Origin of the sequence: Bellilinea caldifistulae (assembly GCF_001306055.1) — a bacterium.
In the GTDB taxonomy this organism is placed as follows: Bacteria; Chloroflexota; Anaerolineae; order Anaerolineales; family Anaerolineaceae; genus Bellilinea; species Bellilinea caldifistulae.
The window spans coordinates 57672-115342 of the sequence record NZ_LGHJ01000020.1; the positions used below are offsets into that span (position 1 = coordinate 57672).

52 protein-coding genes and 2 tRNA genes (2 of these 54 cut by a window edge) are annotated in these 57671 nt (G+C 51.4%); 27 read left to right on the forward strand and 27 right to left on the reverse strand.

Annotated elements, in window-relative coordinates:
- The 6 genes from AC812_RS14800 to AC812_RS14825 all read left to right on the forward strand — a co-directional run.
- Positions 1-298, forward strand: partial view of a sugar phosphate isomerase/epimerase family protein gene (locus AC812_RS14800; protein ID WP_061915094.1) — the final stretch only. It extends 617 nt beyond the left edge of the window; the window shows 298 of its 915 coding nt (coding positions 618-915); its start codon lies off the left edge, out of view; its stop codon occupies positions 296-298.
- Positions 299-368: 70 nt separating this feature from the next.
- Positions 369-1337 (forward strand): ROK family protein, encoded by a 969-nt coding sequence (locus AC812_RS14805; RefSeq protein WP_061915097.1) that lies wholly within the window; start codon positions 369-371, stop codon positions 1335-1337.
- Between the two features lie 86 nt (positions 1338-1423).
- Positions 1424-1495 (forward strand) — tRNA-Ile (locus tag AC812_RS14810).
- A gap of 231 nt (positions 1496-1726) precedes the next feature.
- The gene (locus AC812_RS14815) at positions 1727-2260 is read left to right on the forward strand and encodes a hypothetical protein (RefSeq protein WP_145962535.1); all 534 of its coding nucleotides are present in this window, start codon (positions 1727-1729) and stop codon (positions 2258-2260) included.
- 12 nt (positions 2261-2272) lie between these two features.
- The gene (locus AC812_RS17885) at positions 2273-2557 is read left to right on the forward strand and encodes a DUF8156 family protein (protein ID WP_061915103.1); all 285 of its coding nucleotides are present in this window, start codon (positions 2273-2275) and stop codon (positions 2555-2557) included.
- Positions 2544-4667: a DNA polymerase domain-containing protein gene (locus AC812_RS14825; RefSeq protein ID WP_061915105.1), complete on the forward strand. Its 2124-nt coding sequence runs from the start codon at positions 2544-2546 to the stop codon at positions 4665-4667. Before AC812_RS17885 ends, AC812_RS14825 begins: the two co-directional genes overlap by 14 nt.
- 17 nt (positions 4668-4684) lie before the next feature.
- On the opposite strand, the gene AC812_RS14830 is transcribed toward AC812_RS14825, so the two are convergent.
- The 3 genes from AC812_RS14830 to AC812_RS14840 all read right to left on the reverse strand — a co-directional run bounded on the left by AC812_RS14830 (position 4685) and on the right by AC812_RS14840 (position 7409).
- Positions 4685-6778 carry an acetate--CoA ligase family protein gene (locus AC812_RS14830; protein WP_061915108.1) on the reverse strand — a complete coding sequence of 698 codons (2094 nt, stop codon included), beginning with the start codon at positions 6776-6778 and terminating at the stop codon, positions 4685-4687.
- A gap of 130 nt (positions 6779-6908) precedes the next feature.
- The gene (locus tag AC812_RS14835; protein ID WP_272897779.1) at positions 6909-7190 is read right to left on the reverse strand and encodes an OsmC family protein; all 282 of its coding nucleotides are present in this window, start codon (positions 7188-7190) and stop codon (positions 6909-6911) included.
- Between the two features lie 12 nt (positions 7191-7202).
- On the reverse strand, positions 7203-7409 hold the full coding sequence (locus tag AC812_RS14840; RefSeq protein ID WP_061915114.1) for a hypothetical protein: 207 nt from the start codon (positions 7407-7409) through the stop codon (positions 7203-7205).
- 177 nt (positions 7410-7586) lie between these two features.
- Here AC812_RS14840 and AC812_RS14845 point away from each other — a divergent pair, with 177 nt between their 5' ends.
- Positions 7587-9938, forward strand: a complete 2352-nt coding sequence (locus AC812_RS14845; RefSeq protein ID WP_061915117.1) for a methyl-accepting chemotaxis protein — start codon at positions 7587-7589, stop codon at positions 9936-9938.
- 79 nt (positions 9939-10017) lie between these two features.
- Here AC812_RS14845 and AC812_RS14850 read toward each other — a convergent pair whose 3' ends face one another.
- From AC812_RS14850 to AC812_RS14880, 7 genes are all read right to left on the reverse strand, one after another.
- A complete protein-coding gene (locus AC812_RS14850) occupies positions 10018-11223 on the reverse strand; it encodes an amidohydrolase family protein (protein ID WP_061915120.1) in 1206 nt (401 codons plus the stop codon).
- A gap of 67 nt (positions 11224-11290) precedes the next feature.
- Entirely contained in the window at positions 11291-11779 is a 489-nt protein-coding gene (locus tag AC812_RS14855) for a (2Fe-2S)-binding protein (RefSeq protein WP_082149014.1), read from the reverse strand.
- 1 nt (position 11780) lies between these two features.
- Positions 11781-14114, reverse strand: coding sequence for a xanthine dehydrogenase family protein molybdopterin-binding subunit (locus AC812_RS14860; RefSeq protein ID WP_061915123.1), 2334 nt, complete (start codon positions 14112-14114; stop codon positions 11781-11783).
- 30 nt (positions 14115-14144) lie between these two features.
- Positions 14145-15065 (reverse strand): ABC transporter permease, encoded by a 921-nt coding sequence (locus AC812_RS14865; RefSeq protein WP_061915125.1) that lies wholly within the window; start codon positions 15063-15065, stop codon positions 14145-14147.
- Entirely contained in the window at positions 15065-16135 is a 1071-nt protein-coding gene (locus tag AC812_RS14870; protein ID WP_061915129.1) for an ABC transporter permease, read from the reverse strand. The genes AC812_RS14865 and AC812_RS14870 overlap by 1 nt, the downstream gene beginning before the upstream one ends.
- Before the next feature lie 4 nt (positions 16136-16139).
- The gene (locus AC812_RS14875; protein ID WP_061915132.1) at positions 16140-17642 is read right to left on the reverse strand and encodes an ABC transporter ATP-binding protein; all 1503 of its coding nucleotides are present in this window, start codon (positions 17640-17642) and stop codon (positions 16140-16142) included.
- Between the two features lie 173 nt (positions 17643-17815).
- The gene (locus AC812_RS14880; RefSeq protein WP_061915135.1) at positions 17816-18835 is read right to left on the reverse strand and encodes a BMP family protein; all 1020 of its coding nucleotides are present in this window, start codon (positions 18833-18835) and stop codon (positions 17816-17818) included.
- 371 nt (positions 18836-19206) lie between these two features.
- Here AC812_RS14880 and AC812_RS14885 point away from each other — a divergent pair, with 371 nt between their 5' ends.
- Positions 19207-20517, forward strand: a complete 1311-nt coding sequence (locus AC812_RS14885) for a helix-turn-helix domain-containing protein (protein ID WP_061915137.1) — start codon at positions 19207-19209, stop codon at positions 20515-20517.
- 35 nt (positions 20518-20552) lie between these two features.
- Here the strand turns inward: AC812_RS14885 and AC812_RS14890 are convergent.
- Together AC812_RS14890 and AC812_RS14895 are read right to left on the reverse strand one after the other, a co-directional pair.
- Positions 20553-20624, reverse strand: a tRNA-Gly gene (locus AC812_RS14890).
- Between the two features lie 131 nt (positions 20625-20755).
- Positions 20756-21751, reverse strand: coding sequence for a hypothetical protein (locus AC812_RS14895; RefSeq protein WP_061915139.1), 996 nt, complete (start codon positions 21749-21751; stop codon positions 20756-20758).
- A gap of 109 nt (positions 21752-21860) precedes the next feature.
- On the opposite strand from AC812_RS14895, the gene AC812_RS14900 reads away from it, so the two are divergent.
- Positions 21861-23372 (forward strand): carboxypeptidase M32, encoded by a 1512-nt coding sequence (locus AC812_RS14900; RefSeq protein ID WP_061915143.1) that lies wholly within the window; start codon positions 21861-21863, stop codon positions 23370-23372.
- A gap of 16 nt (positions 23373-23388) precedes the next feature.
- Here AC812_RS14900 and AC812_RS14905 read toward each other — a convergent pair whose 3' ends face one another.
- Together AC812_RS14905 and AC812_RS14910 are read right to left on the reverse strand one after the other, a co-directional pair.
- The gene (locus tag AC812_RS14905) at positions 23389-23982 is read right to left on the reverse strand and encodes a lytic transglycosylase domain-containing protein (protein ID WP_061915146.1); all 594 of its coding nucleotides are present in this window, start codon (positions 23980-23982) and stop codon (positions 23389-23391) included.
- A 132-nt stretch (positions 23983-24114) separates the two neighbouring features.
- Positions 24115-25275, reverse strand: a complete 1161-nt coding sequence (locus AC812_RS14910; RefSeq protein WP_061915149.1) for a hypothetical protein — start codon at positions 25273-25275, stop codon at positions 24115-24117.
- 93 nt (positions 25276-25368) lie between these two features.
- Here AC812_RS14910 and treS point away from each other — a divergent pair, with 93 nt between their 5' ends.
- Positions 25369-26991, forward strand: a complete 1623-nt coding sequence (gene treS / locus AC812_RS14915) for a maltose alpha-D-glucosyltransferase (protein WP_061915249.1) — start codon at positions 25369-25371, stop codon at positions 26989-26991.
- Positions 26992-27004: 13 nt separating this feature from the next.
- On the opposite strand, the gene AC812_RS14920 is transcribed toward treS, so the two are convergent.
- The 4 genes from AC812_RS14920 to nagA form a co-directional block, all read right to left on the reverse strand.
- Positions 27005-27511, reverse strand: a complete 507-nt coding sequence (locus AC812_RS14920; RefSeq protein WP_061915152.1) for an arsenate reductase/protein-tyrosine-phosphatase family protein — start codon at positions 27509-27511, stop codon at positions 27005-27007.
- Positions 27512-28582, reverse strand: a complete 1071-nt coding sequence (gene gmd, locus AC812_RS14925) for a GDP-mannose 4,6-dehydratase (RefSeq protein WP_061915155.1) — start codon at positions 28580-28582, stop codon at positions 27512-27514. It lies immediately after the preceding gene.
- Between the two features lie 154 nt (positions 28583-28736).
- Positions 28737-31193, reverse strand: coding sequence for an ATP-dependent Clp protease ATP-binding subunit (locus AC812_RS14930; protein WP_061915252.1), 2457 nt, complete (start codon positions 31191-31193; stop codon positions 28737-28739).
- Between the two features lie 136 nt (positions 31194-31329).
- Positions 31330-32496 carry an N-acetylglucosamine-6-phosphate deacetylase gene (nagA, locus tag AC812_RS14935; protein ID WP_061915158.1) on the reverse strand — a complete coding sequence of 389 codons (1167 nt, stop codon included), beginning with the start codon at positions 32494-32496 and terminating at the stop codon, positions 31330-31332.
- 141 nt (positions 32497-32637) lie between these two features.
- Here nagA and AC812_RS14940 point away from each other — a divergent pair, with 141 nt between their 5' ends.
- Both AC812_RS14940 and AC812_RS14945 read left to right on the forward strand, forming a co-directional pair.
- Positions 32638-33600, forward strand: a complete 963-nt coding sequence (locus AC812_RS14940) for a GNAT family N-acetyltransferase (RefSeq protein WP_061915160.1) — start codon at positions 32638-32640, stop codon at positions 33598-33600.
- A 19-nt stretch (positions 33601-33619) separates the two neighbouring features.
- Positions 33620-34000 (forward strand): phage holin family protein, encoded by a 381-nt coding sequence (locus AC812_RS14945; RefSeq protein WP_061915163.1) that lies wholly within the window; start codon positions 33620-33622, stop codon positions 33998-34000.
- A 58-nt stretch (positions 34001-34058) separates the two neighbouring features.
- Here AC812_RS14945 and AC812_RS14950 read toward each other — a convergent pair whose 3' ends face one another.
- Positions 34059-37517, reverse strand: coding sequence for a glycosyltransferase family 39 protein (locus tag AC812_RS14950; RefSeq protein WP_061915166.1), 3459 nt, complete (start codon positions 37515-37517; stop codon positions 34059-34061).
- A gap of 163 nt (positions 37518-37680) precedes the next feature.
- Between AC812_RS14950 and AC812_RS14955 the strand changes: the two genes are divergently transcribed.
- From AC812_RS14955 to AC812_RS14965, 3 genes are read left to right on the forward strand one after another with little or no spacing between them, the layout of a single operon-like run.
- Positions 37681-38871: an MFS transporter gene (locus tag AC812_RS14955; protein WP_061915169.1), complete on the forward strand. Its 1191-nt coding sequence runs from the start codon at positions 37681-37683 to the stop codon at positions 38869-38871.
- Between the two features lie 13 nt (positions 38872-38884).
- Positions 38885-39427: a protein-tyrosine phosphatase family protein gene (locus AC812_RS14960; protein WP_061915170.1), complete on the forward strand. Its 543-nt coding sequence runs from the start codon at positions 38885-38887 to the stop codon at positions 39425-39427.
- Between the two features lie 17 nt (positions 39428-39444).
- On the forward strand, positions 39445-39882 hold the full coding sequence (locus tag AC812_RS14965; protein WP_061915173.1) for a GNAT family N-acetyltransferase: 438 nt from the start codon (positions 39445-39447) through the stop codon (positions 39880-39882).
- On the opposite strand, the gene AC812_RS14970 is transcribed toward AC812_RS14965, so the two are convergent.
- Complete coding sequence (locus AC812_RS14970) at positions 39872-40261, reverse strand: TFIIB-type zinc ribbon-containing protein (protein ID WP_061915176.1); 390 nt, start codon at positions 40259-40261, stop codon at positions 39872-39874. The two genes, AC812_RS14965 and AC812_RS14970, sit on opposite strands and share 11 nt — an antisense overlap.
- A gap of 109 nt (positions 40262-40370) precedes the next feature.
- Here AC812_RS14970 and AC812_RS14975 point away from each other — a divergent pair, with 109 nt between their 5' ends.
- A complete protein-coding gene (locus tag AC812_RS14975) occupies positions 40371-41096 on the forward strand; it encodes an SGNH/GDSL hydrolase family protein (RefSeq protein ID WP_211261493.1) in 726 nt (241 codons plus the stop codon).
- Between the two features lie 79 nt (positions 41097-41175).
- On the forward strand, positions 41176-42636 hold the full coding sequence (gene ppcA / locus AC812_RS14980; protein WP_082149011.1) for a phosphoenolpyruvate carboxylase: 1461 nt from the start codon (positions 41176-41178) through the stop codon (positions 42634-42636).
- A 73-nt stretch (positions 42637-42709) separates the two neighbouring features.
- Here ppcA and AC812_RS14985 read toward each other — a convergent pair whose 3' ends face one another.
- From AC812_RS14985 to AC812_RS15005, 5 genes are read right to left on the reverse strand one after another with little or no spacing between them, the layout of a single operon-like run.
- Positions 42710-43207, reverse strand: a complete 498-nt coding sequence (locus tag AC812_RS14985; RefSeq protein ID WP_061915180.1) for a DsrE/DsrF/DrsH-like family protein — start codon at positions 43205-43207, stop codon at positions 42710-42712.
- 43 nt (positions 43208-43250) lie between these two features.
- Complete coding sequence (locus tag AC812_RS14990; RefSeq protein ID WP_061915183.1) at positions 43251-43568, reverse strand: TusE/DsrC/DsvC family sulfur relay protein; 318 nt, start codon at positions 43566-43568, stop codon at positions 43251-43253.
- Between the two features lie 58 nt (positions 43569-43626).
- Complete coding sequence (locus AC812_RS14995; protein WP_061915186.1) at positions 43627-44331, reverse strand: helical membrane plugin domain-containing protein; 705 nt, start codon at positions 44329-44331, stop codon at positions 43627-43629.
- Positions 44332-44339: 8 nt separating this feature from the next.
- Positions 44340-45572 carry a type III sulfide quinone reductase, selenoprotein subtype gene (sqr, locus tag AC812_RS15000; protein ID WP_061915189.1) on the reverse strand — a complete coding sequence of 411 codons (1233 nt, stop codon included), beginning with the start codon at positions 45570-45572 and terminating at the stop codon, positions 44340-44342.
- An 18-nt stretch (positions 45573-45590) separates the two neighbouring features.
- Positions 45591-46337, reverse strand: coding sequence for a PocR ligand-binding domain-containing protein (locus AC812_RS15005; RefSeq protein ID WP_061915192.1), 747 nt, complete (start codon positions 46335-46337; stop codon positions 45591-45593).
- A 315-nt stretch (positions 46338-46652) separates the two neighbouring features.
- On the opposite strand from AC812_RS15005, the gene AC812_RS15010 reads away from it, so the two are divergent.
- Positions 46653-47066: a PPOX class F420-dependent oxidoreductase gene (locus AC812_RS15010; protein ID WP_061915195.1), complete on the forward strand. Its 414-nt coding sequence runs from the start codon at positions 46653-46655 to the stop codon at positions 47064-47066.
- A gap of 3 nt (positions 47067-47069) precedes the next feature.
- Here AC812_RS15010 and AC812_RS15015 read toward each other — a convergent pair whose 3' ends face one another.
- The gene (locus tag AC812_RS15015; RefSeq protein WP_061915200.1) at positions 47070-47444 is read right to left on the reverse strand and encodes a lipopolysaccharide assembly protein LapA domain-containing protein; all 375 of its coding nucleotides are present in this window, start codon (positions 47442-47444) and stop codon (positions 47070-47072) included.
- Between the two features lie 26 nt (positions 47445-47470).
- Complete coding sequence (locus AC812_RS15020; RefSeq protein ID WP_061915204.1) at positions 47471-48328, reverse strand: DegV family protein; 858 nt, start codon at positions 48326-48328, stop codon at positions 47471-47473.
- Between the two features lie 407 nt (positions 48329-48735).
- On the opposite strand from AC812_RS15020, the gene AC812_RS15025 reads away from it, so the two are divergent.
- The 9 genes from AC812_RS15025 to rpsG all read left to right on the forward strand — a co-directional run.
- Complete coding sequence (locus AC812_RS15025) at positions 48736-49317, forward strand: hypothetical protein (RefSeq protein ID WP_061915207.1); 582 nt, start codon at positions 48736-48738, stop codon at positions 49315-49317.
- A 19-nt stretch (positions 49318-49336) separates the two neighbouring features.
- Positions 49337-49921 carry a GNAT family N-acetyltransferase gene (locus AC812_RS15030; protein ID WP_061915211.1) on the forward strand — a complete coding sequence of 195 codons (585 nt, stop codon included), beginning with the start codon at positions 49337-49339 and terminating at the stop codon, positions 49919-49921.
- On the forward strand, positions 49918-50484 hold the full coding sequence (locus AC812_RS15035; protein ID WP_061915214.1) for a GNAT family N-acetyltransferase: 567 nt from the start codon (positions 49918-49920) through the stop codon (positions 50482-50484). Before AC812_RS15030 ends, AC812_RS15035 begins: the two co-directional genes overlap by 4 nt.
- A gap of 3 nt (positions 50485-50487) precedes the next feature.
- The gene (locus tag AC812_RS15040; RefSeq protein WP_061915218.1) at positions 50488-51492 is read left to right on the forward strand and encodes a GNAT family N-acetyltransferase; all 1005 of its coding nucleotides are present in this window, start codon (positions 50488-50490) and stop codon (positions 51490-51492) included.
- Between the two features lie 89 nt (positions 51493-51581).
- Positions 51582-52217: an HAD family hydrolase gene (locus AC812_RS15045; protein ID WP_061915220.1), complete on the forward strand. Its 636-nt coding sequence runs from the start codon at positions 51582-51584 to the stop codon at positions 52215-52217.
- On the forward strand, positions 52217-52831 hold the full coding sequence (locus AC812_RS15050; RefSeq protein WP_061915223.1) for a metallophosphoesterase family protein: 615 nt from the start codon (positions 52217-52219) through the stop codon (positions 52829-52831). Before AC812_RS15045 ends, AC812_RS15050 begins: the two co-directional genes overlap by 1 nt.
- 154 nt (positions 52832-52985) lie before the next feature.
- Positions 52986-56906, forward strand: coding sequence for a DNA-directed RNA polymerase subunit beta (gene rpoB, locus AC812_RS15055; RefSeq protein ID WP_061915225.1), 3921 nt, complete (start codon positions 52986-52988; stop codon positions 56904-56906).
- A 192-nt stretch (positions 56907-57098) separates the two neighbouring features.
- Positions 57099-57518 (forward strand): 30S ribosomal protein S12, encoded by a 420-nt coding sequence (gene rpsL, locus AC812_RS15060; protein WP_061915228.1) that lies wholly within the window; start codon positions 57099-57101, stop codon positions 57516-57518.
- A gap of 27 nt (positions 57519-57545) precedes the next feature.
- On the forward strand, positions 57546-57671 hold the 5' end (the start) of the coding sequence (rpsG, locus tag AC812_RS15065; protein ID WP_061915231.1) for a 30S ribosomal protein S7. The gene runs 342 nt beyond the window's last position; only the first 126 of its 468 coding nucleotides appear in the window; the start codon lies at positions 57546-57548; its stop codon lies beyond the right edge, outside the window.

A 57671-nucleotide genomic window follows, 5' to 3' on the forward strand; every position in this document is an offset into this window, starting at 1 on the left:
ACGTGTTGTGCGGGAATTTGCCAGTAAAATCTTCCATGTCCATGCCAAAGACCTGCATATTGACCGCGAGGGGCTTTACAATCACGGTGTTCTGTCGCAAGGCATGGGCTGGCAAGTGCCGCGCTTGCCCGGCCTGGGTGATATGGACTGGGGCAAGTTCTTTGCAGCGCTGACGGCCGCCCGCTACGACTATGTGGTCAGTATTGAACATGAGGACCGGGCGTTTGAAGGATCGGAAGAACTGGTCAAGCGCGGTTTTTACCTTGCGCGGGATGTGTTGAAACCCTATATCCATTAGCCAGACCCGGAAACAGTCCTGTGCCTGGTGTTTTTACCGGGCACGGGACTGTTATGGATTATTATGACCTATGAAACGATATATCGGCTGTGATTTAGGCGGCACCAATCTGCGTGCTGCACTGGTAGATATTGAAACCGGCACGGTTCTCTTTCAGCAAAGTGTGCCAACATTGGCGCGCGAAGGCCACGATGCGGTCATGCAGCGCATGGCGGATTTGTTTCTCACCATGATTAAGGCTGCCGGTCTACAAACAGAGGATGTTGGTGGGATCGGAATCGGCGTGCCGGGTGTGCTTGACCTCGAAAAAGGGGAAACCCTGTTTTTGCCCAACCTGCCGGGAACCTGGCCGCATGTGCCGTTGCGGGATGTACTGTACCAGGCGACAGGATTGCCGGTTGCGCTGTTGAATGATGTCCGTTCGATCACTTTTGGGGAATGGCGTTTTGGGGCAGGGCAGGGAGTGGATACTGTAGCCGTTCTGGCAATCGGTACGGGGATTGGCGGCGGACTGGTGATCAATGGGCAGTTACATCTGGGAATCGGGGGTACCGCAGGCGAATTGGGTCACATGGTGATTGATTTCAACGGGCCGCGCTGCGGCTGCGGCAATTACGGTTGTCTGGAAGCGTTTGCCTCTGGACCGGCGATTGCAGCTATGGGCATGAAAGCCGTGGCACAGGGTTTGACGACCAAAATTGGTGAGTTGTGCGGTTATGATTTGAACGCCATCACACCGGCGTTGATTGCGGAAGCTGCTCTCCAAGGGGATGAAATCGCTCGCGAAATTTACCAGCAGGTCGGTTTTTATCTGGGAGTTGCGGCTTCCAGTTTGTGCGCATCGGTCAGTCCACGGCGGATCATTGTCACCGGCGGCGTTGCCAACGCTGGCCGGCTGCTGCTTGATCCAATGGAAAAGACGATGCGTGAGCGGGTGCATATCATGCCGGTGGAACAGGTGGAAATTGTACCCGGACAGTTAGGAGATCATGCCGGGGTGGTTGGGGCAGCCTGTTGGGCGGCTAACCGGCTTGGGTAGTCGGCGAGGTCTTTACCCTTTCTGATTTATGTGCGGCTTATTTTCATTGTGATATAATTTGGCTGCAAGGCAGTCAAGTGCCGCCGGGGCCCGTAGCTCAGCGGCAGAGCGCGCGGCTCATAACCGCTTGGTCGAAGGTTCGAATCCTTCCGGGCCCACAGAAATCGTGTTGTTCGCCAGCCCCATTGAGGGGTGGTATTCGCACCCCGCATTTTTTTGTCGGGGGATATTCCCCTTTCTGGTGATAAACAACCACGACCTCACTGAGTTTTTTTGATGGATAAGTCTCTGGATCTGATAAAAATTACTCCCCCGACTTAACCCCAAAATCACCGTTTTTCTCCCCTGCGGGGGGATGGAATCGGCACGCGTTCTGGCGTAACATCAGCATGATGATACTTTCAACGAGTGTTTCTGCCGGAATGTGTGTGCTGGTGTGCAGCCGCGAGAGAGTGGGGGATGCAGCCACTCATCTGCTGGTTGAACTGGCGCTGCGCGGTGAGGCGCTGGCAATAGACGGCGGTAACCGCTTGCAAGCTTACCCGCTGGCGCGCGCCTTGCGTGAACGCACTAACCGTTTCGACTTTTTCTGCCAGCGGGTACTGATCCGGCGGGCGTTTACTGCCTATCAGTTGCTAGCGCTGCTGGAAAGCCTCCCTCTCCTTACCTCCCCGCTGGTCATTCTGGATCCGTTAGCTTCTTTTTATGATGAAACGCTGCCGGTCGGGCAGGCGCGCTGGCTGGTGCAGCGCTGTCTCCAGGAGATCGAGCGGTTGAAAAGAGCGGCACCGGTTTTTCTTTTGCTGAGAACCTGTCCCTTGCCGCAGCGCCGTTTTTTGCAGGACATGGTCTGCCGGCAGGCGGATACGCTTTTCTACGAGCAGGAGGAAATAACCTCCTTTGTTCAACCCGCGTTGTTTTGAGAGGTCAAGCCAATGGGGCGTACGGTTCCAACCATCACCCGTCAACTGAATGAAACCGAAGCCATGCTGCAAACCTTTCGGCGGACGTTGCGGCGCGGTGATCAGGCTTTGCTGGATGGTCTGCTGGCATCTGCGCATCGTCATCTGGCTGCTATTTCGGCAAGCGGTGCGTTGCTGCCTTTTGAAGCCGCCTTACTGGCCATGCTGCTCGAACAAGCCCGCCGGATTGCGGCGCTGGAGGAGGAAATCCGCATCTTTCAGGAGGAAGTGGTGCGGCTGCGCGATGGCAAGGGTTGAAAAGACCGGCTGGCTGATGGATGTGTACACCCGTCCGAGCGGTGAACTGGTCTGCTGGTTGTTGAGCGAGGACGGGCAGCGCTGGCTGCTGCCGATGGATTTTCCGGTTACTTTTTACGCGGCAGGCAGCTTGGCGGTGCTGCGGCAGGCCTGGCGCTTTTTGCGGGGGCGCGGAGTACAACTTTCCCGGCAGGTGCGCCGTGATCTGTTTCACGGAGAGCGGGTTGTGTTGTCCGCAACCTTGGATTTGCCCGGACGTCTGCCTGAGACCTACCGCCGCCTGGCGCAGGCTTTTCCGGTATTGGATTACTACGATGCTGACCTGCCGCTCTCTGTGCGTTTTGTGGCTGGTACGCAAGTGCCGCTGCTGGGACGCTGCCGCTTTGAAACCGACGGCCAGCGTTTGTTGGGATTGCAGCCGCTTGAGTCGGCTTGGGAGATGCAGCCCTCGCTGCCGCCCCTGCGGGTGATGGAAATCGAGTGTGACGCCGAGCCGGCGTTGCATCCCCCGCAGGAGATCGTCATTCGCTGCGACAGACGCTGCTATCGTTTTCCCTTGCAGCCCTTGCGTGCCTTTGTGGTCAACCTGCAGGCACTGCTGGGGACTTACGATCCGGACGTAATTCTGACCCGTTATGGCGATACCTGGCTGTTCCCGTTCTTAAGCGAACATGCTCCGTCTTTCAACCCCAACCGCGACGAGCAGATGAAGGTTGAGTTTCGCCGCGAGCGCAGTTTGTTTGCTTATGGGCAGGTGCTTTACCGCGGGGCGCAAGCCCTGCTGTTTGGGCGCTGGCACATTGACCGTTGTAATGCCGCTTTGTTTGCCGAAATCGGGCTGACCGGTGCCCTGGAGATGGCACGGGTTACCGGTTTGGGGGTGCAGGAGGCGGTGCGCAAGTCACCGGGTGCAGGCATTACCGCCATGCAAATGCAGACTGCCCTGAGGGATGGAGTGCTGATCCCGGCGGTCAAACAGCAAGCGGAAGCTACCCGCACACTGGTTAGTCTGATTCGCTATGATCGGGGGGGGATGGTCTACCAGCCGCTGGTTGGTGTGCATCGTCATGTTGCCGAACTGGATTTTGCTTCAATGTACCCGGCGATCATGGTGCGTTATAACATCTCGCCGGAAACACTCTACCAGAGGGATGCGCCGGCCGGCTTAATTCCGCGCACGCTGCAACCCCTGCTGGTCAAGCGTCTGGCGCTCAAACATTGCCTGCATACCCTCGACCGGCGCGACAGCCGTGTAAGCGATTTGAAAGCCCGTCAGACGGCGCTCAAGTGGCTACTGGTGGTGTGTTTTGGATATCTGGGGTACAAAAATGCCCGGTTTGGGCGAGTGGAATCACACGAGGCGGTTACCGCCATCAGCCGCGAGTTGCTGCTGCAGGCCAAGGAAAATGCTGAGGATATGGGATTCACCATCCTGCACATGTATGTGGACAGTTTGTTTGTAAAACGAGAGGATACCCGGACTGAAGCGGATTTTCTGCCACTGGCAGAGAAAATTCAGGCAGAGACGGGTATTGGGGTGACCCTTGAAGGCGTATATCGCTGGCTGGTGTTTTTGCCGGCCTGCCGTGATCAACGCATTCCGGTGGCAAACCGTTATTTTGGGGTGTTTGAGGATGGTACGTTGAAGTATCGTGGCATTGCCCTGCGCCGTCATGATACCTGTCCGTATGTTGCCCAAACGCAGCTGGATATATTGAGTTGTCTGGCGCAGGCAGATGATCCGCGAGAGCAATGGAAAGAGGCATGGGGTCTGGTAAACCAGCGGGTGAGGTCATTGCAGCGCCGGCAAGCAGCCATCGAGGGGCTGCAAATGGCGGTCAAACTCAGCCGTGACCCGCAGGCTTTTCGGCGCCCTTCGGCGGCGGCACAGGCTGCCCGTCAGTTGCAGGCTGAGGGGGTGGCGGTGCGCGCCGGCATGCGGCTCTTCTTCTGGTTTACGCAACAGGGGGTGAGCGTTGCTCCACCCGCAGCCGAGGAGGTGGACTGGGATCACTATGCACGGTTGGTCTTGCGAGCAGCTGGCGAGATTCTGGATGTTCTCCAACCCGTAGAAAAGAAACAACAGTATTACCTGCCGCTCTTGAAATAGGTCTCTCCCCCTGCTTGTCAGCCACTCACAACGATGCGGGCATCCACCACCTGAAGTCCATGTTCAAACACCAGAGCAGGATTCAGATCAATCTCAAGAATATCCTCGTTTTCCACCATCAGGTGGGAGAGCCGCAACATGGCATCAATCAGGGCAAAGCGGTCAGCAGGTGGTTCGCCGCGTACCCCTTGTAAAAGACGGGCACCACGTAACTCATCCAGCATTTCTTCGATGTCCGTGCGGCTAAGAGGAGCAAGGCGGATGGAAACATCCTGCAGGGCTTCGGCGTAAATGCCACCCAACCCCAACACCACCACCGGCCCAAAAGAAGGATCTCGTTTAGCGCCAAGAATCATCTCTTTGCCTTTACTTAACATCTTTTGAATGAGAAATTCCTCTGCCGGCTTGAGGTTCAGTTGGGTAAAACGATGTTCCATTTCCAGCATGGCCGAAGCCAGCATTACTTGATCGGGGATGTTCAACACAACGCCGCCGACATCGGTTTTGTGAGTTACCTGTTCAGAGATGGCCTTGAGTACAATGGGATAGCCGATACGGGCGGCCGCCTCAACTGCCTGTGAGAGATTGAAAACTTTGGCCCAGGGCGCAACCGCTATGCCGTAAGCCTCGCATATCTGCATCGCCTGATCCAGCGGGAGCAAGGATGAGGTTTTGCGGCTGATTAACCAGCGGGTTTTGCTGGGAGCATCTGTGGGTATAGGAACAGCGGGCGGCTGATGTTGAGCGGTCTGAAGTTGTGTTGCTTTTTGATAATGGTCGCGAGAAGCAGCCAATGCCTGGACAGCCTCATAAACTTCACTGAAAACCGGAAAGCCCAGATTCCTCTCTAAGTAGTTGACTTCATCCACTTCTGTAAAGTAACACAGGGCAATCGGTATCTGATAGTGCTGGCTCAGGGCTTTGATTTTTTCGGCAACGGCGCGAGCGGTGGGAATGGTTTCGCGCCGGTAATTGAAAATGAGCAAAATGGCATCAGCCTGTTTGAGTTTAATGGCTTCTTCGATGATTACCGGATAGGCATCGAAATTAAAAACCGTTCCCAAATCCAGCGGGTTCATCCGCTCAATAACATTTACGCGGAAAAAGGGCTTTGCCACCTCGATTAATGCGTCGCTAAAGGGAGGCAGTTCAAAACCGAACTGGCTGGCACAATCTACCGCAATGATGGCATGACCACCCGAACGGGAGAACACCGCTAAACGGTTGCCGCGCACAGGTGGCAGCGTAAACCCCTTACTGTAAATCATCATTTCCCGGAAAGTCATTGCACGGGTTATGCCAAATTGCCGGAATGCCGCATTGACGATACCCTCGTCGTTTGCCAGTGCAGCCGTGTGAGATTGGGCAATTTGAGCGCTGGCCTGACTGGTATTGGATTTATAGACGATCACCGGTTTTGGAGATTGGGCGGCCAGTTCCACCAGCTGACGGCCTTCCACAATGCTTTCCAGGTAAAGCAAAATAATCCGGGTGGCAGCATCCTGAATGAAGTAGCGGAGATAATCACTTTCTTTGAGGTCTATTTTGTTGCCTACACTGACCGATTTAGCAATTCCTAAACCGGCAGCAGCCAGCGAGTCAATACAGGTCAGAACAACGCCGCCGCTTTGTGAAACCAGCGAGACATTGCCGTGAGGAACCTCTTCCGGAGCCGTTGGGACAAAGATGGTACAGATACCGCTGTCCGTACAGATGATGCCGATGCAATTCGGCCCAACAAGACGCATCCCCCATTTGTGGGCGATCCGGCATAGTTCTTCTTCCAGTATTGCGCCCTCTTCGGAAAATTCGCTGAAGCCAGCCGATTCGATGACCGCGTAACGCACACCGGCCGCCCCTAACTCATCCAGCAAACCCGGCACAGTAGCCGCCGGGGTAAGAATGACCGCCAGATCAATGTTGGGAGGTAATTGATTGACAGATGAATAGATTGGATGCTCCAGAGTCCGCCCCTCGGTGCGTCCCAGTAGATATAACTGGCCACTGTAACCAAATTCGATCAGGTTGCTGGCTATATGACGAGCGAGATTATCCGGCTTATCCGAAACCCCCGCCACGACAATACTGCGCGGATAAAATATTGCATCCATGATCTGCCTCGCAAAGCTTGCCAGAGTTTGGGATTTGAACGTGCATTTGATGTTTCTATTATGGCACAACCCTGCTTTCAATAACTCTCGGAGAAGGCTGATTTCAAGAGAAACACCATCCTGAAAAGTCTTAATCCCTTTCGAGAGGATTTCCGTTCAGTTTTGCAGTGACCGTAATGGGGGTGTTGTTTGTCAGGGCAACTTCGGTAAAACACATCTGACGGGCAAGGCGAACCAGTTCCCGGATGGTGGACAGCGGTTCATCGGATTCGATTTGGATCTCGACCTCAAACCCGTCACAAAATGCCATGGCATCGCCTCGTAAAACTGAGCCTTCTTCCCGAAAATGAGCGGTCACTTTGACTATTTCCTTACGAAGGTTCAATCTCTTTTTGGACGCAACCTGCGTCACATGGGAGATCAGTCAGAGTGCCATTCCGGATACAAAGTAGGTGAGAGGGGTTGGGGCAGTGCCTTCCCCACCGGGGATGTAGTTGCCTTCGTCGCTGATGAAGGCATACATACGACCGGTTTCCGGTTGTCCGGCAATGACCTGTTTACGCCACTTTTCGATTGAGGTGGCAGTTGCTTCAACCACAATCTCGCGCCGGTGATTTTTTGGGTTTTCCATAATGTCCCTCGATCTTTTTGTTTACTTTATTCAAACTATACCACAATATTCATCTTCAAAAATTTATCTCTTTTTTATTAATTTTTTATCCTCTTCTTATGGTCAAAACAAACCAATAGGGGCATGATGGATTGCGGTTGTCATACAATCACCACTTCATTTCAACAGAGAGGAAATATGAAATTTAGAGACCGTTTGATCTTGATCATTTCGTTGATTCTGGTGTTTGTGATGGGGGTCAATACGGCATGGATGGTCAGCCGGGCGCGACAATCCTTATTGGATCAGACACGTTCTAATGCTGTTGCACTGGCAGAAATGTTCGCCCATTCGGTAGATTTTGCCAACCGCATTCCGGGTGAAGTTGACCGGATTGTAGGCCGGCAAATGGTCACTCAGGCAAGAATCTCGGCCTACTTGATTGACGCAGCCCTCAAAGCAGGCATGAGCGAGGCTCAAATTGAAGAGATGCTGCGCGCAATTGTTGATTCAACCGATCTCAAAGAGTTCTGGATCACCGACGATACCGGCACAGTGGTTTATTCCAACATTGATGTACCGTTCGCTTTCAGCCCAGATCCAAACGAACAACCTCAAGCCTATATTTTTTACCAATTGCTGCAACAAAAGAACGGCGAGGTGATTCAATCGGCGCAGTTGCGGGAATTGGATTCAAAACTCTACAAATATGTTGGGGTTTCCGGGGTGGATAGCCCGCGTATTGTGCAGGTTGGAGTTGAAGCAACCTATCTGGATGAGGTCACCCGCAGCATGAACCTGCAAACGCTGGTTGATAAAACGGTTTCGGTCAAGGATGTGAATGCTGTGGCTGTAAAAATGGCTGATCAGCCGGTTGTTTTCAGCGCCCGTCAGGGTTTCTCCCAAACCGATTTGCTGGGTACGGATTGGGAGGAGAGTGTTGAAGAAGCGTTAAGCGGAGGTGAGGTTGTTGTAGACGAAATTTCCAATGCGCTGCGGGTGGTTTATCCGGTTAAAACCAGCGCCGGAGAACAGGTAACCATCACAGTCTTCATGAGCACTGCCGGCGTCGCCCAGCAAGTTCGCCAGACCCTGACCACAGCCGTAATTGCGACTTTGATTCTTCTGGCAATCAGCCTTGGGGCAGCCCTGTTCATTGCCAATACCATCACCCGCCCCTTGGGAGTGATTGAGAAAGCCGCGGATCAACTGGCGGATGGTGACCTGTCCTTTTCGGATGCCCAGCAGAATCAATTGGAAGCCATCTATCACCGCAAGGATGAATTGGGTACGGTTGGGCGCGCTTTCCAGCGGTTGATCGGCTACTTTACCGAGATGATCGAGGTGGCCAATCGGCTGGCAGCGGGAGATTTGAGCCTCTCAGTCAAACCGCGCTCCGAGCGGGATGGGCTGGGGCAGGCATTTTCAACCATGATTTCCAGCTTGAAATCTACCGTATTCCGCCTTGCTCAGAGTTCGGATGAGCTGGACAAAGCCTCGGCTGAACTGGCTAACTTTGCCGAACAGGTGCGTCTGGCTTCGGAGCAGATTGCTCAAACCATGCAGCAAATTGCGATGGGCTCCTCTCAACAAGCCGAGTCGGTGCAGCGCACGGTCAGCTCAGTACACCAGATGGCGAATGCCATTGACGGGGTTGCCAAAGGCGCTCAGGAGCAGGCTCGAGCCGTTACTTCTGCCTCGCAGGTTTCCAACCAGATGGGCGAGAAGATGCAAAGCGTTGCCGAGACGGCTACGGAAGGCGCGCAAAATGCGATCAGCGCTGCCGAAGTGGCACAGAACAGCGCTGAGACGCTCAACCAGATGATTAATGGGATGCGCCTGATTAAGGAAAAAGTTGACCTTTCCATGGAGCGGGTCAAAGATATGGGCGAGCGTTCCCAACAAATCAGTGTGATTTTGGAGACGATTGAGGATATTGCCAATCAAACCAACTTACTGGCGCTCAACGCAGCCATCGAGGCAGCCCGGGCAGGCGAGCACGGTAAAGGTTTTGCGGTTGTTGCGGATGAGGTTCGTAAACTGGCAGAGCGTTCGGCTCAGGCGACCCGTCAGATTGGTGATCTTGTTTCAGAAATTCAAAAGACCGTTCATGAAGCCGTGGAAGCAATGAGCCTGAGCGCCAAAGAGGTGGAAAATGGGGTGGCTCAGACTCATCAATCCAGTGAGGCGTTGATGCGCATTCTGGAAGTGATTCAGCAGGTGCGCCAGCAAGCCGAGGGGATTGCCTCAGCCGTCAAGCAGATTTCGGGCTTCTCGAATGAATTGATTGATGTGATGGATTCAGTCTCATCGGTGGTGGAGGAGAACATCGCCTCGACCGAAGAAATGTCGGCCAGTTCCACGGAGGTTTCGGAAGCGATGGAAATGATTGCCAGCATCAATGAGGAAACCAACGCTTCCATCGAGGAAATCAGCGCGGCGGCCCGCGAAATGAGCCAGCAGGTGCAGGATGTAACCTCTGCGGCGGTTTCACTTTCCCAAATGGCGGCTTCGCTGCGCGGACTGGTGGGGCAATTCAAGGTTTCGTAAGGGGCAAAGAAGGTAAGATAAAAATTTCATCGGCGGAGTGTTAAACTCCGCCGATGAAATTGTAATCAATCGGTTGACCTTATTTTTCAGTGATTTCCACACCGTCTTTGAAGACATGCAAGGGAGCTTCGTGATTCCAGATGGCTTCCCAGACTGAGTTGGCGTTTAAGATGACCAAATCGGCATTGCAGCCAACTTTCAGGCCGTAATTGGGGATATTCAGTGCCAGAGCGGCATTGGTAGTGATCAGGTCGTAGAGAATTTCCAGTTCTTCGCGGCTGGTCATCCACATCAGGTGGGCGGCAAGGAAGGCCACTTCCAGCATGTTATTGCGCCCAAAGGGATAGTAGGCATCGGCAATGTCATCCTGCCCAAGGGCAATGCGTACACCGGCTTTGTAGAGCGACTTAACGCGGGCGTACAACGGGCCGGTCTGCGGGTCGGAAACCACCCCAATTTGAGCGCGTTTGAGCAGGTATTCGATCTTTCGATAATACGGTTCTGGGTAAAGTGCCATGGCACGGGCATGTTGAGCCGTGACACGCCCCTCCCAGCCTTCTTTTATGGTCTTGACTGCCAGCATTTCCAGCGTGCGCAGGGTGGGGTCGCCGGCATCGTCAATCAGCATGGAAATGGGTTTGTTGTATTTCTTTGCCAGGGCAAACATGCGGTCAATGTGCTCCTGGGCATCGGCGTCGGTGTATTCGATCCAGGGAATGCCGCCAACCACATCCGCACCCAATTTGAGGGCTTCTTCAACATAATCTTCTGCGCCGGGGTCGCGCACTACACCGTCCTGCGGAAAAGCGACAACCTGAATATCTACCTTGCCTTTGAATTCCTCCCGGGCGCGGATGAGGGCTTTGACGCCTTCCAGCCGGGCTTTGGTATCGGTATCGGCAAAGGCGCGAATATGGGTGTTGCCAAAGCGAATGGCCAGTTTGACCGCTTTGCGGACGTTTTCGATAATCCACGATTCGTCGTACTTTTCTTTGACGCGGGCAGCCAGTTCGATGGCGGTCATTGCCCCACCCATCGCCTCGCCTGTGTAGGCCCCCAATGCTTCATCATCCATCATCGAAAGAGTGTAAACCTTGCAAAGGTGCAGGTGCCCATTTACAAATGATTCGGTCACCAGATGGCCGTCTGCGTCCACAACCCGCTTTGCATCCCCCTCAATTTTTGGAGAAATGGCGGCAATTTTGCCATCCTTGATTCCGATTTGGACTAACTCATTTCCTGAAAAGCGGGTTTTGGCATTCTTGATCAGGTAATCCAGTGTCATTGTTCCCTCCGTAGAGTAATGAATAAAATTATCCTGCCCGCAGGTTGTACGGGCAGGATTTTGAATTTCAGGCCTTTTCGGTCATCCGTTCGCGGATCAGTTGTTGGGCAATCAACGCTCCGTCGCGAATGGGTTCGTAGCCAGTGCAGCGGCACAGGTGTTTATTGAGGGCATTCGATAGTTCGGTTTCGCTGGCGTCCGGTTTGCTTTCCAGCAGGGCGTGGAGCTCCATCACAATACCGGGGGTGCAGAAACCGCACTGAACGGCTCCTGATTCGGCAATGGCTTTTTGGATCGGGTGCAATTCCATACCTTTTGCCAGCCCTTCGATGGTCAAAATATTCGCCCCCTGCATTTTGCTGGCCGGGGTATTACAGGATTTAACGGCTTTTCCATTCATGACAATTACACATGTGCCGCAGGTAGCGTTATCGCAGCCGCGTTTTGTGCCGGTCAGATCCAGCACGTCGCGGATTACATCAATAACCATCATTTCTTCGTCAATTTCGACAGAGCGGTATTCGCCATTGATGGTGAAGGAAATTTTCTCGGTCATTTCAGGCATACTCCTTTTCCGTTCGGGCTTCGAGGGCTTGTTTGATTTTTTCGGGCGTGACGGGAATTTCGTAGAAATCCACCCCGATGGCATCATAGATGGCGTTCAGGATGGCAGGTGGCACACCGATAACCGGATGTTCTCCGATGCCGCGAGCGCCAAAAGCCCCAATCGGGTCGGGTGTTTCGATGAATTCGATGGTTTGCTGGGGAGCTTCTTTATAGGTTGGAATGTGGTACTGGAAGTAATGTGGGTTAAGGATGCGGCCTTCTTCGTCGAACTTCACTTCTTCATACAAGGCTGCGCCCAACCCCATTAAGACTCCGCCTAACACGGTGCCGCGAATTTGAATCGGGTTAATGACCTGTCCGACATCGAAGACGGATGCAAAGTGATCTACGTAGATTCTACCGGTTTTCTTCTCAATGCGGATTTCGGCAGCTTGAGCGCCAAAGGTATAAGTCACCCCCAGATTCCCCTGACCGTTTTGATCCGGGTTGGAATAACGTGGCAGGCGGGCATCGGCTACCGATTGAGCCAGATCGCCAATGGTGATGCCATTGTCCGTGATGTAGCCGCGCGCTAATTGGGTTACCGGAACGCGAATGGAGGGGTCGCTGCGCAGGTAGACGTACTCACCGTCGTATTCAAGATAATCTTCATCGGTGCGAAGTACCTGAGCAGCTGTTTTCTTCAAGCCTTGAATCAGTTTCTCGGCGGCGCGAACGATGGCGCGTCCCCCTTGCATGGTGAACATGGAACCGATGGTTTGCCATTCGTAGGGGGAGAACTGGGTGTCAATTTCGTTGTAGCAGCGCACTTTTTCGGGTGGTATCTTGAGGGCTTCGGCGGCAATCTGACGAACGACGGTGCGCAAGCCCTGGCCCACTTCGGCGCCGCCCATATTGACCGACACGCTGCCGTCAATGTTCATCTTCATGTAGCAGCCCTTGGTGGAGAAGGGCGCGCCTTTGGGTGATTTCATCAATGCAGCAAAACCCCGACCATAATAAAATTGATCATCTTCTTGCTTCTCTTTGGGCTTTCCAAAGACAATTTGTTGAACCCGCTCGGCACATGCCTGCATGTCACCGTTTGATTTCCACATCCGCTCACCGAGCGAATTGGTGCTGCCTTCGCGCAGATAATTCTTGCGGCGTAATTCAAATGGATCCATATTCAGCTTGCGTGCCAGCATGTCCATCATCCGCTCGGTGGCAAACTGCGGTTCGGGATGCCCATAACCACGGAATGCGCCAACCGGCGGCGTGTTGGTATAGACGGTGTAGCCGGTTAGATCGCAATGTTCAAATTCATACGGGCCGGTGGAGTTGTGGGTTGCGGCGATGGTCACATTGACGGCAGTGTCGGAGTATGCTCCGCCCGAATGATATACGGTGGTTTTAAGGGCCACCAGTTTGCCATCGCGCTTTGCCCCGATTTTCATGACCGTGCGAATGCCGTGAGCAAGTAATGTGCTGGTGATGTCTTCCTTGCGGCTGGCAACCCACTTGACAGGCCGCCCGGGGACGAAACTGGCGATCCAGGCAATGGTCTGCTCGACGGTGATATCCGATTTGTAGCCAAAGCAGCCGCCAATATCGGGAATGTGAACGCGAACATCCGAGACGGGCACACCGTAGGAATGGGCAATGTCATCGCGGATGATGAAGGGGCAAATCGAGGATGACCAGATTTCGATGGTGCGGTCTTCCTTGAACCAGACAATTGAACCGTGCGGTTCGAGTGCGGCGCAGGAACCAAACGGATAATTGAACTCGCCCTCGATGATGACGTCGGCTTCCTCGAAACCTTCCTCGCCGCGGCCTTTTTTCAGATGATAGACGTTGGCGATGTTGGTGCCGGGCTTTGGGTTGAGGGTCGGAAGATGCCAGTATTCGCCCAATTCTTCGTGTATGAGAACGGCATCCTCGCTCATTGCCTGGCGGGCATCAATGTAAACCGGCAGAGGGTCGTATTCCACTTTAATCTTGTCCAACGCCGCGTAGGCGTGGCGGGGCGTATCGGCGATGACGGCAGCAACCGGTTCTCCAATGTGCCGGACTTTGTCAATCGCCATGGGTACCAGGTCGCGGATGTTATCTCCGTAGCGGTAGGTGCAGCCCTTGCCGGTGACGACTTTGACCACACCGGGACATTTTTCGGCTTCACTGGTATCAATGGAGAGGATGCGGGCATGGGCGTATTTGGGCCGCAGGATGGCGGCGTGTAACATGCCCGGCAGACGGATGTCATCCAAAAAGACGGCTTTACCGGTAACTTTATTGATGGCATCCGGTCTGATGTAACTTTTACCTAAATACTTGTAAGCCATTTTCAACTCCTTTCTTGAATTACTTGTGTACTATTCTCTGCGGTAGGGTTTCAACAAGGCTGCCGGGTAAGAAGCGTTCCGCCCGGCAATGACCAGGGCAATGATCGTAACCACATACGGCAGAGCCAAAAAGGTTTCATAAGGCACGGGCAACTGCAAACCCATTGCCTGTAAGCGCAATTGCAAAGCAAAGGTGCCGCCAAAGATCAAACCGCCCAGCATCACGCGAACAGGGTGCCAGTTGCCGAAGATCACGATGGCAATGGCAACCCAACCGCGCCCGGAGATGATCCCGTGAGTGAAGGCGCCCAATTGGAAAAGTGAGAGAAATGCACCCCCAGCCGCCATCAGACCGCCGCCGATTGCCAGGGCAGCATAACGCACTGCCGGTACACTGATTCCGGCGGCATCCACCGCCTCCGGATTTTCGCCAACCGAGCGGATTTTCAAACCAAAATTGGTGCGGTACAGAATCCACCATGCCAGCGGCACAATGACCAGAAAGGTGAGGTAGGTCAACCAGTATTGGGAAAGGATCGGCCCGAGGATGGGGTTGTTTTGCAAAATATTGAGCGTTTGGAAGGAAGGGATGGAAGGGGGAGTAGAACGGCCGCCATAGAAAAGACGGAAGGTGAAAAGCGTTAAGCCGGTATGCAAGAGGGTGATACCCAGACCGGAAACGTGCTGGTTGACCCCAAGGGTGACGGTGAAGAAACCCATCAACAAACCAAACACGATTCCCGATAAGATGGCCATTAATAAACCCAGCCAGAGTGAACCGCTTTTATCGGCGATTAGAAAGCCTACAAAGGCGCCAAAATACATAATGCCTTCAATGCCGAGGTTCAGAATACCGGCACGTTCGCTATAAGTTTCTCCAATGGCAGCCAGGACAATTGGGGTTGAAACACGGAAGGTGGCTGCGATTAAGTTGACCAGGAATACTTCCATTATGCCCTCCGAACGATGCGGTAACGTTGAAGCAGGTACATTCCCAGGGCAACCAGTAACATGACTGCCTGAGTGACCTCGCCCAGGTAAACCGGTACGCCCATTGCCCGGCTAACCGTTTGAGCGCCGGTATCAATCAACCCAAAGAATAGAGAGGCAACGAACACACCTATGGCATTCAGGCTGCCGAGCGTGGCAATGATCACCCCGGTGTAGCCATAACCGGCGGAAAGATCGCCGATCAAGTGGAATTGAATACCAGCTACTTCGCTTACCCCGGCAATGCCGGCAATACCGCCGCTGATTAATGCGGCAATCAGTGTGGTGCGTCCAACGTTGATGCCTGCAAATTGTGCGGCAGGTTTTCCCAGTCCAACGGCGCGCATTTTCAGACCAAAGGAGGTCTGGGTCAGGATAAACCATAAAACTGCAATCCCTACCAGGGCTACAATGAACCCAAAGTGCAGGCGCGAACGGGGAATCAGCTTGAAAAACATGGTATTCTCAGCAATTTCGGGGGATTGCGGCCAACCAGAGGTTGGGTCGCGCCAGGGGCCGTTTAGAATGGCGCTGACAATATAGGCCATGATGGAATTCATCAAAAGGGTGGTGACTACCTCATCCACGGCCAGCCGGACTTTGAGCAGCGCAGGAATCAGCGCCCAGGCCATACCTGCCAAAAATCCGCCAATTATCATCAAAGGGATGGCAATGGCGGCCGGTACCCCTGCCAGAACAATGCCAAGCCATGCAGCCGCAATCGCCCCGGCGTACAGCTGGCCTTCGGCGCCGATGTTGTAATAACCGGTGGCAAAAGCAAATGTGACGGCTACGCCGGTCAGCATCAAAGGAGTGGACTTGACCAGCACCTCCAGGAAAGATACCTGACTGGAGAGAGGGGAGATCAGGAAATAATAGTAAGCCTGAAAGGGATTTGCCCGAGTGGAGAGAATCAACCCCGCAGTAATAAGGAATGTGATCAAAAGAATCAGCACCGGAATGAGCGGGCGCATCCAAATAGGGGGTGTGTCGGTTTTGACCAGTTGATAAGGGAACCGTTTGGCTTCCATGGAATCAATGCTCCTTGACGGCACCCGACATCAGCAGCCCGAGTCGTTCGGGTGTGGCTTCTGCGGCGGGTAAAGTACCAACAATTTCGCCCTCGTAAATGACGGCAATCCGATCCGAGAGCGCCAGAATTTCATCCAGGTCTTCTGAGATCAGCAGAATGGCGGCGCCACGCTGGCGCTGTTCCAGCAATTGCTGGCGAACATAATCCGTTGCGCCAATATCCAAACCACGGGTCGGTTGAGGAGCAATGATCACTTTGGGCTGCCGGGCCAGTACGCGTGCCAGCAGCACCTTTTGCATGTTCCCGCCGGAAAGGGTGCGGGTAATATCATTTGGTTTGGCTTTGATCTGAAATTTCTGGATTAACTCACTGGCATATTGACGGATGGCTTTATGGTCTAAAACACCATTGCGGGTGAATTCATCCAGATGTTCCAGAACGAGATTGTCGGTAACGCTCAGGTGAACGACCATTCCCTCATGGCGGTCTTCGGGTATACGTCCGAGTCCGGATTGGGTGAGTTCGGAGGGTGATTTGCCAGTGACATCCCGGCCATCAACGCGGATGCTCCCGGCGGTTGGTTGACGGACACCGCAAATCGTTTCAGCCAGTTCCTTCTGCCCGTTTCCTCCAACGCCGGCAATACCTAAAATTTCGCCCTCAAAAACGGTGAGCGAGATGTTCTTAAGGACGGGTAAGTTTTTATCGTCGTTGGCGCACAGGTTGATCAGTTCGAGCATGGGTTTTTGTGCAGCCGTTTCGGAAGTTGCTTTGCTGCGCGTTACGCCGAAAGTTTCTCTTCCGACCATCATCGCAGCCAGTTCTTTTTGGGTGACATCGGCGGTATTGACCGTACCAACGACTTTACCGTCTCGCAGGACGGTGACTCGATCGGTGATTTGGGTTACTTCATGTAATTTGTGGCTGATAAAGATGACCGATAAACCTTCCTGTTTGAGACGATTCAACGTTTCAAACAGCGCCTCTACTTCCTGGGGAATCAGCACTGCGGTTGGTTCGTCAAGAATGAGAATTTCAGCATTGCGGTAAAGGGCTTTAAGAATTTCGACCCGCTGGCGCTGTCCAACCGACAGATGCCGGACGATTGCTTTGGGATTGATTTCTAATCCAAACCGACGGGCGGCTTCGGTAACGCTCTCTTCTATTTGATTCTGATCAAGAACGAACGAGTTTTGATAACCCAGCACAACATTTTCTGCAACCGTCAGCGGCGGCACAAGAGCAAAATGCTGGGTCACCATTCCAATTCCGAGATGGATGGCATCTTTGGGTGAGTGGATGACGACAGGCTGTTCCTTGACTTTGATGACACCCGAATCGGGATGGTACAACCCATAGAGGATGCGCATCAATGTGGTTTTTCCTGCCCCGTTTTCACCCAGCAGAGCGTGAACTTCTCCTTTTTGCAATTCAAAATTCACGTGGTCATTGGCGATGAGATCGCCAAAGCGCTTGGTGATGGATTGCATTTCGACGATAAACATGACCTCTCCTGAGGGGCTTAGGTGGGATAACCCGTAGCGGCGCTTGTTTATCAAACAGGATGGTTTTGATCGCTTCTACGGGTGGACTGGTATTCCTGACTTGTTTCAACCATTATGGGTGTTGAGGTGCCTGTGCGGCTTGCTTTGGCCGCACAGGCACACTCCAGTTTCACCTAGTTGGTAGGTGCCGGGGGTTCTTCCTTGATGTCAACGCGGAAGAGACCATTGCGGATTTCTTCATCGCGTTGCTTGACCAGCGAAAGGATGTTCTCCGGAATCTTGGATTCCATGCCGTGGAATGGAGCAAGGTACGCACCACCTTTGGCAACCATGCTGAAGTCCTTGAGATCCTGAGCGGTGAAGGTGCCGGCTTCAATCTGCTTGATCACGTATTCAACCGTGGGGGTCATGTTCCAGACTGGCCCGGTCAGGACGTGATCCGGTCCGAGTTCGTACTGGTCGCTCATGTTCCCAAAAGCCAGCAGACCTTTTTCAACCGCCGCATCAATCACGCCGAAGCGTTCGGCAAACAGCACATCGGCACCGGCATCCACCTGAGCCAGAGCAGCCTCTTTGGCAGCGGCGGGATCAAACCACGAGTTGATGAAGGTAACCAGCACTTTGGCATCCGGGTTGACCTCTTTGACGCCGTCAATGAACGCGTTGACAATGCGGTTGACTTCGGGAACGGGATAGCCACCAACCACACCGATCACATTCGTCTTGGTTACACCACCGGCGATCATGCCGCACAGGTAAGCCGGTTCGTGAATCCAGTTATCGAATACCGCCACATTGGGTTCCGCCGGGCCGAGGCCGGAACCAAAGACAAAAGCAATTTCCGGGTAATCCTTGGCTACCCGACGGACGGCTTCTTCATTGCCAAAAGCATCGCCAAAGATGGCGGCTGGTTTTTGTTTTTCGGCTACTTCGCGAAGAACGCGTTCCATATCGCCGGCGTAACCGATATCATCAGTATACTCGTAGCGGATTTTGCCTTCATCCGCAACTTTTTGGAGCGCCTGATGAATTACACCATCCCAGGGTTCTTCGATGGGGGTGGCAAAGGCGCCGAAGAATAACGGCGCTTGAGTCTCACCGGTTTGGGGCGCCTGGGTCTGTGCAGCCGGAGCGCATTGTGCGGTAAGCACCACCAGCAAAACAGCGATCAAGACAGTCTTAAAGGTTTTCATCGTTTAATTCTCCCCCAGGTGATTGGTTTTAGATAAGAAAATTGAGGTGAGGATGATTGGGAAAGAGATTATGACGTGGACACCTCCTTTCTGAAATTACATGGGAAAAAAGTGGTTTGTCATGAAAGAGGAGGATAATCAAGGAGGGAACAAAATAACCCAAAAAACCAGATTTCCAGTTTTTAATAAAGACTGGTAAATCTGAATGGACATCGGATGAAACAGACGATGTAGGGTATTAATAGTTTATTGAAAAACTTTAAGAATTGCAAGCAGTTTGGGTTGACAAATGACGAATTAATAATAGATGTATGACAATTGTCCGAAGGAACTAAAAATTCTGCTTTTTTCGATGAGGTTATAATAAAACTATGTCATCCGAGAATGAATTAAGCGAACGTGAAAAAGAGATTTTACGGCTTGTGGCTACTGGCGCCAGCAATAAAGAAATTGCTCAGGTGCTGTACATCAGTCCTAACACGGTCAAGGTTCATCTCCGTAATATATTTGCAAAAATCGGTGTTGTTTCCCGCACCGAGGCTACCCTATATGCCATCAAAATCGGGCTGATTCCCGAAGCCGTGCGCGAAGAAATCCACACCAGTCAGGCGGTTTCCGAGGGCAGCCTTGTAGTAACCGCCGAAGCACCACCAGCCGTCTCCCGCTCTTCACCGATCAAAGGTAGAGGGTGGGTGCTGTTTGTGGTTGTCCTCTTGATCGGGATTGGTTTCTTTCGGATGAGGAGTGTCAATCCAGGGGGAGTAGCCCAGGTCAATAGCGAGCAGCGGTGGAGCCAACTGGCTGATTTACCGGAAGGCGTTGGGGGAGGTGTTACGGAGAGGTACGAGGGGTATCTGTATCTGTTTGGGGGCGAAAAGGACGGAAAACTCAGCGGGAATGTATTTGCCTATAACATCACCCAAAATCAATGGGAGAGAAAGTCCCCAAAACCCACCATCGTTAGCGGTGTACAGGCGGGTGTGCTCGGGGAAAAAATTTATCTCCCCGGTGGAGAACTGGCAGATGATACCCTTACCACTCAGGTTGAAGTGTATGATCCGCGTAATGATCTTTGGGAAACCACCACACCGTTACCTGTTCGGCTGACAGGTTACGGGCTGGCGGTTTTTGAGGGGCGATTGTATTTGTTTGGCGGTTGGGATGGTAATTCGTATCGGGATGAGGTGTGGATTTTCGAACCGGATGCTAAAGAATGGATTCTGCAACAAAAAATGCCCTTTGCCCGCGCATTTTTGGCAACGGCGGTGCTTGGAAACAAAATTTATCTGTTGGGGGGCGAAACGATGGTCGGTGTGACGGATGAATGTCTGGCTTTCTACCCCAATCGAGAGAAGGATGACCCGACCGCCTGGGAGCAAAAGCCTTCCCTCCCAAGGGGGAGAAAGAACCTGCGCGCGACTGTTCTGGCTGACGGCGTGTACGTCGCCGGTGGGGTCAATCAAATTGATCAGCCAATCACCGACATCCTTCGGTTTAATGAATCAAGCGGGGTTTGGGAGGTTTTGGAACCACCTCCATTGCTGGTCTCGGCAGATACAGCGTTGGCTGCCAGCCAAACACGCCTCCATTTTCTTGGAGGAACGATTGGCATGCGGACAGTTCCCTATCATCAGGCTTATCAAGCTCTCTATACGGTGGTGCTTCCGGCCGTCAGCCGATAAAAAAACACCTCTTGAGGAGGTGTTTTCGGGTGAGGAGCGGGAGACGGGACTCGAACCCGCGAATGTCAGCTTGGAAGGCTGATGCCTTACCACTTGGCGACTCCCGCATGATGAATTTTATTTTAACCATATCCCTACAAACGGTCAACCCTTCGCGAAATGGAAACAATGAGCTGGCTTCCTTATCGCCGTGATTGGCTTTCCCGGGCGGGTTTCGTTGGCCGATGTTTTTCTGAATTCAGGGAAAAGGGAAGGGCGTTACAGTTCCACGCTGGATGGGTGTAAGTAGATTGGCGGCAAATTCACTGATTTCCAGACGAGTCGGATTGTCGGCTTCTTCCAGTCCAAGACTGTTGAGCGTCATCCGGATTTGACTGCCGTCTGCACTGCTCTGGTTCCATTCAAAGGGTTGAAGGCGGATAAACCAGCGCAGGATCTTGCTCAGTTGTTCGGGGGTTAACCGCATGATACCGGGATTCTGACTGGCCTGCCCTCGGCAATAATACTGGACACTCCACCCGTTCAGGTAGACTTTTAAACCATCACAGTATTCCTGAAATGAACCTTCGCGGCTCCAGTTTAGAGCGGGAATACTGGTGAGATAGCCATCTACACTAGCCAATACCGGATTTGATTCCAATTTAGAAATTCGGAACTCGAAAATGTGGTTCTCAATCCCCAATCGAATAATCCGGCCTTCGACCGGCAATTGAGTGCAGGGAATTTCGGCAATGGCAATTTCCAGACAACCATCTAAAAATGTGGTTTGGCGCTCACTGAGTATTTGAATTGCCTGCGGGTCATAACCTAAAAGTCCGGCCAGGTATTGTACGGCTTGCAAGGCCGAAATGGAAGGTTGATCAACCGAACGGATGGGGCGTACCATCATTCCATCCAAGTCAGTGTGATAGGTGTATGATTTGTCTGAGTAACGCAGGGTGACAATCAGGCCGGGAATCTTTTGTTCCGGACAAATTTCGCCCGGGTCACCCGCTTCCAGGCAGGAATTTTGCCAGGTTACCGATTCGATGGCTTGAATGGTGATTTGCTGGGGGGAGATATTCAACTCGCGGGCGAGTTCACGTCTGGCCTGTAAGGCTCCCCCGGGGGGTTGGATAAAACCACCATCCTGTGGGGGCAGCGTGGCAGTTTGCCCGACCGGCTGGTCGGTTTTATTACATGCCGCCAAAAGGAGCAGCAGAAAAATGGTGATGAGAGAAAACCTTCGAAACATCCAATAGGATTGTAATAGAAATCTGCCTCTTTGGGGTAAATCGTTCCGAGAATGATTTGCGCAATTACCCAAAATCAGATACATTGTTTAAAAAATTTGAGAGGAAATCATGGAAGAAAAGTTTTTGGAACTCAAGTCGCGCTTGAAAGAGATTGCCGATTTGAACAAAGCGGCTGGCTTATTGGGCTGGGATCAACGGGTTATGATGCCACCGGCGGGTGCTGCTGTTCGGGCTGAAGTGCTGGCAACTTTAGGGAAGATTGCCCATGAAAAATTCACATCAGATGAAATGGGAAAATTGCTGGGGGTTCTCAGATCATACGAAGAAAGTTTACCGTATGAATCTGACGAAGCCAGCCTAATTCGTGTAGCCAGAAGAGATTATGAAAAGAGTGTTCGGGTGCCGGCCAGTTTACGGGCCGAGATGAGTCGGGCTTCTTCTCAGGCGCAGCAGGTATGGGTAGAAGCCCGGCAAAAGGCTGACTTCAATCACTTTTTACCCATGTTGGAGCGGCAGATTGAATTGCGCCATCGTTATATCGAATGTTTTCCCCCGGCTGAGGATCCTTACGATGTTTTACTGGATGATTACGAACGGGATATGCGTTTCAATGAGGTGCAAGGGACGTTTGAGCAACTGAAAGAGGGGCTTGTGCCGTTGATTCAATCTATTCAGGAAAATGCCGACCGGGTTTCGGATGCACCCTTGCACGGCCATTTTCCGGTGGAACAACAAAAGGCATTTTGTCTTGAGGTGGTCAAGCATTTTGGTTTTGATCCGAATAGCTGGCGGTTGGATTCTACTGTGCATCCTTTTGCCTCCAGTATTGCCACACAAGACATCCGCATTACCACACGCTATTTTGAGGATTTCATCTCTCCGGCTCTGTTCGGCTCGATGCATGAATGCGGGCATGGTTTATATGAAAATGGAGTTTCTCCCTCATTAGAACGCACCTTGCTGGCGCGTGGTGCTTCCTCAGGACTGCATGAGTCCCAATCTCGCATGTGGGAAAATCTGGTTGGGCGCAGTTTTCCTTTCTGGAAATATTTCTACCCCAGATTACAACAAACCTTTCCCCAGCAGTTCGCGGAAGTCCGCTTGGAAGAATTTTATCGGGCGATCAACAAAGTTCAGCCATCCTTTATCCGAGTCGAGGCTGATGAAGCCACTTACAATCTGCATATCATTTTACGTTTTGAAATAGAATGGCAAATGATTCGGGGGGAAATCGCTCTTAAGCACCTTCCTGAAGTCTGGAACAACCGTTTTCAAGAGTATCTCGGCCTGAGCATTCCCAACGATCGTTTGGGCGTATTGCAAGATATTCACTGGTCAATGGGTTTGATCGGTTATTTTCCGACCTATTCGTTGGGTAACATCGTTTCCTGCCAGATTTGGGAGAAGGTGTTGGAGGCTATTCCTGATTTATACGAGCAGTTCGAACGTGGGCAGTTTCTGCCACTACGCGAGTGGCTGCGAGAAAACTTCCACAGGTATGGTCGAAAATTTACCCCCAAGGAAACCCTCCAAAAAGTCACGGGTAAAGCCGAGATTGATGTTGAGCCGTATTTGCGTTATTTGAAGACTAAATTTTCGGAGATTTACGGGTTGAATTAGAAATCCACCCGTCTTCCTAGCGATAGTTTTGATAGATCGTCAGGACTTTATCCGCGTAGGTATAACCCGCGTCCATGGGTCCGTATGCTTTTAACGCTTCGCGAACATCGCCTTTGCGTTGGATCAGCCCTGCCAGCATTCGCACACCGTATTGAATGTTGAATTGTGGGTCGAATAGCTCCTGCATGGAAGGCCGATTGGCAAAACAGGGACCATTGATGCACATAAATTCAGCGGCTTTGCCATCGCGCGGCATGACCTGCATCAGCCCGACTGCACCACTGCGCGAATAAGCGTCCGGGTTGCCGCCCGATTCTTGCAGCATTACCGCAGCGATCAGATTCGGATCGAGCTGGAACTCTCCGGCAGCCTGCTGGATATAATGACACCATTGTTGAATTTTTTCCGGGTAGCGGTTGGAGATTTGACATTCTTCCGGGGTTGTGCCAGTGGGTTCTTCGGATCTGGGCTGTTCTGCGGGGGTGGGGTTAGGTTCGAGATCAGAAGCCTGTGCCGTTAGCGAAGGATTCAAGAGGAAGCGGGAAATTCCGATAACTACAAGAATTCCAATGAGCACAGCAGGTAAAATGGCTTTGCTGGGATGATTCATTTCAGCCTCCGGGCAGGATATGGGGTGTAAATAGATTGAGAATCGTGCGGCTGAAATGATTATAGAACAATTATTCTATTTCGGGAAGAGGGCAGTTCTACCTTAAGCGGGGTGATTTTCGGGTGAGAAGCATCAGGGTTGAATTGACTCAACCAATAATTCTTCCAGATAATCACCCTGCAAAACGCGGTCTTTCCATCCCGGCATGAGATGATCAAGCAAAACCCCTTGCCCAAACCCAGAATAATAAAAAAGAATTTCACCATCCATGTTCGTTTTGGACATGGTACTTAACTGAGTTTTAAAGAATTGGGCGCGCGAGGAGTAATTTTTCAAACCTAATTTTTGGGTCGAATCGGGCAGGGGCAAAAACTCATTTTGCGCAGCAATTTTACCAATTTGTAACTCCGCATATTTTGCCACCCCCTCCAACCATTCGCGTTTGCGTTCATAATCCATCAGGGCGTCACTTAACTGAGCAGATTGCCGTCGTTCATTTCTAACTTTTAGAAATTGCTCGGCAACCAAAATTGCCTCTTCACGAGTAGAAACTTCTCCCGCCTGCTGGAGTACTTTCAATTCATTCTTCCAGTTTTTCATTAAGTTTTCATTCTCAAAAGGGTATTGCTTTTCCCAATTGGCAATTAATTCAGCGTTTTCGAACATGACTGGATTTTGTCTGGCCTGAAATACATGAAAAGCCTCATGAGCCAATGAACTGATATAGGCTTCCGGGGCGAGCATTAAATCGCGAAAGAATATGCGGTAAGGGAAGATTTCCCGCAAGACCGGAGGGAGTTCAGTGTACATCAGATCGTGAAAATAAATCAAAGCAAATTCCTGAGTCTGGAACGACGCAGCAATTTGATCATCTATTTTAACGACAAAGTTTTCGGGTGTTTTTTGCGGATCCTCGATCCAAGTGCGGAAGACAGTGTTACCCGACGCATTGACCGGCTGCCATTCCCCGCCGCGTTGATGCGTGCGTGGATACATGGTCCAGCCCTCAGAAAGTGGCGTATCAATTCCTACGGCAAAAGCGGCCGTTTCATTGTAAAACACCCATGGAATTCGTTCAACTGACCAACCGGGAAAGACCTGATTGCCAACACCGGAGAGAAGATGATTGGCTTCCTGGGTCAGAAGCATTTGATTTTCTGAAAGAAGCTCTGGATTTTCAGATCTTTTTGGAAGGGATTGATTGATGATGAGTAGGGTCAAAGAACTGAACAAGCACAAACCTGCCATTGTAAAGAAGATGCCCAGTAAAAGAGATTTTCGTTTCTTAAACATGTTAATTTCCTGTTTGAGATTTGATTGTCTTTAATGATTTACGCATCTGCTATAATTCGGTTGCAGGGGAAAATCAATCAAAAGGAGACAAAAATGAAGCCAAAAGGGTCTCTATGGTACAAAAATGCCATATTTTACGAAGTATATGTGCGCGCCTTTTATGATAGTAATGGGGATGGGCATGGTGATTTGGCAGGATTGATCCAGAAACTGGATTACCTGCGGGATTTTGGGGTGGATTGCCTCTGGCTGCTGCCGATCTATCCTTCTCCGTTGCGGGATGACGGCTATGACATTGCGGATTATTATAATGTCTTGCCCACATACGGCGATTTGAACGACTTCAAAGAACTGGTACGGCAAGCGCATCAGCGTGGAATGCGTGTGATTGCTGATCTGGTACTGAACCACACATCCGATCAGCACCCCTGGTTTCAATCAGCCCGCAGTAGCCGAAATTCGCCTTATCGCGATTATTATGTCTGGTCAGATACCGATCAAAAATACAAGGAAGCCCGCATCATCTTTCTGGATACCGAAAAATCCAACTGGACATGGGATGAAGTGGCCGGACAGTATTACTGGCATCGTTTTTATTCGTCCCAGCCTGATCTGAATTACGATAATCCCGCTGTTCGGGAGGAAATGAAAAAAATCATTCGCTTCTGGATGGACATGGGTATTGATGGTTTTCGCGCGGATGCCGTTCCCTACTTATTTGAACGCGAAGGTACGAATTGCGAAAATTTACCGGAGACTCATGCATACCTTAAGGAAGTACGCGCCTTTCTGGATGAGCATTATCCGGAGGCAATTTTGCTGGGGGAAGCCAATCAATGGCCGGAGGATGTACTCCCGTACTTTGGCAATGGGGATGAATTACACATGAACTTTCACTTCCCGCTGATGCCGCGGCTCTACATGGCGCTGAAAAAAGCGGACAAGTCTCCGCTGGAATGGGTTTTTGAACGTACCCCGGCTATTCCCGAAAATTGTCAATGGTGTACTTTCCTGCGCAATCACGACGAGTTAACTCTGGAAATGATCACGTCGGAAGAAAGGGAATTTATGTGGCGCGAATACGCGCCGGATCCCAGGATGCGTCTGAATTTAGGCATTCGTCGTCGTCTTGCCCCATTAATGGAAAATGACCAGAGGCGCATCCGCCTATTGTATTCGATGCTGTTCAGTCTTCCCGGCACGCCGATCATTTATTACGGCGATGAGATTGGAATGGGTGATAACATCGAATTGTTCGACCGGAATGGGGTGCGCACGCCGATGCAATGGGATTCCTCACCGACGGCGGGTTTTTCATCCGCACTGCCATCCCAGTGGTATGCGCCGGTGGTTTCTACTCCTCCGTTTGACCCTCAACACGTCAATGTAGCGGATCAAATCCAAAGCACGGATTCATTGTATCACTTCCTGAAACACCTGATCGCTCTCCGTAAAGTCCGCTCCGAACTGTCAAGCGGAGAAATGGGCTGGATTGAGACGGGGTCACCTTCAGTGGCAGCTGTCTGGCGGGTTGAAGGCAGCCGTTGGTTGTGTGCCGTTCATAATCTGGCGGATAAGGCTCAAGAAATCAACCTGAACCTGCCGGTACAAACGGGAGTTTATACCGATTTGGTTGGAGGCCAAGTCTCACTCAACACAAATGAAAGTCGCTTAAAACTTCAGCCGTATCAGACCTTGTGGTTTGCCAATTCTTAAGCGTGAATTGACATCAAAGGTTGCCGTGCGCCAGCAAGAGGATGCGCGGCATCCCTTTTTCAATTAACAGGCTTAACTGATCGAGGAGTTTCTCGATGTCCGACGGTGTGATGGAAGGCGGGTCTTTGATCTCCTCGGTGGCATTGCTCATTTCGCTAAGCATAAAAACCCGCCCTGCGTGATGTGGGAAAACATGATTCAAGGCTTCTTTATGCCCCAGTTCCATGACCAGAATCAGCTTGTGGCTGCTGAGTAGTCCTTCGTTTATCTTTTGAGAACGATGTTTTCTGAGGTCCACCCCTCTGGCGAAGGAAGCCTGAATCACTTCTTCTGGGGAGGGCATTCCCTCCTGTACCCAGGTGCCGGCGCTATTAACCCGCCAGCGGTCGAGTGAAAGGCCTTCACGTAGCAGATCATTGCGGAAAAGTGCAGCAGCCAGCGGAGAACGGATGCGGTTGGCCGTGCAGACAAACAGCACCGAAGGGCGGTTCAGCGGTGCAGTTCTGCCGGCTTCCGTCAATTAGCGCTCCATGCTGACAACCTGCTGCTCCCAGCGATGCCAGTCTCCAAAACGTTCTTCCAAAATGCGTTTTCCTTCGCCGGGGCAGGGCAGTCCGGCCAATTCGAGATCGGCATCCACCATAATCCGCACCAGTTCGTGGAAACGGACTTTGGGTTGCCATCCCAATTCGCGCCGGGCACGGCTGGCATCTGCCAGCAGGTAATCCACTTCGGTTGGGCGGAAATAACGCGGATCAATGCGCACATAGTCTTCCCATTTCATTCCGGCATAGCCAAAGGCTTCTTCTAAAAATTCGCGGACGGAATGGGATTCGCCGGTACCGATGACATAATCATTCGGCTTGTCCTGCTGCATGATTAACCACATGGCCTCGACGTATTCGGGCGCATATCCCCAATCGCGCTTGGCGTCCAGATTTCCCAGATAGAGATACTTTTGGCGGCCGGATTTGATGGCAGCGATGGCGCGAGTGATCTTGCGGGTGACAAAGGTTTCACCACGGCGGGGTGATTCATGGTTGAAGAGAATCCCGTTGCAGGCAAAAATGCCATAGCCTTCGCGGTAATTGCGGGTCAGCCAGTAGGCATAGACTTTTGCGGCGGCATAAGGGCTGCGTGGTTCAAAGGAGGTGTCTTCATTTTGAGGGGGCTTTGCGCTGCCAAACATCTCACTGGAAGATGCCTGATAGAATTTTTCCTCAAAACCGCTCTTACGAATGGCTTCCAGGATGCGGGTGGTGCCCAATGCAGTCACATCACCGGTGTATTCGGGCATGTCAAAACTGACTCGTACGTGGCTTTGGGCGGCGAGATGATACACTTCGTCGGGACGAACATTGTAGATAATGTTGGAGATGGTTTCGGCGACCGAAATATCACCGTAATGCAAGTACAAGCGTACCTCACCACCGTTGGGATGGGGGTCATGGTAAATATGGTCAATCCGGCGAGTATTGAAAGTAGATGCCCGGCGGATGATGCCATGAACTTCATACCCTTTGGAAAGCAACAATTCAGCCAGATAGGAACCATCCTGACCGGTGATGCCGGTAATCAATGCCTTTTTCAAATTGTCCTCCTGAGATCAAATCGCTTGATCTGATTTGTTTCGTTTGGAAATGCTGCAAGGAACAAGTATAACCGACCTTCTTAAAAACTGTCAAACTAAAAAAATTCTGGCAGAGGAATATCCCAATGCCAGAATAGAACGGTGGAAACAATCTTTAAGCAGGCTGTTTGACTTCCACTTCCTCTTTTTGGAAGGACAATTGATTGTCGCCCTTCTGATAATCAATGATGACGCGGTCACCCCGCTGGAACTGGCCGGAAAGAACGGCGATGGAGAGCGGGCTTTCGACGTGTTTTTGGAGGGCGCGTCGCAGCGGTCGGGCGCCAAAAGCTGGGTCATAGCCGACTTCCGCCAGCCATTTACGGGCAGCATCGGTCAAAACCACATCCAACCCATGTTCTTTGAGCCGTTCGCTGACTTCTTTCATTTGCAGATCAACAATCTGGTACATCTGCTCCAGTTTGAGCGGTGAGAACATGATGATCTCGTCAATCCGGTTGAGAAATTCGGGGCGGAAGGTGCTTTTGAGGGCTTTCTGAATTTTCTCGTGTTGAGCGCGGTTCTCGTCACTCGAATCTTCGCTCAAAAAGCCCAATGTACCGCCCTGACGCACAAATTCGGTGCCAAGATTGCTGGTCATGATCAGAACCGTGTTGCGGAAGTCAACGACCTGCCCCTGACCGTCCGTCAAACGGCCGTCATCCAGAATCTGGAGTAGTGCGTTCCACACCTCGGGGTGAGCTTTTTCGATTTCGTCGAACAAAACCACCCGATAGGGCCGGCGGCGGACGGCCTCGGTTAACTGACCACCTTCCTCGTATCCGACGTAACCGGGCGGTGCACCAAACAGCCGCGAGACGGTGTGTTGTTCACGGTATTCGCTCATGTCCAGACGCACAAGTGCATCCTCGTCACCGAACAGGAATTCGGCCAGGGCTTTAGCCAGTTCGGTTTTGCCAACACCGGATGGGCCGATAAAGATGAATGATCCAATTGGCCGGCGCGGGTCTTTCAGTCCGGCTCGGGCGCGGCGAATGGCATCTGAAATGGCATGAATGGCTTCTTCCTGCCCGACTACCCGCTCGCTCAGCCGTTCTTCCATGTGTAACAGGCGTTCGGCCTCCGATTCCATCATCTGGCTCACGGGGATGCCCGTCCATTGAGCGACAACCTGAGCGATGTCATCTACATCAACAACCTCATCAAGTTTATGCTCGGCTTCCCATTTATCGCGCAACTGGTTGAATTCGGTCTCGAGGCGCAAACGTTCGGCTTTTTTGCGCGCGGCGCGTTCGTAATCGCGTTCGATGCCGGCCTGTTCCTCTTCAGCGCGTAATTTTTCGATTTCGGTTTTCATCTCTTTCAATTCAGGCGGCAGAGAGAACAAAGCCACGCGCAATTTAGCAGCGGCCTCGTCCATCAGATCAATGGCTTTGTCCGGCAAGTGACGGTCGGTCACATACTGAGCAGAAAGTCGCGCGGCAGCAACCAGGGCATCATCGGAAAAGTGCACTTTATGATGGGCTTCATATCGATCGCGAAGCCCCATCAGCATTTTGATGGTGTCTTCCACGGTGGGCTCATCCACATAAACCGGGGCAAAACGGCGTTCCAGAGCCGAGTCCTTTTCGATGTGCTTATGGTACTCATCCAGCGTGGTTGCGCCGATGCACTGCAGCTCACCGCGAGCCAGCGCCGGCTTGAGCATGTTCGAGGCATCCATTGCTCCCTGGGCAGCCCCGGCGCCGACTACGGTGTGCAATTCATCAATGAAGAGGATGATCTCACCCTCTGATCGTTGCACCTCTTCAATGGCGGCTTTCAGGCGCTCTTCAAATTCACCGCGAAAACGGCTTCCCGCAATCATTGCGCCAAGGTCTAGTGAGACCACCCGCTTGCCCATTAAGATTTCGGGTACATCATTGCTGGCAATTTTCTGCGCCAGACCTTCTACAATAGCGGTCTTGCCGACCCCGGCTTCGCCGATTAGAACCGGGTTGTTTTTCGTGCGTCGCGAGAGGATTTGCATCACCCGGCGAATTTCATTATCCCGACCGATGACCGGATCCAGTTTGCCTTCACGGGCCAGTTGGGTCAAATCCCGCGAGTATTTTTCCAGGGTTCGGTAACGGGTTTCGGCTTGTGGGTCGGTTACCCGTTGACCGCCGCGCAACTGCATAATGGCATCCAGCACCCGCTCGCGGGTGAGGCCGTTGCTTTCCAGAAGACGGGCAGCCGGTGTGTTCCGCTCACTGAGAATCGCCAAGAAGATGTGCTCGGTTGAGATGTATTCATCCTTAAGGCGGCTGGCCTCTTCGTTTGCCAGATCCACAATCCGTTTGACACGCGGCGTGATGAAGATCTGGCCGGCTCCACCGCCAAAAATGCTGGCTTTGGGGCTGGTGCGCAAGATGTAATCCAGCCGATCGGCGAGCATGTTCGGGTCAACCTTCAAAATTTCCAAAATTTGAGAGATGACCCCTTGTGGTTGTTCAATTAAAGCGAGCAGAATGTGCTCGGTATCAATCTGATTATGGCCGTAGCGCTGAATAATTTCCGCAGCGCGTTGAGCGGCTTCCTGAGCTCTTTCGGTAAAACGATCAAATCGCATCATAGTTCGTTATCCTTCAATTATGGTTAAACAATGCCTTCGTTGGAATTATAGCATCGCCTTTGTCAGTATTTTACAAATAGTGTATAAGAAATCTATCATCATTTTAGTTTTTCTGAGGGGCGAAAACAAGCACTTAATCACGGGTGTACACTATTCTGCCTTCCACCATCGTAAAGAGGATATTTCCATCCTCATCCATCAGAAACAGGTCAGCGTCTTTACCGGGTTCCAGACTGCCTTTCTGGTGGGCAATCCCGATTGTGCGGGCTGGATAAAGAGAAGCGCTCAAAATCGCCTCTTCCAGCGGTGCGCCGGTTGCATTGACAAAGTTGTGGAGGGCTTTCTCAAGCGTCAAGCCGCTGCCTGCCAGTGTGCCATCCAATAAAGCGACCTTGCCTTGTTTAACCTGCACCGGACGATTGTCCAGAATATACTGACCATCCGGCAGGCCGGTTACACGGGTGCTGTCGGAAATCAGCACAATCCCTTCACAGCTGCGCAGTTGATAAAGGATGCGCTGGGCAACGGGGTGGACGTGGATGTTATCAGCAATCAGCTCGCAGCGCAGTTCGGGCATGGTCAGACCGGCACCCACGACGCCGGGTTCACGATGATGAAGCGGGCTCATGGCATTAAAGCAATGGGTCAGCAGTCTTACTCCCCGCTCAACAGCAACTTGCATTTGCTCGTAGGTTGCGCTGGTATGACCGGCGGCGACGGTAATGCCCCGCGAAACGCAGGCGTCAATCAACCAGAAGTTTTCGGGGAATTCCGGTGCCAGTGAAACTACCTTAACCATTTCGTGCTGGATGAGAGAAAGGGCTTCTTCATGGTCGGTTGCCTGACGGATGAATTGAATGGCTTGCGCACCGGCGCGATTGGGATTCATGTAAGGGCCTTCCAGGTAGGCGCCTAATAAGGCTGCGCCATTGCGGATGCGCCCATAGGCATTCCCAATCGCATCCAAAGCCTTGAGCAAGGCGGCCTGGGGGGCTGCCCAGGTTGCAGCCAGGAAAGAGGTCACTCCATGTTGAACCAGAAATTGAGCAATCTCTTCAATGGCGTGCAGGTCAGCGTCCATGAATTCAAAGCCCATTGCGCCATGAATATGTAAATCCATCAGACCGGGAAGCAGGTGATTTTGACCGGCATCCAGTTTCTCCTGGGCTTTTTGCATCTCGGTTGCCGGTGGTTGACCGTGCCCCAAACGAGAAATCGTACGATTTTCAACTACAATCCAGCCGGGGGATAAGATTTCATTCGGCGTATAAATTCGGGCATTCCAAATTAATGTTCCCATATAATTGTTCCTCACCGCTTTGGTTAAGTTGATTGTAATCCGAAAACGAAAAGGTTTGTATTTTGGGGAGGGCGGAATTGGAAAACGGACCCATATGCTGAGCGGGTTTTCAAGCGCCGATAAGCGGTGTACAATTTTGTTATGGACGTTGCCCTGCTTTCTTCCCGCCAACATATCCGTCCGCTACGCAGCCGAAAAGATATTCTGGCAGTGGCCGATTTAATTGAGATTTGCTTTGCCGATCATATGGATGTGGATGGGAGAGAGTACATTCGTTATCTGCGGCGCTTCGCTGTACCGGATGAAGGTCTGGCCGGTAAACTTTTGGAGCCGTTTCAAGTACCGGTGCGAGGATTGGTCTGGGAGGAAGATGGTCAAATTGTCGGCAACCTGAGCCTGATCTCGTTCAACAGGCAAGGGAAACGCTACACTCTGATTGCCAATGTAGCCACTCACCCGGCTTATCGTCGGCGTGGAATTGCCCGCCACCTGACCGAAACCGCTTTGCAGCAAATTCGCGAGCGGGGAGAAAATGAAGCCTGGTTGCATGTCCGCGAGGATAACCCGGCAGCCATTCAATTGTACCGGTCCCTGGGTTTTGAGGAACGATGCCGGCGCACCAGCTGGATGTGGGAACCGCACTCCGGATTTCTGCCAAAAGTCAACCATGAAAAAATTCGGATTGTATCTCGCCAGCCCGGCGATTGGCCGCATCAAAACCGCTGGTTGGATGAAGTCTATCCGGCAGAAATAACCTGGAACCTTCCGTTGGATAAAAACCGCCTGAAACCCAATTTCTGGAAGGACTTGTGGAACTGGTTGAATGGTGGCGAAGCCTTGCACCTTTCGGCACGTTGGATTGATCATTTGGTGGGCGTGGCTTCCTGGCAGCCGACTTCGGCTTACGCGGATATGATCTGGTTGGCTGCCGCAGCCGAACACGAAGATGAAGTCATTCCGGTCTTGTTGTCAGCAGCCGGCAGGCGGCTGCATAATGGAAGACCTCTGGCGGTTAACTATCCTGCGCAACGGGCAACGGAGGGTTTCCGCCGGGCCGGCTTTCAAGCGCATGTTACCTTGATCTGGATGCGTATCCAACTTTGATATGGTAAAGGAGGAGAAAATGAAAAAATTGTTAATCCGGCTGGCAATCAACGCTGTGGCTCTGTATGCAGCAGTTGCCTTGTTGAAGGATTCTTATATCTTTCCGAACGATCCGGATAACTGGCTCAGTTTTATCTGGCTGGCATTGATCTTTGGGGTGGTCAACGCCGTCATCCGGCCCATTCTGATGGTGATGAGCTGCCCGCTGATCATTTTGACGCTGGGATTAGGCACCCTGCTGATCAATACGTTGATGTTTGTTCTTGCCGGCTGGATTGGTACCCAGTTCGGTGTGGGATTTGAAGTCAACGGTTTCTGGGGGGCATTTTTTGGCGCATTAATCACCAGTGTGGTCAGTTTCGTACTGAGCCAGTTGTTCCGGGACGAGTTGAAGAAATAGCCTGCAAAAAGTAACCGTCCGCCGAAAAAGGCGGGCGGTTACTTTTTAAGTTAGATTTTTATGGCAAAGTGAATCGAAGGACAACACGATTGGCAGCGTCACTGACCCAAACATGACCGTCCTTGTCCACGGCGACCCCGGCTGCCAGGCCAAATCCGTCAATACCGGGGCTGTAATCACCCCATGTACGCACAAACTGGCCTTCCTCGGTAAACTGGATCACGCGGTAGCCTTCGGGGTCGGTGACAAAGACACTGCCTCGGTTGTCCACGGCAATATAGGGTTTGTTTTCCAGCGATTGACCAAACCAGCCAAAAATGTCCCAGGAGCGGAGGAAGAAGGTTCGACCGCTTTGGGGGTCAATTTGAAAGACCTGTACTCGTTGATTCCAGGTGTCGGTCACAAATACCTGATCCTGTGAGTTGATGGCAATTCCGACCTGTTCATCAAACTGACCCGGATCAATGCCAGGGCTGCCAAACTCGTCGAGGAAATTGCCGTTTTGGTCAAAGATGACAATTCGCTTGTTACCGGTATCGGTTACAAACAGTCTGCCCCGCGAATCAAATGCCAGGTCGCGCGGCCCCCAGAAGGCTTCCGGTGCAACGCCCTGACCAAAAAATCCCCACATGGTCACAAATTGACCATCGGCGGTAAATTTTTGAATCCGATGATTCCAGGTGTCGGCCACAAATACCGAGCCGTCCGGAGCTACAGCAACACCCCAGGGCTCGTAAAATGTCCCGCCTGGAGCACTGCCTTCGGCAAGGTTGGCAAAGGAACCCCAACGGTGGAGTAACTCCCCTTGTGGGGAAATGTGGAGTATCTGATGCAAACCGCTATCGGCAATATACAGGCTGCCGTCGGGGGCGATGGCAATTTTACGGGGTGAGCCAAACTGGATTGCACTGCCGGGTTGGCCGATGACTTGATCGGGCAGTAACTCTAGCACACCGTTGACATACGGGTCGGTTGGCTGCTGTTGGCTGGTTGTGGGTGCCGCCCCATAATTCCAGATCAATGAAAGAATGTCATTGCGGATGTACATCTTGAGTTTTTGTGAAGGCTGCCATGTTTCGACGGTTAAATTGGGATTGTTGGTTAACTGAGCATACTCTGTGTAGTCGCGGTCACGCCAGATTTTGAATATGGCTGATCGCATGGCCGGGTCACGCAGCGCATTCCAGATTCGATCCCAGGTCAGGTTGTAGTAATCCTGCATCGGCCACCACAGGCGTTGATATTCGAAACTCTGGAAGGTGCCGCGGGTGATCGAATCAAGGCGTGACCAGTTCTTTTCGCCGGCGATGATGATGGGCGAGTCGCGCAAATCACGGGTGACATTGTCTGTAAAGTAGCGTTTATTGGGATAATCGCGGAAGTACCACCAGTAGGGGTACAACGCATCGTTATCATAAGCCACATTGATATTCTTTCCGCTGGCTGTTCGCCGCGAGATCTCCTCAACCTGTTCCAGAATGTCTTTCGGGCCGCGGGCAGCATGAGCATATACCAAAAATTCTTTGGCGTTGTCGTAATTGATGTAATTGGCTGTGTAGGCGGTACGCGCCGTCATCACTGCCATATATACGGCAATTCCAGCCACAAACAGGCGCAGGATGGCAGAAGGCTGCCAGTCTTGTAAAACTCGCACAATTCCCCAAAGGGAAAGGCTGAAAGCCAAGGTGGAAAAAATAAACAGGGAGGTAGATTGGAGTTGTTCAAGGGTATTCCCCTGAAAGGGTGGCTGAGAGCCAAGCAGTGTACCCAGCAAGCCGCCCAAACCGGTCAGGGCAACCGGTACGAGAATCACCGCAAGCCAGGCGTGATTTTCTTTGAGTTTTTGCCACGGGGTGGTTTCTACCAGATAACCGAAACCCCAGGCTGCCGAAATCAAGAAGGGGACGGCAATGTGAACGGTTAACCAGGGCATTTTTTCGCCGGCGATCGAGTAAGCAACCAAGGAGGTCAAAGCCCAAAACAGGAAGAGTGCCAGAGTGGGCAATGGCCGTTCTTGAAGGAAAACCGGTGAGGGAGTTGGCTCTTCTGCGATTTCGGAGTCGGGAATTGCCTCTTCTACTTCAGCCGAAGGTGCGTTCGTGAGATGATCGGGATTCTGGATGGTTTGGCTGAGCCGCTCACCTGAAAAGGATGAGAAGCGATTGTAACGAACGCCAAAGTAAACGGCCAGCAGCGTGCCAAACATTGCCAGGAATTCATAAATGGGCATCTGGATCAGAATGTAGTAATAAAAAGGCTGTTCACCCCGATGGACTCCCTGCTGTTCCAGCCAGTAGCCTAATGAACCGACAATACCGGTGAAAAACCCAAAACCGTTGGTAAAGAGTGTCGTGTAAAAAACGGTGAAGATGCCGTAGAAGATGGCAAAGTTGACCAACCAGAGTTTTGGTTTCCAGAGGAGACCAATTCCCACTCCAAGTGCGGTAAGAAGAATCAGAAAGATGCCGGTGCGAAGGAGGCTTTCCGGCGAATAATCAATCGGATTCCAGTTTTGACGAAGCAAGGAACCAATGATCTTCACCGGAAAGGCGGTTAATAAGGGCAGGATCAAGGAACCGGTCAACACTAATAAGTCAAAGGAGCGATCCTCTTTGAGGGCTTGCCAGCCGATGTTTCTTAGCAAAATGACGGCAGCAATTACCCCCAACACCAGCGCGACGATCACTCCGCCGAGTTCGACCAGCTGAATTGGAGTAAATGTTTGGCCAAGGGCTTCTTGAATCTCACTGGCATTTTTGTTGACAATCGCATTCCAGCCGGCCAGGAGGACGACAAAGACCAGCAGGATCAATGCGGTGGAAAGCAGGGTCATGAATAATCTGCGCGCCTGTTGATTTTCCCAGCGGGCTTTGCCGATATGTTCCATGAAGAGGAACGCCAGAAAGATCAGCAATTGGGCGGTGTAGATGTAGGCCGTTTCTTTGGTGGCAAATTGAAGCGCGCTAACCGCTGTGAGCAGGTAAAGCATGCTGCGCTCGCCTTTTTCGAGATAGCGCAGTACGGCAAAGAGGGTTAGAACTGCATAGAGGGCTACAAATGCTTCATTGCGGGTGTAGCGTCCGTAAAAAAGCAGGTAGGGGGAAATCAGGAAAAGGTAACCGCCAATGAGCGAGCCAACTTTGCCAAGATAACGTCGAAAAGCAAAGGTGACAAACAACACGGTAGCCACACTAAAAAGTGCAGCCGGAATGCGCGAGGTAAAATCATTAGCGCCGAAAAGGAAGTAAGAGAGGGCAACCAGATGAAATTGAACCGGCCCATGCGTTACCGGGTCATGGCGGTAGCCTTTACCAATGGCAAGGTCGTAAGAAGGCACCACATGGTTGACTTCGTCATGACTCATCACCCGTTCGCCAAGCAGGTAAAATCGGCTGAACAACGTCAGGCCGATTAAGACGGCAATCAAAATAAAATAGGGGGTGATTTGTGGGAGGTCTCGAAGCAGAGGGCGATCCAGCCAGCTCGCTGAAGAGGATGATTCGCGGGTGTTTTCCATAGTGGTTAGCAATGAGTAAGCGGATTTTTTTGGGTATATCTTGCGATGATGACTATACTTTAAGTTTGATTTTCTGACAAGTGCAACCTGTTCGGTTGACGGATTGGTTTCTCGATTCTATACTCATTTCAGCATGTGAATCAATTTGCGTACGAGGAATCTCATGTCCAAATCCAGCCGCTATGCGATGTTCGCTCTGTTATATTTTGCCCAAGGGGCGATTCTGAGTTATTTTACCGCTCTCAACTCTCTTTATTTACTTCGTTTTGATTTGACGATGAGCCAAATCGGACTGGTTGGGGCAATCGGACTGATTCCGTTTGTATTGAAAATTTTCCTAGGGATGTTGAGCGACCGGGTCAATTTAGCCGGTTGGGGATACCGAAAACCCTACATTGTTATCGGTTTGCTCGTTCAAAGTGCCTGTCTGCTGATCGTTCCCCAAATTAATCCGGGAAGTCAGTATGGCTTATATGCGCTGCTGGCTTTTGTTTTGATGCTGGGAATGGCTTTGTACGATACCTGTACCGATGGTTATGCTCTGGATACTACACCCCTTGAAGAACAAGGGACTATTCAGGGGTTTATGGTTGGCGGCCGGGCATTAGGAGTGGTTGCCATTTCGGCGATTTTAGGCGTGCTGGTGGAAGTTTGGGGCTGGCCGACGGCATTTTACAGTCTGGCAGTTCTTTCGTTGATTCCCCTTCCACTGGTATTGCAAATTCGGGAAAAGCCACGCAAAGCCGAACAGCAATTTTCCTGGGGGGCTTTCCGGGCTTTTACTAAGGTGTCCGTCATTTCGCTGGCGGTGTTGGGGGCGTTGTACTCGCTGATCATCAACGGTGCAAATCAACTGGTCAATCCTTTTTTGCAAAATCAATTTGGAATTACGTATGCCGCGGCAGGGTTTGTGACGACGGTATGGGGCATTGGGGTGGTGTTGGGTTCGCTGGCGGGCGGGCGGTTGACCGACCGCTGGGGACAACAACCATCCGTGATTCGAGCCATGTTCCTTTCACTGGGGGCAATTTTGCTGCTGGCGTTCACCAGCGCGGCATGGATGGTCTGGCCGTTGGTTATTCTGTTTGGACTGGCTTACGGTTTTTATGAGACGGTTTATTTCGCGCTTTCGATGAGCAAGACTGACCCGCGCATTGCCGCTTCCATGTTTTCCATATTGATGGCAGTGGCCAATATTGGGACAGGCATTGGACTGGCATTGAGCGGCACGCTGGTGGATTCGATTGGTTTTGGGTTGACATTCATGGTATTGGCGGGTTTGAATTTGCTTGCAATCCCCTTAGTCGGGCTTATTTTTGGAAGGCGGCAAGCCGTTTCAGCGCCGCTTTCATGAAACGGAGGATCGAATGGAAGGCAACGGTAGCGTTGTGAAATTTCAACTTCCCTTTCCGGATAGCTACTGGGTTATCCCCGGCCGCCTGCTCGCGGGCGAATACCCCGGTGCCATTGAGGAACATTCTGCCCGTAAAAAATTAGTCAGCCTGTTGCATTGCGGTGTCAACGCAGTTCTCAACCTGACGGAGGAAGGCGAACTGGTGGATTATGCTTCGTGGTTGATGGAAGAAGCGGCCGATTTCGGGTTGGATGTGGAAATCAGACGAATGCCGATCCGTGATTTTTCGACACCCGGTGTGGTGGAAATGATGGCAATTTTGAACCAGATGGATGAGTGGCTCAATCAGGGTAAAACGGTGTATGTGCATTGCTACGGCGGGATCGGCCGAACGGGTACAGTGGTAGGATGTTACCTGGTGAGAAAGGGGTTATCACCACGCCAAGCTTTGCAGCAAATTGCAGAACTTCGCCGCGGCACACCGGATCACTGGCGGCGTTCGCCTGAAACGGACGAACAAGTGGAGTTTGTGCTGAGCTGGCGGAAAGACCAGTAAGAAAAGGATTAAGGAAGATGGAAATTGAGATTGTCCCTTTTGAGATAAAGGATTACGACGAGGTTTATCAACTGTGGCAATCATGCGAAGGAATTGGTCTCAGCGAAGCGGATTCCCCAAACCGAATTCAGCGTTATCTTGAACGTAATCCGGGCTGTAGTTTTGTGGCTCGTAAAGATGGGCAGATTGTCGGAGCTGTGTTGGGCGGACATGATGGCCGGCGCGGTTATTTGCATCATCTGGCCGTTCATCCGGCGGCGCGTAAAATGGGTATTGGCAGCAGTCTGGCGGCGACGGCTTTAAGAGAATTGAGCCGGCAGGGGATTGATCGGGTGCATATCTTTGTGTATGCGGATAATCGGGCGGGAATTGCTTTTTGGGAAAGGATTGGCTGGCGGCTGCGTAACAATCTGGTATTGATGTCCATTGATCTTCAAAACCGCTTTACCGACTGAGCGAATTGAATAGCCGCTGGAGCGGTTTATCCAGCACAGTGAGCAGGCAAAAGCACGAAAAGCAAACCAAAGCAACCACAATCAAGATGCTGCTCAGCAGCGAACGCCGTAAAGTTCTCCAACGGGGCATCTTGATTTCACGCCATTGAGGAGCGGAATCCCAGTTGAGTTCCGGGTTCGAGAAGGTATTCCCTTGGGGGGAAATCACTTCGATTTCAGGGCGTGGGGGTTGGTCTATCTTTGTGCCAGCCATCTGTTCGGCTTGAATCGGCCGCTCAGCGCGAATGAAAATACCACAATACTCGCAAACCACTCCGGCGGGGGATTGAGAGTCGGGTAAAGGCGCACCACAGGCTGGGCAGTTAGGACTTTGCAACATTTTCCGAGAACCTCATTGGGAAAGGGGATTGACTAAAGAGCCTCTGGCTCTAGTTCAAAAGGTTTGACATGTCTTTGGCTGAAGAATAAGCAGAGATTAAAATCCATTTTTGAATTTTACCCGTTATTGGATAGGCCTGCTATCCATCCTGGCATTGCTCTTTTCTGCTTGTGTTCCACGTTTGGATCTTCAAGAATTTGAGTCGGTTGAAACAAAACAATCCAAATTAAGGTACCTCGCTTTGGGTGATTCCTATACGGTTGGGGAAGGTATAAGTAAGGGGGATTCACTGCCTTATCAACTGGTGGATGAATTGGCGGAAGAGGGTTATTCATTTGGAGAACCATTGGTGATTGCGCGCACAGGATGGACAACCGATGAGTTGATCCGCGCAATGGATGAAAAACCACCTGAGGGAAGGTATGATCTGGTTACCCTGCTTATCGGGGTCAATAATCAATTTCGTGGATATTCTCTGGAAATCTACCGAAGTGAATTCGGAGAATTGCTGGAGCGTTCCATTGAATATGTCGGCAGCAACCCAGCCTGTGTGATCGTGCTCTCTATACCCGATTGGGGAGTTACGCCATTTGCTCAAAGGATGGGATTCGAACGAGGACAGATTTCTCTCCAAATTGACCGCTTCAATTGGATTAACCGCGAGGAATCCGAACTGGCGGGGGTGAGATATGTGGATATCACAGCGATTTCTCGTCGGGCTGGAGATGAGGTAAATTGGGTTGCAGCAGACGGGTTACATCCTTCGCGTAGCATGATTCAGGCGTGGGTAGAGAAGACTCTCCCTGAAGCAAAAGCCTGTTTGAATGAAAAATAAAAAATTTTGCAATTTTGCGACTTGACCTAGCGGGTTGGGTTGGGTATGATTTACCAATCTAAAAAAAAGAGGCAAGAAAATGGTCAAGATCCCGCGCTGTATGAGTACCCAACATCCCGATAATGTGCAAGTTCCCTTCTTTTCGGATAATTCCGAGCTGCAAGGGGAAGACGAAGTGCAGGAAGCCTATTATGTTTTTTCGCATCTCGGCTGTGATGAGCAGATGTGGGATTACGAAGGCAAGGAAGTTGATAATTTTGTCATTAAAAAATTATTGACTACCTATACCTCGTATTTTCAGCAAAACTTAATCGGCAGAGACGTTTTTATCACGCCGCGCATCCCAAACCCGGCGGTTGAACGCAGTGAGGCAAAAATCCTGCTGGAAACCCTCGGCAGTATTCCGCGTTCTTACGATGCGGCTGAGATATTTCAGGCCGGACACCCCGCCCCGATTTTTGAAGTTATCCTGCCAATGACCATCTCGGCTGAGGATTTGAACCGGATTTATGTTTATTACGAACACTTTGTGGCAGGACGCAACAACACAAAGCTGCCCGGCACGGATCTCACCATTGGGGAATGGCTGGGACAGTTTCGCCCACAACGTATTCACGTGATTCCTTTATTCGAGGCGGTGGAACACATGCTGGCTGCGGCGGATGTGATGGAAGAATACCTGCGGGATAAGCCATTAGAATATCATCGGGTGTTCCTGGCCAGGTCCGATCCGGCGATGAATTCCGGGTTGGTCAGTACGGTACTGGCCAATAAAATTGCCTTGAAGCGGCTTGAAAAATTGGAAAAGAGGCTGGGAAAGCCACTCTATCCAATTCTGGGGGTGGGTTCTGCGCCTTTTCGCGGGCATCTTAAACCTTCAACCGTCGAACAGGTGGTGCAGGAATACCCTTCGGTGCAGACTTTCACGATTCAATCGGCGTTCAAGTATGATTATCCGGCCCTGCAAGTAGGGCAGGCCATCCGCCGGCTGCATGAGTTGCCGCGCAGGGCGGCTCAAGAAGTGGATGAGAAGCGTTGCTTTGAAATAATGGAGAAGTACACTCAAGCCTATCGAGAAGCAATCATGGAACTGGCCGGGGTGATTAACAATGTTGCTGCTTATGTGCCCCGCCGGCGTAAACGCAAATTACACATCGGTTTGTTCGGTTATTCCCGCAATGTCAACGGTGTTTCGTTGCCACGCGCCATTTCCTTCACGGCAGCGTTGTACACCATTGGTCTGCCCCCGGAATTGTTGGGTCTGCAATCTTTGAGCAACGAAGATCTGGCGTTTCTGCGCCAAACCTACATCAACCTTGATGCTGATCTGCAGGCTGCCTTACGCTTTGCGGATCTGGAAAATCCATTCCTTAAGAAGGAGTTACGGCAGGCTATTGACCGGTTGGGGATTTCAGTGGAAGTTAACCAGGATCACCTGGAAATCAGCCGTCGGGTGGTGGAAGCCGTGCGGAACAATCGCTTCCACCGGTTGGATGAATGGATCCTTCAGGCGGCAAATTTACGCCAGTTTTTAGGATGAGATTGTTGGTAGCAGAAAAAGGCTTCCCCACCAATTTCGGGGGGAAGCCTTTTAGCGGTTTGGTTCTTTGGGGTTAGATAAAGACGATCTGAGCGCCTTCGGTCATGTCCATGAAGTCGCCGGCTGTAACGATGTCAATCACCCCCTCGACGAAATCGTCTTTGGTCAGACCCATCATGTCCACCGACATTTTGCAGGCATACAATTTCGCGCCAGCATCTACCAGCATTTGCAGGTATTCGCGCACCGGTGGCACTTCCAAAGCCTTCATTTTGTCTTTCATTAACTTAGTGGCAAATGCGGTCATTCCGGGCAGGATGCCAACGATGTTGGGAATGCCCAGATTACCCGGTATACCCATCATGCTCATCTTCATGCTGGTGTTAGCTACCGGGGCAATTTCCAGATGATCAACGCGATGTTTGTTGATGATGTCCAATCCCCAGAAAGTGAAGAAAATGGTGACATCAATGCCATTCCCGAGGGCTGCCCAACCCATCACCAGTGCAGGCAGTGCCATATCTAGCGTGCCTTTTGAGCAGATAAATGCTATCTTGCGTTCGTCAGACATTGCAGTTTCTCCTTATTCCACTTTAAGTATTTGGAGTGCGGATTTATACACAGCCCTCGGGTTTGCCCAGTCCAGCAATCCGGGCGACCTTCTTGGCAGGTCCTTTGGGGAACAGGGCGAAGAGTTCCTTCGTTGAAACCCCCGTACCCACTGTAATCTGTCGAAGGGTAGGTGCCTTGCCGCTTGCGCCTGCGGACTGCCGGCAGAAGTTGATAATCTTCCAGTGTTCAGCAGTCAGCTCGGGGATGCCTTCTTCTTTGGCGATTTCGACGGCAATTTCCTCAGTCCATTCATTTGGATTGATCATGAAGCCTTCTTCGTTGACTTCAACGGTCTTTCCTGCAATTGTTTTTGCAACCATGATTTTTTCCTCCGGTTTTTTTTTAGAATTGATTTAGTATGAGCTTCACGCTCAGGGTTTATGAACTGGATTGGACGGGTTGTCCATTGACACTTTGCACGCCAATGGCGCGTAAAATCCGCAGGGTTAGCGCCAGACCGCGCCGCACGGCCGGGTCTTGCATCTGACGCAGTATGCTCCACATGGAGGTATCCACCGGTTGAGACACTTCTTCTTCCGCCAACAATAAGGTGTTGCGCACAAATGACATGATTTCCGGTTGGGTCATATCTTTGACCGTATTCAAGATCAGGACAATGTTATCGCTCAGCCGATTGACATCTTCCTCGGTGAAGGAAGTTACCACATTGTCCACCAGCCGGCCACCGCCGCGCGCAAAGGCGAAATACCCTTTTCGGTCGAGTTCATCCATCAAATCGGTCAGTTTGGTGATCATCTCACGACTGATCGGACCTACCGTGGCGAGCAGGTCACTCAGGCTATCCAGTTGGTCGAGCAGCATTTCCAGCTGAGGTACATGCCGGAGAAGTTTCTTGCTCAGGCGCAGCAGGTCCTCCATGCGGATTTCTTCCTGCACTTCCTCGAGTTCGCGGGTGACGATGTCCATTGCCTCGCGGGCAATCGGCATGGCCGTATCCACGAGGTCGGCGCGTGATTCTCTTTCCTGTTGTGCCAGACGTGCCTGTTCTGTCAGGTAAGCCACCTGTGCGGTTAGCGCATCCAGTTTTTGGTTGAGAGCCAGGAGATCGGTTTCAAGAGTCATGATCCCTCCTATACCAATCGCTTACCACTCATGCTCATTTCAGAGGGAAGGGGGACTTCCATGCCTTTGAGCAAAAGATGCCAGTACATCCAGCGGAACATCAGCTTGCCCCAATGGTTGAATTCCGACTCTTCCAGCAGAGTCAATGGCCCAATTCCCGGCAGAGGGTAGCGCCCCGGTAAAGGTTCCTGCTCGTAGTTGAAGTCAATCATCAAACCTTTACCAAAGCCTGTCTCGATGAAGCAGTTGGCGTGACCGTCAAAATAGGGCTTTAATTCATGGCCTTCCACATAACGCAGGAAGTTTTCAGTGAACAGGTCAATGGCAAAGTGGGCGGTGGCGCCGGCTTTCGAAGCCGGAGCGTCGGAGGCATCCCCCAGAACGAAGATATTATCATAGGCTTTGGAACGCAGGGTGTATTGATCTACGGGAACGTAGTTCAATTCATTGCCCAGGCCGGAACGGGCGACAAACTCAGCCCCCTTGTTGAGGGGCACGGTCACGAGCAAATCGTATTCGATTTCGCGCTCATCGTAGGAAACGATTTTTTTAGCATCCGGTTCAACCCGTTCGATCATAAAATCAGCCTCAACCTGGATATTCTTGCGCTCCAACAGTTCACCCAAGAGACGGGAGGCAACCGGTTTTGTAAATGCACCTGGGAGGGGAGTAGCGTAAATGATTTCCACGCGGTCGCGTTTGCCGTGTTTGTGAAAGTGCCAATCGGCCAGCATGATGAATTCCAGAGGTGCGACCGGGCACTTAATCGGATTTTCAACCACATTGACCACCAACCGCCCGCCTTCCCAATTGTGAAGCATCTGGTTTAGTTTCAGGCTGGTATCCAGCGTGTAGAACGAATGAATGGATTTTCCCCATTCATGTTCAGCCATGCCGGGGGTTTCTTCAGGGTGGATGTCGGTACCGGTGGCAATGATCAAATAATCGTAAGAAAGGGATTGTTTGTTGGCAAGCCGGACAAGCCGTTGCACAGGATCAACCTCTTCGACTGCGGACTGGATGAGTGTGAGCGGGGCAGAGATGTAATCCCGTTTGGGCTTGATGACATCTTTCCTGGTGTACATTCCAAAAGGAATGAACAGGAAACCGGGTTGATAGTAGTGGATTGGATCAGGGTCAACCAGCGTGATTTGCCATTCATCCAGATCCATGACTCGCTTGAAGCGATTGGCTACAATTGTTCCAGCCGTACCTGCACCTAAGATGACCAGTTTTTTCATGGAAACTTGCTCCTTTTATCAGGAAATTTGAGTGAGATTAGCGATTTGCTGTAATCTTTCGATGAAAGATGTTCGTTCGCGCAGGATGCCCTCGACCGCTCGGGCAGCAATTGCCGGCCATGAATTCACTCGGCTATGGATGTCCGGAGGGATGCGCGGAATCTTTTCGAAGGCATCTTGAAGCAGGTCAAAGGGGATGTCGTATTGTTGGGAGAGCTCCTCAAGCCGTTGTTGGGCGGTTTCGGAAGAATGCCTCAAACAGCCTCCGGTGACAAACCAGCCGATCCGTTTGGAATTTTCCATCACAGGATGAACCCAATAACTCAATCCGGCATGGCAGGTGAGAAGATTTTCGCCCGCGGCTGCCTGACGGGCGAATTCTCGCCAGTTTTGCAGGCAGGCAGCCCGTCCACTGGCGCTTTTCCAGAGCAGGCGGCAAAAATCACAGGGATTGCTGATTTCGGTTTGGGGGTCGCCTTCCACATCCAGGATGATGGCACTCAGGCCGCTTACTTCGGCGAAGAGATCCTGTACAGGTTGAACGCAATGAGCTGGAAAAGCGGCGGTTAATTCCGCTGCGGCTGCACTTTCTACGGAAGATCCGCTTCCACTGCTGAGCAATTTTTCAACGTTGCTGCGTGGGAAGCGCCATTGCTGACCGATTTTGACCCCTTTCAACCGCCCATCTTGCAGCATGCGGTAAATGGTAATGCGGTCAACTTTGAGCAGTTCCTGAACCTGACGGGTAGTAAGTAATTCTTCCATAGTTTGATATAAAAAGTTATAACAACCTGTATCAGCCTTATCATAGCCCGCTAAAAGAATTGTGCAAAGTGATGAATGTCATGACGAATGTCATATCGTTCTTTTCTTCACAATCGATTCTGTCTAATCTTTTGAGGTTCTTGCAATTGATTTCACCCGATGAGAAAGTTATTATTAACCCTGTCTACAACATTATCTATCCCAATGAATTTTTTGAGATCAGCGGGTTCAAAGGTGAATGCGTTAGAAGACTGATCTTGTGCGGATCGGATTAGACAATTGTGCAAGACGAGAAATTTTTATGGGAGAGATATAATGAATGAAGGTCAACTGGATTGGCTCGAATCCGGGCAATTTATCACTCTGACCACCTTTCGAAAAAATGGTCAGGCTGTTCCAACGCCGGTTTGGTTTGTCTGGCAGGATGACCGCTTATATGTTTATACACAAGAACAATCCGGAAAAGCCAAACGAATCCGTGCTAATGGACGGGCATTAATCGCTCCCAGTGACGTTCGCGGAAATCCGCTGGGAGACTTCATTGACGCTCGCGGGAAAATCCTGAGGGATGCAGATAAAATCAAACAGGTTGACCGCCTGTTTGATAAAAAGTACGGCATTCAGCGCAAATTGATCGGTTTAATGTCCCGCTTTCGGGGTGGTCGTTCGCAGGCAACCCCCTGCTTTTTGGAATTCGTTTTGAATCCGGAAAAAGAAACCGCTGGTTAGGGATTATTCAGATTGCTCGATTGAGTTTGTCGAGGTGAGAGTTGACTCGCTCTGACCAACGGGCGGGGTTGATTGTAAAGCCTGCAACCGCTGTTCGGCGCTGGTTAACTTTTCTTTGAGTTCCTCAATTTCTTTTTCAAGAGAAGCAATTTTTTTATTACGGGCAGCCAGCTGCCAGCGAGTTCGAATTGAACCGGGCAGGATTGTCAGCAGGCCAATGATCACGCCGACAAATGCTGCCAGCAGCAAAACCAGTGCCAGTGATTGATTAAACTGCCAGACAAAAAAACTTACGCTGACAGCAGCGGTGTTCTGAAGTGCAAAGATGACCGCAATTACCGCAATGATTAAAGCCAGAATCAGTAGCAGTGTGATCATCGTCGAAACCTCCTGTGCGTAAAAATCTAATCCTCGTGACAGGCAAAAGCCATCCCAACCGCGCCGGGGCCAATGTGAGCGCCGATAACCGGGCTGATTGTAGAATACCAGGTTTGTTGAAGGCGATTTCCCAGCCGATCCTTAACGAGATTGAGTAAAGTTTCGGCCAATTCGGGAATATCTGCGTAAAGGCTGGCCGCGATGATACGGCTACATTTTCCCACTTTTCTTTCCATCAATTCGACCATTCGCTGCATGGCGCGGCTCATCGTGCGGACTTTTTCGCAGGACTCAATGACGCCATTGCGGGTTTCGAGGATGGGGTGAATTTTCAAGGCTGAACCCACTAACGCCGCTGCCCCGCCGATGCGGCCGCCGCGGTGTAGAAATTCCAGTGTGCCGGGGATGAAATAGGTATGACTGGCCTCTCGAATTTTTCGGGCAATTCGTTCGCATTCCGCCAGAGTTGCACCCTGTGCCGCAGCGCGGGCGGCTTCGACTACCTGAAAGGCCATCGCCGCTGCCCCGGTAAGGGAATCAAATACCCGAATTTTTTCTGATGCCAGCTCGCGGGCTGCCTGAATGGCTGCGGCCACGGTTCCGGAAACCTTCCCAGAGATGTGAATACTGAGGATATCGTACCCTTTTTCCAACCAGCGGCGGTAAACATTCAAGAAGGTCTGTAAAGGAATTTGTGAGGTGCGCGGCATTTCCGATGAGCTGGCCAGCCGACGGAAGAAATCTTCGGGATTCAGGTCAATTCCATCCGCGTAAGATTTTCCCTCCCACGTCAAATAAAGGGGGATGACTTCCACTGGCAAAGAATCGGTTTGAAAAGGGGGTAAATAGGCGCTGCTGTCGGTAATCACAATGACGTTTCTCATCTTTTCCCTTTCCGAACGGGGGATTGAAAAAATTGTAGCACGCCTCTTGAGATAATTCAATTTGGAAAACCGCCAGGATTAATTCTTTCTTAAAACCTTGACAGATACTGAGACGCTATGATAGGATTTGCGAGTAAGTATTTTACAGAAAGGGTGCACACGAGATGGTAGAAATCTGCACTGTTCATACTCTTAGCAACCTGCTCGCCGTCAGTGGTGGGGTTGCTTACGTACCTTCTCGGAGTGCGCCTGTTGCCCGGTAAGTTGAACGAATTGTAAAACGCCGACAGCCACGGGAGCACGCCGATCCCGTGGCTGTTTGTTTCTTTAGTAATCCGGTTCATTCCAGCCACGGGAAAAGAAAACCCCGTGGCTTTTTTTTCGTAGTGTTATCAGGAGGTGTTGTCATGTTGAAGAAAAATCATCACTCCGAGCCGAATCTGTCCAAAGGGAAACCTTTATCAAGTGGAAAGAATGATTTTCAACAACCAATGGAGTCAACCGTGTTTGAAGTATTTATGCGCAATGGATCTTACCGTGTGGATTATTTGAATAGCGAAAGGTTCGGAACACCTCCTTCTCTGGCAATGTATGTCTCAGGCGACTTGCCGGTTGGTCAGCCATACAGCCGTACTGCAAAGCGCTGCCTGCAAAGCGGTTTGATGGCGATTCGCCAAATGGGGCAGCTTTCGAATTTGGTCGGTGTGTATGTGGATATTGCTCAATCGGATGTTCAAAAACGGCCGGCGCTTGAGCAGTTGTTAAGGGATGGGCTGGCGGGAGTTTTCCACCGTTTGCTGATCGTTTGTGAAAAAAAGGTTGAAGATTTCAACCCCCTGTTGCGAGACTGGCAAAAGCATCTTGAAAAACTTTCCGCTTGCGAAATCCTGATCGCCGATGTGGAGAAGGTTTGGTTGATCGAACGCGCAAAAACCTCTTTGCGGGAGTTTCGGGTGGTTGATGCGCAATCGGTTTGGATTTTGGAATAAATTCCTTCGGAGAATTCAAATGTTCAAAACACAATTATTTGAGTCACAATCGTTGTTGTTGGACCCGTACGACCCGGATAAGGATGCAGCATACGAAGCCTTCTTTACTCGCCGCTGGCATTATACATGGGGGTCTATGCTCTACACCGAAGCGCATCCTCTGTCCGAATTTCAGGTGAAAAAGAAACGGGAAGAGCAGTTAAAACGCTGTGCGGAAAGCCGCGATTCTTTTCTTTTTGCTATCCGGTTACGTGAACAGAAAAGGTTTATCGGCGTTGTGGAATTGCCGTGGGTGTCGTGGTCGAACCGGATGGCGTGGATGAAGGTTCTGATTGGAGAGGAGTCAATCGAGGCGGCTTACTTGCCAGAGGCGGTCAAAATGGGGTTGCGCTACGCTTTTGATGAACTGGATATGGCACTGGTTGCCAGCAGCACCGGTGAATTTCAGCCGCAAGTGTTGCAGACCCTTCAAAGCTTGGGAATGCGGGTGTGTGTGCGCCAGCGCCAAATGGTCTACTTTCAAAACCAGTACTGGGATCGGATCATCGTTGGAATGTCTCAATCAGACTGGCAAACCAACTATTCGGAGGAACAAGGGCAATGAGCGGAGACTTGTTAATGGGTAAACTGGTTCGACTGGTCGCGATGGATGTTGAGGAAGATCCCCGGTTGATTTCTGAATGGGATCGAGACAGTGAATTTCAACGGCTGCTGAATTCAGAGAGTGCATCCCGCTATAACTCAAAGCAGGTGAAAGAATTTCTGGAAAAAGATATTGACTCGATGCATTTTTATATGATTCAACGGTTGGAAGATGACCGTAAGATCGGGTTAATTGACCTGAACGGTATTGATTGGGTCAGCAGAAATGCATGGGTTGGGATCGGCATCGGCGAACGCGAATTTTGGGGCAAGGGTTATGGCACAGATGCCATGAAGGTGCTGCTGCGCTATGCTTTCACGATCCTCAATTTGCAACGGGTGAGTCTGAACGTTTTTGATTTCAACCAACGCGGTTATGCTTCCTACAAAAAATGTGGATTTAAGGAAGAAGGGCGTCTGCCGGCAGCATTGCTGAAAGGCGGCAAACGCTGGGATTTAATTTTCATGGGCGTTTTACGTTCGGACTGGGAAGAACTTCAAAAATCAACGAGCGAAAAGGAGTAAGAAATGCGTGAGAAAATTGCACTTCAAATTCGACCATTTGACCAGGGTTATCTTCGCGAGGTAGTCAATTTGTTGAATGCAGCCCAGGCAGCCATCAATGGTAAGCCTATGACAACCGAAGAAGAATTGCAGGCGGAATTAAATTCACCGGGGTTCAATCCCGAAACGGATGTCCGTTTATTTCTGGATGATGAAGAGCGACTGGTTGGATATGCGGAGTTTTGGGATCGTGGTCAACCGCATGTGAGGTTGTTTGGCTTTGGCGCAGTCCACCCGCAGGATTGGGGTAAAGGCATTGGAACGATGATTGTGCAGTGGCTTGAACAACGCGCTCAGCAAAGTCTCCCGCTTGCTCCGACCGATGCGCAGGTGGTCATTCACAGCAGCGTCATGGCGCGGAATGAGCGAGCCAAACGCTTGTACGAACGGCTGGGCTACCACCACATTCGTACGTTTTATCGAATGCGCATAGATTTCGATCAGCCGCCGCGCAAACCGCTTTTACCTGCGGGGATCCAAATTCGGCCGATCCAAGACGAAAAAGACCTTCGTCTGGGAATTTTTGCCGACCACGATTCGTTCAAAGATCACTGGGGCTTTGTTCAGGAAGGTGAGGATTTCGAGTCCTTTTACAAGCGAATGGCTTATTTTCTGCAAAATGATCCTTTTGTAGATTTAAAAAACAGTCTTCTGGCGATGGATGGTGAAGAAGTGGCCGGAGTTTGTTTTAATTCCACGGGAACAGTTGAGGATGCCCGGCAGGGGTGGGTGAATATTCTGGGGGTACGTCGTCCGTGGCGGAAACGCGGATTGGGATTGGCTCTGCTGCTGACATCATTCAACACTTTTTATGCGTTGGGTTTGACCTCCGCCGGTCTGGGAGTGGACAGCGCCAACCTGACCGGTGCGCTTCGCCTCTATGAACAGGCGGGCATGCGGGTTGAAGAAGAGTACCACACTTACGAGAAGGAACTGCGCTCCGGCCGGCCTTTATTCAATCGCGGTTGAGTTTTAACAATGTCTGGCGGTGAGTTTTTACCGCCGCACCGCCAGACAAAAACTTTCGTGGTATACTCCTGCGGTTGAAGGAAGTGAGGATGGTTGAAGCCGTGATTCGAGCTGTAATTTTTGATATGGGCGGGGTGATTTTACGAACCGAAGATCCTTCTCCGCGGGAAAGGCTGGCACATAGCCTGGGAATGACTCGCCGGGCGCTGGAAGAGGCGGTTTTCATGAGTCCTTCTTCCAGACTGGCCGAAGTGGGCGAAATCAGCGAAGCGGAACACTGGAGAATTGTCCTCGATCAACTGGGGGTGCGAGAAGAGGAAAGATTGGCCTTTCGAGAGGCGTTCTGGTCAGGCGATCGGGTAGATTACCAGTTGGTGGAATGGTTGCGGAACTTGCGTCCTTCCTACAAAACCGGTTTGTTGAGCAATGCCTGGGATGAAGCCCGCAATGCCGTTCAGTCCAGATTTGGTTTTCTGGATGCATTCGATGTGAGTTTGTTTTCAGCGGAAGTGAAACTGCGTAAACCCGACGAACGTTTTTATCGTTTGATTCTTGAGCGGTTGGGAGCAAAACCTGAGGAATCTGTATTTGTGGACGACTTTCCACCCAACATCGAGGCGGCTTCGAAATTGGGAATGCAAGCCGTTCACTTTCGCGACCCGCAGCAAGCTCTAAAGGAGGTGCGGGACTTGTTAAATCATCAAACGGGTCAGGTTTACAGGTGATGCAGCCGGATATTTCCTTCGAGAAATATTCCAAAATGACCATCGGGGTGATTGCCGATACTCATGTGCCAGACCGAATTGACGGGCTGCATCCTGATCTGGAAGATGTCTTACGCTCACAAAAAGTAGATGCCATCATTCACGCCGGGGATATTTCCAGTCCGGTGGTAGTGAGACAATTGGAGCAGATTGCACCGGTTTTTGCCGTGCGGGGCAACCGCGATTGGGCATTTAGAAAGACCTTACCATGGTCGCGCAGTTTACTAATGGGAGGTATCCGCATTTTGCTAACTCACGGTCAGGGCAGGTTGGGGGATTATCTGGTGGATAAAATCTGGTATTTGCTGGATGGTTATCGTCCAGAACGGTATTTGGCGTTGATCGAACGCCAGTTGGAGAATGAACAGGTCATCATTTTTGGGCATACCCACCGTGCGCTGGTACTGGAAAAGCATGGCCGTTTATTTCTCAACCCCGGATCGGCGGCTTTTGGAATTGGAAAAGATGCTCACCCTTCGATTGGATTCTTGCAAATTGATGATGGAAAGGTCGCTGCCCGGATTGTGAACTTGCCGAAAATGAAGATGAATGGCCGGGGTTGGAAGAAATTTTAAGATTGAGTTTTTCGCAAATTTATTAACATTTGAATTTTCGTGGTATAATAACAATTTGCGTATTAAGATAGAATGCCTTAAAAGGGTCTGGAAACATTGTTTGGTATCATGCAAACGGTGATATCCTGTCCGTAATTTCTGTCAGGAGAAAAAAATGCCTTCTGTTCTCAAAACCAAATCTTACGCTCGAATTCCGGTTGTTTATGACCTTCCTAACTTAATTGAGGTGCAGATCGAGTCTTTCAAGCGCCTGAAGTCGGAGGGATTGGCGGATTTATTCCACGAGATTTCACCAATTGAATCGTACAACAAGGGGATGAAGTTGTATTTCCCAAGCCGCTCCCCCGAAGCGGAGCAATGGGGTTTGAAATTCTGGTTCGGTGAGCCCAAGCATTCGATCGAGGAATGCGTCGAGCGCGATTTGACCTACGCCAGCCCGTTGTATGTATCGGTTCTGCTGGCTGGACCGGACGTGCCGGAGCCAATCAAACAGGATATTTTCCTCGGCGATTTTCCGGAAATGACGGAAAAGGGCACCTTTATTATTAACGGCACAGAACGGGTGGTCGTTTCACAACTGATTCGTTCGCCGGGTGTCTATTTTGAAGCGCCGGTTGATCGGGCTACCGGTCACCGCCTGGCAATGGCCAAGTTGATTCCTGACCGGGGCGCATGGATGGAGTTTGAGACTCGTAAAAATGACTACTTGATTCTCAAATTCAACCGGAAGCGCACGGTTCCGATCACCATCTTCCTGCGCGCTCTGGCGGCGGTTTCGGATGGATTGGGCAACTCGCCGATTAAAACCGGGTCGGACGAGGAATTGATTGCTCTCTTTCAGGACGTGGATAATAACCCGGATCGGCTGTTTATTACCTCCACCATCCGGCAGGAGCCGCCATGGGACTTAAGCGGAGGATTGACCATTGGTGAAGCCGCACTGATTGAATTCTTCAAGCGGATGCGCCCCGGCGACCCGGCCACCCTTGAAAATGCGCGTGAATTCCTGGAAGAGCAGTTATTCGACCAGCGCCATTACGATTTGGAGAAGGTTGGGCGGTACAAACTCAACCAGAAACTGGACCTGATGGATAAGATTCCGATGAGCCACCGCACGGTCACAGCCTGGGATGTGGTCTATCTGGTGCGGCGGATGATCATGATCAACAACGAAAAAGAAGACAAGGATGATATTGATCACCTTGGCAACCGCCGCGTAAAAACGGTTGGTGAATTGATCCAGAACAAATTACGGGTTGGCTTGCGCCGAATGGAGCGGGTGATCAAGGAACGCATGTCCATCCGCGATCAGGATCAGACCTCACCGGTGAGTTTGGTCAATATTCGTCCGGTCGTGGCGGCCTTGCGGGAATTTTTCGGTTCCAGCCAGCTTTCGCAGTTTATGGATCAAACAAACCCGCTGGCTGAGTTGCGTCACAAACGCACCCTTTCGGCGTTAGGACCGGGTGGTCTGCGGCGCGAACGGGCCGGTTTTGATGTGCGCGATGTGCATCACTCGCACTATGGGCGTATCTGCCCGATTGAAACGCCGGAAGGCCCAAACATTGGCTTGATTGGGCGTTTGGCCAGTTATGCACGGGTGAATGAATACGGCTTTATTGAGACTCCCTACCGACGGGTAGTTAAAGCGCTCTCATCCAACGATCCCCAACTGGTTGGCCGGGCGCTGGCAGAAAACCTTGCCGATCCGGAAACGGGTGAAGTGATTTTACGACAGGGTGAACGGGTTACCCCTGATTTACTGCCGGTGATTCAAAAATTGAACCGTTCGACCATTTTTGTGGTTCCGTTTGTCTCCGAAGAGGTCGAGTATCTTTCAGCAGATGCGGAGGATAAATTCGTCATTGCTCAGGCAAACACCCCGCTCAACGAATACAATGAGTTTGTAGAGACCCGCATCATGTGCCGGCACCACTCGGATTTCCGGATGTCCTCGCCGGAGGCGGTCAATTACATGGACGTAGCCCCTCATCAGGTGGTGGGTATCAGTGCATCCTTAATCCCCTTCCTTGAACACGATGATGCCAACCGCGCTTTGATGGGTTCAAACATGCAGGCGCAGGCTGTGCCGCTGGTTCAACCGGACATCCCGATCATTTCGACTGGCATGGAAGCGTATGCCGCTCTGGATTCAGGGCAGGTGTTAATTGCAGAGGAAGATGGGGATGTGGTTTCGGTTACCGGCCGCCAAATTGTAGTACGCAGTGAGTCGGGGTTGCGCACCTATAACCTGCGCAAATATCAGCGTTCCAATCAATCTACCTGTATTGATCAACGCCCGGCAGTGGTCAAGGGTCAGCGCGTGCGGAAAGGTGATGTGCTGGCCGATTCCTCGTCAACCGTGAACGGTAATCTGGCGTTGGGACAAAATGTGGTGGTGGCATTTCTTTCCTGGGAAGGTGGCAATTTTGAAGATGCGATTTTGATCTCGGAAAAACTGGTGCAGGATGACCGGTTCACCTCCGTTCACATTGAAAAGTACGAGGTCGAAGCGCGCGACACGAAATTGGGTCCAGAAGAGATCACCCGTGACATTCCGAATGTGGGCGAGGATGCCATCAAAGACCTTGATGAACACGGCATCATCCGTATCGGTGCAGAAGTCGGCCCGAATGATATTCTGGTCGGCAAAATCACACCCAAAGGTGAAAAAGAACTGACACCCGAGGAGCGCTTGTTGCGGGCGATCTTTGGCGAGAAATCGCGGGATGTTAAGGATACTTCTCTGCGGATGCCGCATGGCGAACGCGGCAAGGTAGTGGATGTCAAGGTGTTTACCCGCGAAGAAAACAGCGATTTATCTGCGGGTGTGGATATGATGGTGCGTGTATCGGTCGCGCAGCGCCGAAAGATCACCGCGGGGGATAAAATGGCCGGCCGCCACGGGAACAAAGGCGTGGTTTCGCGGGTTGTGCCGGTTGAGAATATGCCGTTCCTGGAAGATGGCACACCGGTTGATATTATCCTCAATCCGCTGGGTGTACCCGGCCGTATGAATATCGGTCAGGTGTTGGAAACTCACCTGGGCTGGGCGGCGCAGCGCCTGGGCTTTCGGGCAATTACGCCCGTCTTCGATGGCGCCAATGAGAAAGAAATTGAAGCCGAACTTGCGCGGGCGTGGATCATTGATCAGGCCTGGAAGGAAGCTGGCGAACGCGCATGGCGGTGGTTGAAAGAGCAGACTTATGATCCGGAAAGCATCCGGGATGATAACGAAGTCCGCTTGCTCTTCCTCGAACAAGAACTTTCCCGCCACGGTTATGACATCGAAAAACTTTCCTACGACGAAAATTATGCGCGCTGGTCGTGGATGGAGGTCTGGCTGCAAGAGCATGGTTACGATCCAAAGGAAGTGCTGGTTTATGAGGAAAATGTAACCCGCGACCCGCAAATGCAAGCCAAGGACCAGCGAGCTGTGACGGTGTGTTTGCGGCTGTGGCTGCATGAGAATGGTGTGGAAGTGGATGCCGCTGCGGATGATCAAGAGGTGCGTCAGCGGGCAGAAGCTTATATGCTGGAAAGCGGTAATCCTATACCGGTAATTGGCAAAGTGATTTTAAGGGATGGCAAAACTGGTTTACCCTATGATCAACCGGTTACCGTGGGAGTGATGACCATGCTCAAGCTGCACCATCTCGTGGAAGACAAAGTCCATGCCCGCTCAACCGGCCCGTATTCGCTGGTCACTCAGCAGCCATTGGGCGGTAAAGCCCAGTTTGGCGGTCAGCGCTTTGGCGAGATGGAAGTGTGGGCATTGGAAGCCTATGGGGCGGCCTATACTCTCCAGGAAATGTTGACCGTAAAATCGGATGATGTACAGGGGCGTGTGGCAACCTACGAGGCAATTGTCAAAAATGAGCCGATCGAAGAACCCAGCCTGCCGGCCTCGTTCCGGGTGCTGGTCAAGGAATTGCAAAGTCTGGGTCTGGCAGTGGAAGCCGTAATGGATTCCGGCGAGGTCATCCGATTTGGGAAGGATGAAGAACGCGTGCGCCCGCCCAAACTGGAAACCGGCTTACTGACATTAGGAGAGGAACTGGATGAACTGATGTGAAAGGTTGACGGAGAATACCCACCGTGATATAATCCATCTCCGTGCCTTTACTGTCCGAAAACGCAGTTCTAACGGACGAACGGGAATCAGTGAGGCGATCTCTTGATGTGATCGCCTCCATTGTTGAAAAAAACACACAATCAATCAAGGCGAGCAATCGCCGCAGGACTAATCTTCTGGAGGCAAAAGAACGTGCCAACAATTAACCAACTGATCCGCAAAGGTCGTCAAACCAAGAAGGTCAAGAGCAAGGCTCCTGCGCTGCAATACACCTATAACTCGATGAAGCAGCGCCGCACCCGTCAGGAAAAGGGTGCCCCGCAGAAGCGGGGCGTGTGTACCTCGGTGCGTACCATGACCCCCAAGAAGCCGAACTCGGCGCTGCGCAAGATTGCCCGTGTTCGTCTGACCAACATGATTGAGGTGACTGCCTACATTCCGGGCGAAGGTCACCAGTTGCAAGAGCACTCGGTGGTGCTGGTGCGCGGCGGTCGTGTGAAGGACTTGCCGGGTGTCCGCTATCACATTGTGCGCGGTACGCTGGATGCGACCGGGGTTGCCAAACGGGCTCAGGGTCGCTCGAAGTACGGTGCCAAGAAAGCCAAGAAATAAGCCTGACCTGAGGATGGAGAAAGTTTCATGCGTCGAACGAAACCGGAAAAACGAGAAGTTCCACCTGATGTACGCTATAACAGCGTAGATCTGCAAAAGTTCATTCATCACATTCTGCGCCGCGGAAAGAAAAGCCTGGCGGTATCCATTGTT

Excerpts from the sequence above, each read along its gene's own strand:
- AC812_RS14805 (WP_061915097.1), top strand. The coding sequence starts at position 369 with ATGAAACGATATATCGGCTGTGATTTAGGCGGCACCAATCTGCGTGCT.
- AC812_RS14815 (WP_145962535.1), top strand. The coding sequence starts at position 1,727 with ATGATGATACTTTCAACGAGTGTTTCTGCCGGAATGTGTGTGCTGGTG.
- AC812_RS17885 (WP_061915103.1), top strand. The coding sequence starts at position 2,273 with ATGGGGCGTACGGTTCCAACCATCACCCGTCAACTGAATGAAACCGAA.
- AC812_RS14825 (WP_061915105.1), top strand. The coding sequence starts at position 2,544 with ATGGCAAGGGTTGAAAAGACCGGCTGGCTGATGGATGTGTACACCCGT.
- AC812_RS14830 (WP_061915108.1), bottom strand. The coding sequence starts at position 6,778 with ATGGATGCAATATTTTATCCGCGCAGTATTGTCGTGGCGGGGGTTTCG.
- AC812_RS14840 (WP_061915114.1), bottom strand. The coding sequence starts at position 7,409 with ATGGAAAACCCAAAAAATCACCGGCGCGAGATTGTGGTTGAAGCAACT.
- AC812_RS14845 (WP_061915117.1), top strand. The coding sequence starts at position 7,587 with ATGAAATTTAGAGACCGTTTGATCTTGATCATTTCGTTGATTCTGGTG.
- AC812_RS14850 (WP_061915120.1), bottom strand. The coding sequence starts at position 11,223 with ATGACACTGGATTACCTGATCAAGAATGCCAAAACCCGCTTTTCAGGA.
- AC812_RS14855 (WP_082149014.1), bottom strand. The coding sequence starts at position 11,779 with ATGACCGAGAAAATTTCCTTCACCATCAATGGCGAATACCGCTCTGTC.
- AC812_RS14860 (WP_061915123.1), bottom strand. The coding sequence starts at position 14,114 with ATGGCTTACAAGTATTTAGGTAAAAGTTACATCAGACCGGATGCCATC.
- AC812_RS14865 (WP_061915125.1), bottom strand. The coding sequence starts at position 15,065 with ATGGAAGTATTCCTGGTCAACTTAATCGCAGCCACCTTCCGTGTTTCA.
- AC812_RS14870 (WP_061915129.1), bottom strand. The coding sequence starts at position 16,135 with ATGGAAGCCAAACGGTTCCCTTATCAACTGGTCAAAACCGACACACCC.
- AC812_RS14875 (WP_061915132.1), bottom strand. The coding sequence starts at position 17,642 with ATGTTTATCGTCGAAATGCAATCCATCACCAAGCGCTTTGGCGATCTC.
- AC812_RS14880 (WP_061915135.1), bottom strand. The coding sequence starts at position 18,835 with ATGAAAACCTTTAAGACTGTCTTGATCGCTGTTTTGCTGGTGGTGCTT.
- AC812_RS14885 (WP_061915137.1), top strand. The coding sequence starts at position 19,207 with ATGTCATCCGAGAATGAATTAAGCGAACGTGAAAAAGAGATTTTACGG.
- AC812_RS14895 (WP_061915139.1), bottom strand. The coding sequence starts at position 21,751 with ATGTTTCGAAGGTTTTCTCTCATCACCATTTTTCTGCTGCTCCTTTTG.
- AC812_RS14900 (WP_061915143.1), top strand. The coding sequence starts at position 21,861 with ATGGAAGAAAAGTTTTTGGAACTCAAGTCGCGCTTGAAAGAGATTGCC.
- AC812_RS14905 (WP_061915146.1), bottom strand. The coding sequence starts at position 23,982 with ATGAATCATCCCAGCAAAGCCATTTTACCTGCTGTGCTCATTGGAATT.
- AC812_RS14910 (WP_061915149.1), bottom strand. The coding sequence starts at position 25,275 with ATGTTTAAGAAACGAAAATCTCTTTTACTGGGCATCTTCTTTACAATG.
- treS (WP_061915249.1), top strand. The coding sequence starts at position 25,369 with ATGAAGCCAAAAGGGTCTCTATGGTACAAAAATGCCATATTTTACGAA.
- AC812_RS14930 (WP_061915252.1), bottom strand. The coding sequence starts at position 31,193 with ATGCGATTTGATCGTTTTACCGAAAGAGCTCAGGAAGCCGCTCAACGC.
- nagA (WP_061915158.1), bottom strand. The coding sequence starts at position 32,496 with ATGGGAACATTAATTTGGAATGCCCGAATTTATACGCCGAATGAAATC.
- AC812_RS14940 (WP_061915160.1), top strand. The coding sequence starts at position 32,638 with ATGGACGTTGCCCTGCTTTCTTCCCGCCAACATATCCGTCCGCTACGC.
- AC812_RS14945 (WP_061915163.1), top strand. The coding sequence starts at position 33,620 with ATGAAAAAATTGTTAATCCGGCTGGCAATCAACGCTGTGGCTCTGTAT.
- AC812_RS14950 (WP_061915166.1), bottom strand. The coding sequence starts at position 37,517 with ATGGAAAACACCCGCGAATCATCCTCTTCAGCGAGCTGGCTGGATCGC.
- AC812_RS14955 (WP_061915169.1), top strand. The coding sequence starts at position 37,681 with ATGTCCAAATCCAGCCGCTATGCGATGTTCGCTCTGTTATATTTTGCC.
- AC812_RS14960 (WP_061915170.1), top strand. The coding sequence starts at position 38,885 with ATGGAAGGCAACGGTAGCGTTGTGAAATTTCAACTTCCCTTTCCGGAT.
- AC812_RS14965 (WP_061915173.1), top strand. The coding sequence starts at position 39,445 with ATGGAAATTGAGATTGTCCCTTTTGAGATAAAGGATTACGACGAGGTT.
- AC812_RS14970 (WP_061915176.1), bottom strand. The coding sequence starts at position 40,261 with ATGTTGCAAAGTCCTAACTGCCCAGCCTGTGGTGCGCCTTTACCCGAC.
- ppcA (WP_082149011.1), top strand. The coding sequence starts at position 41,176 with ATGGTCAAGATCCCGCGCTGTATGAGTACCCAACATCCCGATAATGTG.
- AC812_RS14985 (WP_061915180.1), bottom strand. The coding sequence starts at position 43,207 with ATGTCTGACGAACGCAAGATAGCATTTATCTGCTCAAAAGGCACGCTA.
- AC812_RS14990 (WP_061915183.1), bottom strand. The coding sequence starts at position 43,568 with ATGGTTGCAAAAACAATTGCAGGAAAGACCGTTGAAGTCAACGAAGAA.
- AC812_RS14995 (WP_061915186.1), bottom strand. The coding sequence starts at position 44,331 with ATGACTCTTGAAACCGATCTCCTGGCTCTCAACCAAAAACTGGATGCG.
- sqr (WP_061915189.1), bottom strand. The coding sequence starts at position 45,572 with ATGAAAAAACTGGTCATCTTAGGTGCAGGTACGGCTGGAACAATTGTA.
- AC812_RS15005 (WP_061915192.1), bottom strand. The coding sequence starts at position 46,337 with ATGGAAGAATTACTTACTACCCGTCAGGTTCAGGAACTGCTCAAAGTT.
- AC812_RS15010 (WP_061915195.1), top strand. The coding sequence starts at position 46,653 with ATGAATGAAGGTCAACTGGATTGGCTCGAATCCGGGCAATTTATCACT.
- AC812_RS15015 (WP_061915200.1), bottom strand. The coding sequence starts at position 47,444 with ATGATCACACTGCTACTGATTCTGGCTTTAATCATTGCGGTAATTGCG.
- AC812_RS15020 (WP_061915204.1), bottom strand. The coding sequence starts at position 48,328 with ATGAGAAACGTCATTGTGATTACCGACAGCAGCGCCTATTTACCCCCT.
- AC812_RS15025 (WP_061915207.1), top strand. The coding sequence starts at position 48,736 with ATGTTGAAGAAAAATCATCACTCCGAGCCGAATCTGTCCAAAGGGAAA.
- AC812_RS15030 (WP_061915211.1), top strand. The coding sequence starts at position 49,337 with ATGTTCAAAACACAATTATTTGAGTCACAATCGTTGTTGTTGGACCCG.
- AC812_RS15035 (WP_061915214.1), top strand. The coding sequence starts at position 49,918 with ATGAGCGGAGACTTGTTAATGGGTAAACTGGTTCGACTGGTCGCGATG.
- AC812_RS15040 (WP_061915218.1), top strand. The coding sequence starts at position 50,488 with ATGCGTGAGAAAATTGCACTTCAAATTCGACCATTTGACCAGGGTTAT.
- AC812_RS15045 (WP_061915220.1), top strand. The coding sequence starts at position 51,582 with ATGGTTGAAGCCGTGATTCGAGCTGTAATTTTTGATATGGGCGGGGTG.
- AC812_RS15050 (WP_061915223.1), top strand. The coding sequence starts at position 52,217 with ATGCAGCCGGATATTTCCTTCGAGAAATATTCCAAAATGACCATCGGG.
- rpoB (WP_061915225.1), top strand. The coding sequence starts at position 52,986 with ATGCCTTCTGTTCTCAAAACCAAATCTTACGCTCGAATTCCGGTTGTT.